43 protein-coding genes, 9 tRNA genes and 7 pseudogenes are annotated in these 57346 nt (G+C 57.3%); 24 read left to right on the top strand and 35 right to left on the bottom strand.

Annotation, left to right across the window (positions count from 1 at the left end; all coding sequences use genetic code 11):
* Positions 1–111: 111 nt before the first annotated feature.
* Together tnpC and tnpB are read right to left on the bottom strand one after the other, a co-directional pair.
* Positions 112–1659, bottom strand: a complete 1548-nt coding sequence (gene tnpC / locus D3879_RS22450) for an IS66 family transposase (protein ID WP_119956127.1) — start codon at positions 1657–1659, stop codon at positions 112–114.
* 17 nt (positions 1660–1676) lie between these two features.
* Positions 1677–2036 (bottom strand): IS66 family insertion sequence element accessory protein TnpB, encoded by a 360-nt coding sequence (tnpB, locus tag D3879_RS22445; protein WP_238474286.1) that lies wholly within the window; start codon positions 2034–2036, stop codon positions 1677–1679.
* Between the two features lie 180 nt (positions 2037–2216).
* On the opposite strand from tnpB, the gene D3879_RS22440 reads away from it, so the two are divergent.
* A complete protein-coding gene (locus tag D3879_RS22440) occupies positions 2217–2756 on the top strand; it encodes a hypothetical protein (protein WP_119956457.1) in 540 nt (179 codons plus the stop codon).
* A 297-nt stretch (positions 2757–3053) separates the two neighbouring features.
* Here the strand turns inward: D3879_RS22440 and D3879_RS22435 are convergent, their stop codons facing one another.
* Together D3879_RS22435 and D3879_RS22430 are read right to left on the bottom strand one after the other, a co-directional pair.
* Entirely contained in the window at positions 3054–4025 is a 972-nt protein-coding gene (locus D3879_RS22435; protein WP_119956456.1) for a hypothetical protein, read from the bottom strand.
* Positions 4026–4506: 481 nt separating this feature from the next.
* Positions 4507–5523, bottom strand: coding sequence for a hypothetical protein (locus tag D3879_RS22430; RefSeq protein WP_119956455.1), 1017 nt, complete (start codon positions 5521–5523; stop codon positions 4507–4509).
* A 663-nt stretch (positions 5524–6186) separates the two neighbouring features.
* Here D3879_RS22430 and D3879_RS22425 point away from each other — a divergent pair.
* On the top strand, positions 6187–6864 hold the full coding sequence (locus tag D3879_RS22425; protein ID WP_119956454.1) for a helix-turn-helix domain-containing protein: 678 nt from the start codon (positions 6187–6189) through the stop codon (positions 6862–6864).
* Between the two features lie 97 nt (positions 6865–6961).
* Positions 6962–7228: a hypothetical protein gene (locus tag D3879_RS22420; protein ID WP_147411211.1), complete on the top strand. Its 267-nt coding sequence runs from the start codon at positions 6962–6964 to the stop codon at positions 7226–7228.
* A 183-nt stretch (positions 7229–7411) separates the two neighbouring features.
* Here the strand turns inward: D3879_RS22420 and D3879_RS22415 are convergent, their stop codons facing one another.
* Positions 7412–8596, bottom strand: coding sequence for a UvrD-helicase domain-containing protein (locus D3879_RS22415; RefSeq protein WP_119956452.1), 1185 nt, complete (start codon positions 8594–8596; stop codon positions 7412–7414).
* Complete coding sequence (locus D3879_RS22410) at positions 8589–10247, bottom strand: ATP-dependent nuclease (RefSeq protein WP_119956451.1); 1659 nt, start codon at positions 10245–10247, stop codon at positions 8589–8591. The genes D3879_RS22415 and D3879_RS22410 overlap by 8 nt, the downstream gene beginning before the upstream one ends.
* A 601-nt stretch (positions 10248–10848) precedes the next feature.
* Here D3879_RS22410 and D3879_RS22405 point away from each other — a divergent pair.
* Complete coding sequence (locus D3879_RS22405; protein ID WP_119956450.1) at positions 10849–11040, top strand: DUF7740 domain-containing protein; 192 nt, start codon at positions 10849–10851, stop codon at positions 11038–11040.
* 550 nt (positions 11041–11590) lie between these two features.
* Here D3879_RS22405 and D3879_RS22395 read toward each other — a convergent pair.
* From D3879_RS22395 to D3879_RS22385, 3 genes are read right to left on the bottom strand one after another with little or no spacing between them, the layout of a single operon-like run.
* Positions 11591–12886 (bottom strand): NAD(P)/FAD-dependent oxidoreductase, encoded by a 1296-nt coding sequence (locus tag D3879_RS22395; protein ID WP_119956448.1) that lies wholly within the window; start codon positions 12884–12886, stop codon positions 11591–11593.
* A 14-nt stretch (positions 12887–12900) separates the two neighbouring features.
* Positions 12901–13989, bottom strand: coding sequence for a polyamine ABC transporter substrate-binding protein (locus D3879_RS22390; RefSeq protein WP_119956447.1), 1089 nt, complete (start codon positions 13987–13989; stop codon positions 12901–12903).
* A 49-nt stretch (positions 13990–14038) separates the two neighbouring features.
* Positions 14039–15397 (bottom strand): glutamine synthetase family protein, encoded by a 1359-nt coding sequence (locus D3879_RS22385; protein WP_119956446.1) that lies wholly within the window; start codon positions 15395–15397, stop codon positions 14039–14041.
* A gap of 139 nt (positions 15398–15536) precedes the next feature.
* Between D3879_RS22385 and D3879_RS22380 the strand changes: the two genes are divergently transcribed.
* From D3879_RS22380 to D3879_RS22370, 3 genes and pseudogenes are all read left to right on the top strand, one after another.
* Complete coding sequence (locus D3879_RS22380; protein WP_119956445.1) at positions 15537–16448, top strand: helix-turn-helix domain-containing protein; 912 nt, start codon at positions 15537–15539, stop codon at positions 16446–16448.
* 379 nt (positions 16449–16827) lie between these two features.
* Positions 16828–16944 (top strand): annotated as a pseudogene (locus D3879_RS22375) (IS5/IS1182 family transposase); the annotation flags it as partial.
* 111 nt (positions 16945–17055) lie between these two features.
* Complete coding sequence (locus tag D3879_RS22370; protein WP_119956444.1) at positions 17056–17697, top strand: 2'-5' RNA ligase family protein; 642 nt, start codon at positions 17056–17058, stop codon at positions 17695–17697.
* Positions 17698–18318: 621 nt separating this feature from the next.
* Here D3879_RS22370 and D3879_RS22365 read toward each other — a convergent pair.
* From D3879_RS22365 to D3879_RS22335, 7 genes are read right to left on the bottom strand one after another with little or no spacing between them, the layout of a single operon-like run.
* Complete coding sequence (locus D3879_RS22365; RefSeq protein WP_119956443.1) at positions 18319–18756, bottom strand: hypothetical protein; 438 nt, start codon at positions 18754–18756, stop codon at positions 18319–18321.
* Positions 18757–18766: 10 nt separating this feature from the next.
* Positions 18767–19600, bottom strand: a complete 834-nt coding sequence (locus D3879_RS22360; protein ID WP_119956442.1) for an enoyl-CoA hydratase/isomerase family protein — start codon at positions 19598–19600, stop codon at positions 18767–18769.
* A gap of 37 nt (positions 19601–19637) precedes the next feature.
* Positions 19638–20372 (bottom strand): nitroreductase family protein, encoded by a 735-nt coding sequence (locus D3879_RS22355; RefSeq protein ID WP_119956441.1) that lies wholly within the window; start codon positions 20370–20372, stop codon positions 19638–19640.
* Complete coding sequence (locus D3879_RS22350; protein WP_119956440.1) at positions 20369–21292, bottom strand: alpha/beta hydrolase family protein; 924 nt, start codon at positions 21290–21292, stop codon at positions 20369–20371. Before D3879_RS22350 ends, D3879_RS22355 begins: the two co-directional genes overlap by 4 nt.
* The gene (locus D3879_RS22345) at positions 21289–22977 is read right to left on the bottom strand and encodes an AMP-binding protein (protein WP_119956439.1); all 1689 of its coding nucleotides are present in this window, start codon (positions 22975–22977) and stop codon (positions 21289–21291) included. Before D3879_RS22345 ends, D3879_RS22350 begins: the two co-directional genes overlap by 4 nt.
* A 12-nt stretch (positions 22978–22989) precedes the next feature.
* Entirely contained in the window at positions 22990–24765 is a 1776-nt protein-coding gene (locus tag D3879_RS22340) for an acyl-CoA dehydrogenase family protein (RefSeq protein ID WP_119956438.1), read from the bottom strand.
* 21 nt (positions 24766–24786) lie between these two features.
* A complete protein-coding gene (locus tag D3879_RS22335) occupies positions 24787–25584 on the bottom strand; it encodes a crotonase/enoyl-CoA hydratase family protein (protein WP_119956437.1) in 798 nt (265 codons plus the stop codon).
* Positions 25585–25757: 173 nt separating this feature from the next.
* On the opposite strand from D3879_RS22335, the gene D3879_RS22330 reads away from it, so the two are divergent.
* Positions 25758–26333: a TetR/AcrR family transcriptional regulator gene (locus D3879_RS22330; RefSeq protein ID WP_119956436.1), complete on the top strand. Its 576-nt coding sequence runs from the start codon at positions 25758–25760 to the stop codon at positions 26331–26333.
* On the opposite strand, the gene D3879_RS22325 is transcribed toward D3879_RS22330, so the two are convergent.
* Positions 26330–26941 (bottom strand): TetR/AcrR family transcriptional regulator, encoded by a 612-nt coding sequence (locus D3879_RS22325; RefSeq protein ID WP_238474303.1) that lies wholly within the window; start codon positions 26939–26941, stop codon positions 26330–26332. The two genes, D3879_RS22330 and D3879_RS22325, sit on opposite strands and share 4 nt — an antisense overlap.
* A 102-nt stretch (positions 26942–27043) precedes the next feature.
* On the opposite strand from D3879_RS22325, the gene D3879_RS22320 reads away from it, so the two are divergent.
* The 5 genes and pseudogenes from D3879_RS22320 to D3879_RS22300 all read left to right on the top strand — a co-directional run bounded on the left by D3879_RS22320 (position 27044) and on the right by D3879_RS22300 (position 30333).
* A complete protein-coding gene (locus D3879_RS22320; protein ID WP_119956430.1) occupies positions 27044–27439 on the top strand; it encodes a cupin domain-containing protein in 396 nt (131 codons plus the stop codon).
* A gap of 439 nt (positions 27440–27878) precedes the next feature.
* A pseudogene (locus D3879_RS27225) lies at positions 27879–28051 on the top strand (hypothetical protein); the annotation flags it as partial.
* A gap of 352 nt (positions 28052–28403) precedes the next feature.
* Entirely contained in the window at positions 28404–29021 is a 618-nt protein-coding gene (locus D3879_RS22310) for a hypothetical protein (RefSeq protein ID WP_147411209.1), read from the top strand.
* Positions 29018–29338, top strand: coding sequence for a helix-turn-helix transcriptional regulator (locus D3879_RS27950; protein ID WP_119956433.1), 321 nt, complete (start codon positions 29018–29020; stop codon positions 29336–29338). Before D3879_RS22310 ends, D3879_RS27950 begins: the two co-directional genes overlap by 4 nt.
* Positions 29224–30333 carry a tyrosine-type recombinase/integrase gene (locus D3879_RS22300; protein ID WP_119956434.1) on the top strand — a complete coding sequence of 370 codons (1110 nt, stop codon included), beginning with the start codon at positions 29224–29226 and terminating at the stop codon, positions 30331–30333. The genes D3879_RS27950 and D3879_RS22300 overlap by 115 nt, the downstream gene beginning before the upstream one ends.
* 9 nt (positions 30334–30342) lie before the next feature.
* Here the strand turns inward: D3879_RS22300 and D3879_RS22295 are convergent.
* The 3 genes from D3879_RS22295 to D3879_RS22285 all read right to left on the bottom strand — a co-directional run bounded on the left by D3879_RS22295 (position 30343) and on the right by D3879_RS22285 (position 30667).
* Positions 30343–30427, bottom strand: a tRNA-Leu gene (locus D3879_RS22295).
* A 56-nt stretch (positions 30428–30483) separates the two neighbouring features.
* A tRNA-His gene (locus tag D3879_RS22290) sits at positions 30484–30559 on the bottom strand.
* A 31-nt stretch (positions 30560–30590) separates the two neighbouring features.
* Positions 30591–30667, bottom strand: a tRNA-Arg gene (locus tag D3879_RS22285).
* Positions 30668–30944: 277 nt separating this feature from the next.
* Between D3879_RS22285 and folD (D3879_RS22280) the strand changes: the two genes are divergently transcribed.
* On the top strand, positions 30945–31799 hold the full coding sequence (gene folD / locus D3879_RS22280; RefSeq protein WP_119956427.1) for a bifunctional methylenetetrahydrofolate dehydrogenase/methenyltetrahydrofolate cyclohydrolase FolD: 855 nt from the start codon (positions 30945–30947) through the stop codon (positions 31797–31799).
* A gap of 127 nt (positions 31800–31926) precedes the next feature.
* On the opposite strand, the pseudogene D3879_RS22275 reads toward folD (D3879_RS22280), so the two are convergent.
* Positions 31927–33332: pseudogene (locus D3879_RS22275) on the bottom strand (IS1182 family transposase).
* 85 nt (positions 33333–33417) lie between these two features.
* Between D3879_RS22275 and D3879_RS22270 the strand changes: the two are divergent.
* Positions 33418–34469, top strand: a pseudogene (locus D3879_RS22270) (IS1182 family transposase); the annotation flags it as partial.
* 127 nt (positions 34470–34596) lie between these two features.
* On the opposite strand, the gene folD (D3879_RS22265) reads toward D3879_RS22270, so the two are convergent.
* Entirely contained in the window at positions 34597–35451 is an 855-nt protein-coding gene (folD, locus tag D3879_RS22265) for a bifunctional methylenetetrahydrofolate dehydrogenase/methenyltetrahydrofolate cyclohydrolase FolD (protein WP_119956427.1), read from the bottom strand.
* Positions 35452–35728: 277 nt separating this feature from the next.
* On the opposite strand from folD (D3879_RS22265), the gene D3879_RS22260 reads away from it, so the two are divergent.
* The 3 genes from D3879_RS22260 to D3879_RS22250 all read left to right on the top strand — a co-directional run bounded on the left by D3879_RS22260 (position 35729) and on the right by D3879_RS22250 (position 36052).
* A tRNA-Arg gene (locus D3879_RS22260) sits at positions 35729–35805 on the top strand.
* A 31-nt stretch (positions 35806–35836) separates the two neighbouring features.
* Positions 35837–35912: transfer RNA gene (locus tag D3879_RS22255), tRNA-His, on the top strand.
* Positions 35913–35968: 56 nt separating this feature from the next.
* Positions 35969–36052: transfer RNA gene (locus tag D3879_RS22250), tRNA-Leu, on the top strand.
* A 9-nt stretch (positions 36053–36061) separates the two neighbouring features.
* On the opposite strand, the gene D3879_RS22245 is transcribed toward D3879_RS22250, so the two are convergent.
* The 5 genes and pseudogenes from D3879_RS22245 to D3879_RS22225 all read right to left on the bottom strand — a co-directional run bounded on the left by D3879_RS22245 (position 36062) and on the right by D3879_RS22225 (position 39349).
* Entirely contained in the window at positions 36062–37018 is a 957-nt protein-coding gene (locus tag D3879_RS22245; RefSeq protein WP_238474302.1) for a tyrosine-type recombinase/integrase, read from the bottom strand.
* A gap of 37 nt (positions 37019–37055) precedes the next feature.
* Positions 37056–37376: a helix-turn-helix transcriptional regulator gene (locus D3879_RS22240; RefSeq protein ID WP_119956433.1), complete on the bottom strand. Its 321-nt coding sequence runs from the start codon at positions 37374–37376 to the stop codon at positions 37056–37058.
* Positions 37373–37951 carry a hypothetical protein gene (locus D3879_RS22235; protein ID WP_119956432.1) on the bottom strand — a complete coding sequence of 193 codons (579 nt, stop codon included), beginning with the start codon at positions 37949–37951 and terminating at the stop codon, positions 37373–37375. Before D3879_RS22235 ends, D3879_RS22240 begins: the two co-directional genes overlap by 4 nt.
* Positions 37952–38341: 390 nt before the next feature.
* A pseudogene (locus D3879_RS27220) lies at positions 38342–38514 on the bottom strand (hypothetical protein); the annotation flags it as partial.
* A 439-nt stretch (positions 38515–38953) separates the two neighbouring features.
* On the bottom strand, positions 38954–39349 hold the full coding sequence (locus tag D3879_RS22225; RefSeq protein WP_119956430.1) for a cupin domain-containing protein: 396 nt from the start codon (positions 39347–39349) through the stop codon (positions 38954–38956).
* A 102-nt stretch (positions 39350–39451) separates the two neighbouring features.
* Here D3879_RS22225 and D3879_RS22220 point away from each other — a divergent pair, with 102 nt between their 5' ends.
* Entirely contained in the window at positions 39452–39916 is a 465-nt protein-coding gene (locus D3879_RS22220) for a TetR/AcrR family transcriptional regulator (protein WP_218567858.1), read from the top strand.
* Positions 39917–40060: 144 nt separating this feature from the next.
* On the opposite strand, the pseudogene D3879_RS22215 reads toward D3879_RS22220, so the two are convergent.
* A pseudogene (locus D3879_RS22215) lies at positions 40061–40635 on the bottom strand (TetR/AcrR family transcriptional regulator).
* Between the two features lie 173 nt (positions 40636–40808).
* Here D3879_RS22215 and D3879_RS22210 point away from each other — a divergent pair.
* Positions 40809–41606 (top strand): annotated as a pseudogene (locus tag D3879_RS22210) (crotonase/enoyl-CoA hydratase family protein).
* An 84-nt stretch (positions 41607–41690) separates the two neighbouring features.
* On the opposite strand, the gene D3879_RS26585 reads toward D3879_RS22210, so the two are convergent.
* Positions 41691–41837 carry a hypothetical protein gene (locus D3879_RS26585; protein ID WP_158592107.1) on the bottom strand — a complete coding sequence of 49 codons (147 nt, stop codon included), beginning with the start codon at positions 41835–41837 and terminating at the stop codon, positions 41691–41693.
* A gap of 7032 nt (positions 41838–48869) precedes the next feature.
* Between D3879_RS26585 and D3879_RS22195 the strand changes: the two genes are divergently transcribed.
* Positions 48870–49676 carry a site-specific integrase gene (locus D3879_RS22195; protein ID WP_238474300.1) on the top strand — a complete coding sequence of 269 codons (807 nt, stop codon included), beginning with the start codon at positions 48870–48872 and terminating at the stop codon, positions 49674–49676.
* A gap of 9 nt (positions 49677–49685) precedes the next feature.
* Here D3879_RS22195 and D3879_RS22190 read toward each other — a convergent pair.
* The 3 genes from D3879_RS22190 to D3879_RS22180 all read right to left on the bottom strand — a co-directional run bounded on the left by D3879_RS22190 (position 49686) and on the right by D3879_RS22180 (position 50010).
* Positions 49686–49770: transfer RNA gene (locus D3879_RS22190), tRNA-Leu, on the bottom strand.
* A 56-nt stretch (positions 49771–49826) separates the two neighbouring features.
* A tRNA-His gene (locus D3879_RS22185) sits at positions 49827–49902 on the bottom strand.
* A 31-nt stretch (positions 49903–49933) separates the two neighbouring features.
* Positions 49934–50010: transfer RNA gene (locus tag D3879_RS22180), tRNA-Arg, on the bottom strand.
* A 277-nt stretch (positions 50011–50287) separates the two neighbouring features.
* Between D3879_RS22180 and folD (D3879_RS22175) the strand changes: the two genes are divergently transcribed.
* Positions 50288–51142: a bifunctional methylenetetrahydrofolate dehydrogenase/methenyltetrahydrofolate cyclohydrolase FolD gene (gene folD, locus D3879_RS22175; protein WP_119956427.1), complete on the top strand. Its 855-nt coding sequence runs from the start codon at positions 50288–50290 to the stop codon at positions 51140–51142.
* A 127-nt stretch (positions 51143–51269) separates the two neighbouring features.
* On the opposite strand, the gene D3879_RS22170 is transcribed toward folD (D3879_RS22175), so the two are convergent.
* The 3 genes from D3879_RS22170 to D3879_RS22160 form a co-directional block, all read right to left on the bottom strand.
* Complete coding sequence (locus tag D3879_RS22170) at positions 51270–52694, bottom strand: IS1182 family transposase (RefSeq protein WP_119952405.1); 1425 nt, start codon at positions 52692–52694, stop codon at positions 51270–51272.
* A 105-nt stretch (positions 52695–52799) separates the two neighbouring features.
* The gene (gene cysS / locus D3879_RS22165) at positions 52800–54182 is read right to left on the bottom strand and encodes a cysteine--tRNA ligase (protein WP_177412479.1); all 1383 of its coding nucleotides are present in this window, start codon (positions 54180–54182) and stop codon (positions 52800–52802) included.
* 87 nt (positions 54183–54269) lie between these two features.
* Positions 54270–55976 (bottom strand): glutamine--tRNA ligase/YqeY domain fusion protein, encoded by a 1707-nt coding sequence (locus D3879_RS22160; RefSeq protein WP_119956425.1) that lies wholly within the window; start codon positions 55974–55976, stop codon positions 54270–54272.
* A gap of 121 nt (positions 55977–56097) precedes the next feature.
* Here D3879_RS22160 and D3879_RS22155 point away from each other — a divergent pair, with 121 nt between their 5' ends.
* The gene (locus D3879_RS22155) at positions 56098–56595 is read left to right on the top strand and encodes a peptidylprolyl isomerase (protein ID WP_119956424.1); all 498 of its coding nucleotides are present in this window, start codon (positions 56098–56100) and stop codon (positions 56593–56595) included.
* A gap of 8 nt (positions 56596–56603) precedes the next feature.
* A complete protein-coding gene (gene lpxH / locus D3879_RS22150; RefSeq protein WP_420800954.1) occupies positions 56604–57332 on the top strand; it encodes a UDP-2,3-diacylglucosamine diphosphatase in 729 nt (242 codons plus the stop codon).
* Positions 57333–57346: the final 14 nt, after the last annotated feature.

The raw sequence follows: 57346 nt of genomic DNA, 5'->3' as shown, positions 1-57346 counted from the left end.
GACCAATGGACTTGGAACACAGCGAGCTCCTTTTCCCGCGTCGAGGTGGCACTAGGCTCCATGGACGTAAGCGATCCATAAACCCCACCTTTTAAGGGATGGGCTTTCTATTTACCGTGGCATTTCTGGCGTGCAGTTCCACGGGAGTAAGGTTTCGTAATGCTCTACCGAGGTGGCCTGTGGCAAGCGCTCGAGTACGTGGCGCAGCCACGTATAAGGCTCTTGGCCGTTGGCTTTGGCGGTTTCCACCAGGCTGTAGAGTTGGGCGCTGGCGGTCGCACCCCTGGGGGTGTCACTGAACAACCAGTTCTTGCGGCCGATGACGAAGGGCCGGATGGCGCGCTCGGCGGCGTTATTATCGATGGGCAGATGTCCGGCTTCGACGTAGCGTTCGAGCTTGCTCCAGTTGCTGGCCAAGTAGTTGACCGCTTTGCCCAAGGCATTGTGCGCGGTGACCTGCGGCTGGGTTTTCTCCAGCCAGCTTTTGAGTTGCTCCAGTACTGGCAGGCTGTGTTGCTGACGACCAGCCAGTCGCTGGTCATCACCGACCTCTTTGAGGTCGCGTTCGATGCTGTACAGCTGGTTGATCAGGTTCAGCGCGATATCGGCCCGACCGGTCTTGCCTTTGGGTTGTACTTTTTGCGCCTCGACGAACTTGCGCCGTGCATGGGCCCAGCAGCCCAAACGCTCGACACCCGGTTGCGCACCCAAAGCGTTATACCCGGCGTAGTCATCGCTCATCAGGTAGCCGCGATAACCTTCGAGCAGGCGCGACGGCACCTCCTGCGCTCGGCTGGTCGAGTAGTCAAACAGGATCACCGGTTTATCTGGCGGTCCACCGGTTTGCACCCACATCCAGGATTGGCTAGTCGGGTCTCGATCAGGTTCTTTCAGCACCTGCACCCGCGTTTCATCGCAGTGGATGACAGGGCTTGCCAGCAACCGATCGCGCATCAGGTTGAGCAGCGGTTGCAGGTGCTCACCGCACTGGATAACCCAGCGCGCCAGGGTGTGCCGCGGGATATCGACACCGTGACGGCCCAGGACTTTTTCGAACCGGTGCAGCGGCAAGCCGTCGACGTATTTGGTGGTCAGCAGCATCGCCAACACGCTGGGGCTGGCCAGGCTTTTTTCGATCAGCTGTGCCGGTTTGTCAGCGGTGACCGGTGCAGCTTCGCAGTCGCGGCAAGCGTAAACCTTGCGGATGTGTTTGATCACGCGGATCTGCATCGGCACGATCTCCAGCTGTTCGCTGACTTCTTCGCCGATGCTGTGCTTGCGGCAACCGCAGGCACAGGTCAGTTCATGCTCGGGCAGTTCGTGGACGACTTCGACGCGCGGCAGATCGGCAGGTAACGGCTTGCGCTTGCCACGGCGTGTGGCTGGAGTAACGACTTCCTCTTCACCAGTCTCGTCGGTGACCGGCATGGCGACACTTTCCGCTTCGTTGAAAAGGGCCAACTGTGGAGTGGCTGAGTCAACTGACTGCTCGGATTTACGTCCGAACAAGCGTTGGCGAAGCAACTTGATCTGCTCTTTCAGATCGACTATCTGAACTTGAAAAGCCTGAGCAACTTCTGCCTGACGGCCAAGCGCTTCAAGCAGCATTTGCTTGAGCAGCACGGGGTCATCAGGGAGGTTTTCGGGCATCAAATTCATGCCCGGATTATACCCAACTACGCGACAAATCTAGGCGTCAGAACCTGATGCGGACGGTTGCGCCAGAGATCAAAACCGTCCAGCAACCAATTCAACTCCTGAGCCGTCAGCACGATAGCTTCGTCACTGGGCTCGGGCGAAGTTTTGAAGCGTTCGGACTCGAGGCGCTTGAGCCACAGGCAGAAACCGTTGCGTTCCCAATACAATATCTTCACTCGGTTGCGAGTTTTGTTGAGGAAGACAAATAGCACCGGGTCGAACACCGCCACCTTGATATCCAACTCAACCAGAGCAGCCAGTCCGTCGATGGACTTTCGGAAATCCACCGGCTTGGGGTAGAGGTAGACTTTTTCGACCTTGGCGTCGGGACGCATCATGACGGCTACTCCTGAAAATAATCGGGAGCATAGCTTCGTCAGTGGCGCCTACTTTTTGTAGGTGGGGTTTATGGAGCGCTTACCCATGGACCTACAAGCACGCGGGAATGACGCCTAACCCCTCGTTCCAGCAGATCGCCTTCGGCAGCCAATGAGTTCAAGCGTTAGGATCTAATACTGATGAGCAAGTTTACCCTGGACACAAATTGCATAATCGATTTAGAAGAGAATCGATCGAATGCAGAGCACGTTCGAAAATTGGTAGATGCGTGGAAAAATGGCCGGATCGAATTGGCGGTTGTCGCAGTAAGCGCCTCCGAAAATCAGCAGGGCGGAACAGCAAACAGGCATTTTTCGGCATTTGAGAAGAAGTTAGAAAGGGCTGGATTGACCGGAGTACAGTATCTATTACCGCTAGCAAAATGGGATGTCTTCTATTGGGATCATGTCCTTTCGGCTGATGATGAAATGGAAAAGTTAGAATCTGAAATACGCAATATTCTATTTCCAAACATTCAGGCCACCCCACCTGAAAGCATTGAAGAAAATAGCGTCTGGAGAAACCAGCTATGCGATGTTTTGGTTGCTTGGTCACATGCATTCCACAAATGGGACTATCTGGTCACCAGTGACGAAAACTTTCACAAACACAAGGATGAACTCAAGAAGGCTGGCATCAATGAAGTGCTTTATCCTAAAGACGCAGCTCATCTATGCTGACACTAGCAAACAGTCGTTCCGGCGGACGACGCAGCCCCGCTGATCTCGTTCGTTAGGGGTCGTATCGCCAGGAGAGAGATATGTCAAAAATAGCTCTCGCGCTAGGAGCGTTGTTATTGTCACCCTCCGCCTTCGCTGCAAACTCATATCTTTGCGTTTCTGATTTGGCTGCGGGCTTTTCATTCGATAAGACTACGGGCGCTTGGATAGGCACTACATTAGCCCCAAGAAGAAGCAAAGGCGGTTGCAGGAGCTGAGTGCAACCGCCCCCAAATCACTTCGCCCCTTAATCACTGGTCAGGTGCTTTCCTCTGATTCTGTAAAAGGGATGAATGTCTCGCCTTTAGTTTCTTCGACTCTTTTCAGAACGGTGAACAATGCTCCATCGAATACTGCACCGGCTTCGATCGCCTTATTCAAGTATGTGCGCAGGGTTGTTAGATTGATAATCGGCGGCTTGCATTGGTAGTAGGCGTCCGCAATATTCTGTAGCCGGTTCATATGGTCGTGCAAGGTCTTCTTTTCTAGCCTTCGTTTTCGATAGTGCACCGACCAAAGGAAAGCTCGTATAAATAAGTAAGCAGCGTACGCGCCCCCTGCGATTATGGTTGCCACTTCGTACTGAAGGTAGTACAGCACGAAGATTGTTGCTGGCGGAACAATGTATTGCAGAGCAAAATAGACGAGAGCCAACGCCAGCTTAATCTGGAAGGCCTTTTTAACGTCTACTCTGAAGAGGTAATGAAAGATGTAATGCGACCACTTTATCTTTCTGATTGCCTCACCGCTTAGAATGAGTCCTCTCTTGAAAGCGAGCTCAGCAAAAATCAGAGAGTCAATAAGAATCCAGTCAATCCGATCATGTTGCAGCCACGGATTCGCTAGGTATTGAGCGGCAACTTCCAAGAGATCCTCTCGATAGTTGACAGTATCATCATCTATCAATTCAATTATAAAAGGCATTTGATGTCCAACCCGACTATCCCAGACATGACTCCATTCATGCTGTTTATCCTTTTTTTCATCGGGCGAGTCTTCAGAGTACGTATTGAACGCGAAGTACAAGTTATCAGTGAATTTTATCAGCTTACTGAGGCGCTCTCTATAATCGGTTGGGCTGAGCTGTTCGCTAAGGGATAGCTCCCGAGCTTTTACCTTAAGATCCAAGAAGATCCGATAGAGCTTTCTAGCATTTTCTATTCTATTAAATAATTCTGGACAGTGGAGGTCCTCTTCGATCTCTAGATAATCAGATTTTAAGTCGCTCATAATGTATGTCTAACTTTTGATAAACACTAATGGTTCGATAACGCCTCTATGAAGCTGACGGAAACACATCATAGCTTTATAGCTAGCCTAGTCTGTGCTGGCTCTTTTGGCGACGGCGACTACTGGAGGTTATGCATCAGAGCCATCCGAGCGACTCAGCAGAGCGTCTGGCTGGTGACGTGAAAGGTAAAGGGGCGCCACTTGAGGCACGTCTCACCGGCCGCTCCTGGCCGGAAGCAGCCGGTCGCAGCTGACCGCTTTCGGCGGCGAATTAAACTGGTCGACGCAACGTATTGCCTAGGCTAGGTTCGCGTTGCTTTCCGCCTAGCCAGTCCGCTCTATCAGTGTGACCACAGCTAACATTCAACCTTGACCGGTAGGCGGCAAATACGAAAGCGCAGCCTAAAATAGCGGCGTAAAATCAGCAGAGTTGATGCAATGAATATTTATTCATGGTCAATTTACCGATGACGATTACTTTCTAGTGTTTAACTTCTAGTTTTGCCTGCTCAATCTTCTGCTGGCAGCTTTGGAGTAGGCCATCAAAAGTACGCAGTTCAGGCCATGACTTGTAATATGCATCACCATAACGATAAGCCAAGTATCGACTGCGCTCAGAGATCAGCTCCAGACGATCCATTTCATCCTGAGATAATATTTCGTTATGAAATGCCATCTTTATTATTTCATCATTGAGTTTTGGGGGAGGGCTAAGCCTATCTATCTTGCGAATACCCCCATCTTTCTGAAGAAGGAAAATTGTGTAAATCTGAGCCTCCTTGCTGCTTTCCATCCTGTAACTAACTTCAACCTTGTACTCTCCACTTTCCAGCTCCGTATAATCAAACCTTGGCGTGGGGCCAGCAGCGCGATTCTTGTACGATAACTTTACCGATTGATTTGACTCAATAAGAATTGGACGAGCAAGCGTTTTATTATCTCCTAGGAACTCATATACCTCCCTAGTATGGTAGTTAACTAGGGAAGGGTTATGCACCCAACAATGGCAGCCTTTGACTAGGCGATCAATGTCAATTGTGTAAATTCTTGCTCCGACTACGCCTGTTTCGATCAAGAAACTTAATCGAAAATTGCAGACTGGATCGCTGGCCTGTTTATATTCCTCGCTCCACGTCACCCAATTCGAGTCTTCGTCGGCCATCAGTGTAAAATAAGATGCTCTAGCAGCATCCTCAATCTTTTGCCTTCTATCAATTCGATAAAACCACAAAAAAACCCCGAAGCCAGATGCAATAAACACGCCTCCCGTGAGATAACTGGAGGCTCGGTCAATCGATGGAGGTAGTGGCATTTCTAAATCCGGGTATTTATACTTCAGAAACGTTACCACCAGTTCGTAACCATACTCCCAGACATTTGGCATAGCAAAGATAGCCCCACCCAATGCTAGCAATGCAAGTGCGAAGCGTAAGTAAACAGTACCGAGGAATATGCTCTTTAGATACATTCCAACCATATGGAGCGATGAGCCTTTCATTCAGCCCTCCCCTAGCCACTTAGAATCCCTCTGCCTCTACTGCCAGGACATTCAAATAAGAACCACCTCCCAATCAATGATAGAAAATCTAGTTTACAAGAGAAATTCTGTCAAAAAATCCTGAACAAAATGACCAAAGGATAAGCAAGAGAGACAGATTTATTTTAGTTGCTCTAGTTCCGAATCTCTAGCCACGCATCACCATTCACGCAGGTAAACCTAGAGTGGAAAAATAGATCTGCCCCCTTTTTCGTCGCTGAAGATGAAATCCAGTTATCTTTCCACCTTCACAAGTTCAGGGGAACTTTACTCTCCCTGATTCAGATGGCTGCTCTTGGCCGAGGCGGTGTAAAAACGTAAATTTTGGATGTTTTAGGGGGGGTACTTGCCCCCATACCCAAGTGGAGAAAATCGCTTGTAGCGCCTTACAGGAGGTCGGTTTTCTACCAAGCTGATCTCTCTGGGCGTTTTTACACAGCCTGGGCCGGAAGCAGCCGCTCACGGAAAGCCGCTTCTGGTCGAGATTCACCATCTCCGCGCGCTCATTTGAACTCGGCTTTTGACAGCAGCGGTCTTCCTTGGCATGCTAAAACTTCCGATATCGGAAGTATGCGACCAGGAATGAATTCTGGCACTCCGACGGAAGCTGGCGGGAGGTATGCAATGTCTGAAGCCCAGGCTGTCGCTCCAGAAGGGCGTGGCAAACTTATGTTGAAGTGGCGAACGACACTCGGCTGGAGTGTCGGCGAAGTCGCCAAGCGTGTCGGAGTCAGCACGCGCACTATTTCATCCGTCGAAAGCGGCAGCCAGATAATGCCGGATGCTCGTTGGCGTTTGCTTGTTCATGAGGTGGCGGCAGAGGTACAGCGTGGCGACTCGTTGGACTGCGTTGTTGTTTTAGGCGAACGCCAAACGCCAATCGACGTTGTCTCGAGTGATAACTATGCAGGTTACACGGTCAGTGAGGACGGACGTACGGCACTGATTGCGTCGCATAGCATCAATCGCCAAGGCACTCCAGAACTTCACCGCCAACGATTTTCGGTCGAGTTGAACCACCACGTAATTCGGGCAATTGAGCGCTGGGAGACTGCAAGGCAGGAAGAAATCCCCAGCAACCAGCGTGCTGCTTACGATATGCAGCGCTGGTTAATGCGCATGGTGCTCAAGGGAGAACTCAACAACCCCAATCTGACGAAGCTGAAAGCAGCAATCAACGATGCTAAATCTGAACTCGAACATGCCACGGATGAGCCTGAAGATGTCCGTCTGAAGCTTATGAACAAAATGGATAGGGCGATCGCTGAGCTCATGGAGGAAGTGGCTAAATCGACGAAATAATGACGGCACGTCCGCATCTAGGAAAAAGTAAGGGCAACGCCCAGGAAAGCCTGCTCGATAGCCGTCGGTAGTGAACGGCGGCTATCGGACAGAAATCATGGGAACCAGCAGGGAGGCCAACCTGATAGCGGTGGTCCGCCCTCACTTGTTCGAGTCCTGGAAGGCCGAGGAGGAGGTGGAGGGCTACGATTTCGATCCAGCAGACGCCGATAACGAGCAGTCTATCCTTGAGCACCTGTATGGCTTGGTGTTCTACCGCTATACAGGCCAAGAGTTCACCCTCTCGCAATACGAGAAGGAGGTTCACAAAGCCTTTTACTTCGAGCCTGAGCATATCTGGTTCAAGCAGCGAAAAATTGGGTGAACTGAGCCGCAGGAATAAGAGGGGCGCCTGGCTGAAGAAGGATGCGTCAGTCAGGTCGCTTTCGACCCAATATAGCAGCCGGTCATGACAGACAGCAATCGGCCAAAGCAGCCATTCGATGTGCCTATGAGACATAGAGCATTTCAGCTATCTCAACATCAATGAGCCACCTGCCTCTCCGCCTCAGGTTTCAATCGCTGCAGTGAGCGCGCCAGCGCCATCCCAAACGGGGTAAGGGAGCCCTTTCACCTTCTTGTCCTCGACGAGGAAGGCCAGGCTATAGCGCGCCCGGGTGATCGCGACGTATAGTTTGTTTCGCGACTCCTCCGTTTTATCCTTGTCGAACACCTTGGCATTCCCGCCAACGAACTTCAGATGTTTATCTGGCGGGATCATAAGCACTCGATCAAAGCCTAAGCCTTTGCAGGACCCGAACGTGTAACAGATAAGGTTGCCCGGTAGGTATCCAGTGCCGGTGGTTGACGACCAGCGCAGTACTTGGGGCTGAAACGCTGCCAGGTAATCGCGCACCTGAGATTGCTTCACTATGAAGGTGCCGTGGTGATGCGATATTTCGTCTGGCACTTTCTCGACACCCGATACCGTCTTGTCATACAGCCCCGGGTGGATCGTGTCGGAGAGGTCGCAGATTTCTTGGATGCACCTACGATTCTTCGGCATCGAATGCTTTTCGAACTTCATTTTCCCGACGAAGTAATCGACCTTCTGTTGAGGCGTCTGCGGAGCTTTATGGCCGAACGTCGTGGTGTAGATTGTCTGTCGAAAGTCGCCCACACAACAGATCGAGTCGACCATGACCTTGTTGAGTGATTTGATCACGTCGTAGTCCCAACCGACCAAATCCTGCACTTCATCAAAAAAGACCCTTTGATAAATCTCTTTCAGCCGCTTGGCAGGGGCATCTTTGGATAGCTTCGCAATGAGACTCGCAAGCTTTGCCAACAGTCCGGAGTACGCCTTGGATTTGCAGGGTGTCAGGTAATGTAGCGGATTGATCGTGCCGTCTTCTGATTTTTCAGCTCGGCCTTCAATGTAGTAGGTTGTACCTGGTATCAAATGAGGGTTGTTCTCAGTGAACGAGATAGTCGTGATCCGATCTGGAAATACCTCGCTCTGATAGGGGCGTACCATATCTTCCAGGTAAAAAGAGAACAGTCCCTTGACGACGAAGTGCTCACTGCTAGCACCGTACAGCTCAACAAAACGAGCGCGTAGCTCTGCCTGATTATTGGTCGTATAAGTGACTACAAGTACCCGCCCACCAGCCTTGATGACCTCAATGGCTTCAGTAATGATCTTGTGCGTTTTCCCTGACCCGGCGCCCGCGATCCAGAGTTCGTTAGGCAAAATCGAGCACCTCGTCCAGAAAGGCTGGGTACTTGAAATCCAATTCACCATCGAAAAGTTTGACTGCCGAATCAACCTTTCGAGCGCCTTTACCGTTGCCCTTTACGCTTTTGAACCAACGGATCAGATTCTCCCTTCGATCCTCCAGAGTGACCTCTGCGTTGTAGATATTGAAGGTTTCCTTCGACAAGGCTTCCTTCGCGAAAGCGTCAAGGGTTTGGATGTCAATTGCGTTGGCATAAATCATTGCTGGCTCAAGCGAAAATTCGGCGTTGTTCATCGACGAGTACAGCTGGATGTTAGGGAACCCGGCATATTCCAGACGTCCTTGCACAACGTTACCGTCATAGTCGCCGTCGTTATCCCTGAGCACATGGATCTTGGTGCCTATCTCTTTGCCCACCTCGATGAACGTCTTGAACCCCACACCGCGTACCACGATGATATCGATCCCGTCCTGCTCGGGTAGTCGGTTATGTTTCCGTTGGTAGATTTTCTTGAGCACCAGTTCGTCCGACGGCCCCTCGACCAGGACGACCTTGCCCGACAGTGCCACCCGCAAGGTGTCGTAGCCAGGAAGACGCTTGAGGGTCTTTACCACTTTAGGGTCTAGCGTGTGCAGCCTTTTGTACCCCGACTGCACTAGGCAAATCTTATCGATACTCAGCTTGTTCAACACATAGGAGCTGTGGGTGGTGAGGAACAGCTGCTTGTCCGCCCGCTGGGTTTCGATGTAATGCACCAGCTTGTTCAGATTGGTGTGCGATAGATGGTTTTCGGGCTCTTCCATCATCACCAGATCGATGTCGTGGGATTTGTTCTGAATGGCCAGTTTGATCTGCACGTTGCTCTGTTCACCCTTGCCGATGAAGTGAAACGGCACATCATCGACCTCAAGCTGTAGGCCAGTCTGGATGGAGCCCGCTGGTAACGTACTTGCTGCAATAGTGAGCTTGCTATCAGTGATAAGGTGACCCGCATCAAGGCTGGCATTGACCGTCCTGACCTCCCCAGAGTTGTTAAACACCTGCAGGTTTTCACGATAATTGAGGGTCAGCTTGACGAGCTCTTCCTTCGCCAACGCGGTGTTGAGGATGCTCGAGATGTACTGGTTCTTCCCCATGGTGGGGTGGATACGTGTGGGGTCGATATACAGCGCCTTGAACTTCTTGGCGATTGGTTTTATCGGGTTCCAGCCGAAATCGAGCCATTCCACCTTATAGAACTCAATCGGAATGCTAGTGATATTCGGCTTGGTCAGCAGGTGAGCCTCGTAAACAGCCTCCAGCGACGGGTCGAAACAGGCTTGTACTACGACGCCCTGAGCGTCAGCCTTTTGGCTGTTGTTCGAGCCTCGGTACTCAGGCACACCGTCAATGTAGGCTTCTATGATCAGACTGGGTAGGTGCTTGGAGCTCAAGTCGGAAGCGAGAAATTGAGTGACGGCGTCCTGATTGAAAAGATCAGGGGAGAATTCGCCGTTGAAGGGCCGTCCCCGATGGTTGTAATTGAGCACAATTTCTAACGCTTCTAGAATTGTGCTTTTACCGGCATTGTTGTCGCCGACAAAAATATTGACGTCGTCGTTGAATTCTAGAAGTTCGTCTCGAAATTTTTTGAAGTTGATTAGCTTGATCGATTTAACGTGCACTCTAAATCCCTCTAGATATCACTCAACGATGGCGGATTGCCATAGCGATTGAACCGTACCTCGGGTGCTGCATGCTGTCCATATGGCGATCAGCTGAAGACGAACGTCTAGAGCAGGTTTGAATCACCTCGAGTTCCGTAGTCACAGCCAATGGCTGCTTATGGCCGATAGCTGGCTTTCGCGAATGTCCGCTATGGGTCCAGGCTGTGTGAAAACTCCCGCTCAAATCTGAGGTTCGCGTTGCTACGCGAAATCTGCAGAAGTTATCCGAGCTAGCTTGCATAGAATCCGCGAGAGAGCACCGAATTTGATCATTGATTGATCAGCGCTTGGCACTCAAAACGTTTTCACACAGCCTGGGCCGAAAGCTGCCTGTCGTGATGGTCTTCATTCGACCCAGACTGTATGAAAACACTTGGAAAATTCACCGCGATAGGAAACTGACTTCCTATAAGGCTCTACAAGCGATTTTCTCCACTTGGGTATGGGGTCAAGTACCCCCTAAAACATCCAGGATTTGCGTTTTTACACAGCCTCGGTCGAAAGCGGTCTGACAGCATCGGGCCGCATCGGGGGCTCGCCAGGAAGGAACGATAAGCCCATGACGATAATTGATGCGACCATCGCCTTGCTGTTGGCCGCAAAGATTCACGGCACCAACGAGGCGATCAAAGCCACCGCCAAGCGCTGCGCAAAGCAACTGCCGCGGAGCAAGCGCTACTTGATGTTCTCGGTCATCGACAGTTCGAAGCCACTCTTGCTGGTCGACTTCCTCGCCAAGAACCTCGACTAAATCGCCTCGTCAGCCAGCCTCGCCCAGGAAAGGCTCAGCCGAAATCGCTCGCACTGTTGACGTTTGCAAGGATCGAGGGTTGGCCGGGATTCGCTCTAAATTCGCCAAAATGAAGTTAAGTGTATGATTTTAATGCTAAAATATTACTTTGTAATCGATCGACTTAATCTTCCGATCAAGGTCTAACGTGTAGTCGCCAAAACGATTGATATGACTCGTCCTCTACGGTGACAGCGCCTTGAGCACAGCTTCATCCACGGGGTGTCCCTGCCGCTGCAGTGAACCGCCCCGACTTTCCCGGAGGCTCCATCCTCTCAAGAGTTGGAGCCTCCGGGAAAGTCGGGGCGGTTCAAAGAGCAGCGCCGTGGCTTTTTGTCGCGGTCGTACACGCATGCGCCCGATCCCTCGCAAGGTCTTGCGCACGGTGGCGGGAGTGTGCAAAGCAGCGTGAGTTAGTCAATTACTCACTGTTTATTAGTGTAGATAATGGTGCGGGTAGTTGCTGTCAGTTGACGTGCAGAGTTGCGGGCCGCGGTAGCAAGGTTGGGCGTTAACCGAGCGTTTCCCGTAGGCGATACCACAACATACCCAAAGCCAGGAGTGGCGAACGTAAAACGCGCCCTCCGGGAAAGGTCATGTGGGGCACCTTGCTGAAGATATCCAACCCCTGGCTGTGCCCGGCATGAATGCCCTCAGCCAGCAGCCGCGCGGTCCAGTGAGTCACGTTCACCCCATGCCCCGAATAGCCCTGGGCATAGAACACATTCGGATACTGGCTCAAACGCCCGACCTGGGGGAAGCGGTTGGCGGTGATGCCGATCTTACCGCCCCACTGATAATCGATGCGCACATCGGCCAGCTGTGGGAACACCTTGAGCATTTTCGGCCGCATATAGGCGGCGATGTCCGCCGGATCACGTCCTGAGTAATGGCAGGCACCGCCGAACAGCAATCGCCGATCAGCAGAGAGCCGGTAATAGTCCAGGCCGACTTTCTGGTCGCACAGCGCCAGGTTTTGTGGAATCAGCTGCGCCGCGACGTCGGGCGACAACGGCTCGGTGGCGATGATGTAGCTGCCCGCCGGCAGCACCTTGCCGCTCAAGCGCGGTTCGAGGTCTTCCAGGTGGGCGTTGCAGGCCAGCACCAGGTGCCCGGCGCGCACCGTACCCGCCGCGCAGCGCACGTGCACCGTCTCGCCGTGCACCAGCTCCAGCACCGGGCTTTCTTCGAAGATCTTCACCCCCAGGGACTCGGCCACTCCCGCTTCGCCGAGTACCAGATTGAGCGGGTGCAAATGCCCTGAGCCCATGTCCACCAGACCACCGACATACAGCCCCGAACCCACCACCTGGGACATATCCTGTGGCTCCACGATGCGCGTTTCATGAGCATAACCGAGGGCAGCCAGCCCCTCCTGCTCGGCCTTGAACGCCGCGAATTGCGCCGGGGTATTGGCCAGTTCGCAAAAGCCCCAGCGCAGGTCGCAGTCGATGCCGTGCCGGCGGATGCGATCCCCCACCACCTGCACCGAATCAATCCCCGCCCGCTGCAAATAGCGCACGCCCTCTTCACCGACATAGCGGGCAAAGCCATCGACTTCATGGCCGATGCCGCGAATCAACTGCCCGCCGTTACGGCCGCTGGCTCCCCAGCCGATCCGTCGGCCCTCCAACAGGATCACCGAGAGCCCGCGCTGGGCCAGTTCAATGGCGGTATTAACGCCGGTAAAACCGCCGCCAATCACACAGACATCGGCTACAAGGTCCGATGCCAGTTGGGGGTACTGCGGCATGGCGTTGGCGGACGCGAGGTAATACGAGCGGGCATGTTCCGCCGACATTGTCATAGCACTTTCATGATTCATTTGTTGGACTTCACTTTGCTCCAAGAGCGGGTCATCAGACGCATGATCGCCGGTGTCGGTGTGGTCGAGATGTACAGCTTGTCCAGCACCTCTTGGGATGGGTAGACCTCTGGGTTGTTCACCAGCTCAGCGTCCATGTACTGCTTGGCCGCAGGGTTGGGGTTGGCGTAACCGACCGTGGCGCTGACCTTGGCGATTATCTGTGGCTCCAGCAGGTAGTTGATGAATTCGTGGGCTTCTTTGGCGTTGCCGGCGTCAGCGGGAACGGCCAGCAAGTCGAACCACAGGTTGCTGCCTTCCTTGGGAATCGAATAGGCGATGTTCACGCCGTTCTTCGCTTCCTTCGTGCGGTTCGCCGCCTGGAACACGTCGCCGGAGTAACCGAAGGCCACGCAGATATCGCCGTTGGCCAGGTCCGAGACGTATTTGGAGGAGTGGAAATAGGTGATGTAGGGGCGCAGGGTCAGCAGCTTGGCTTCAGCCTTTTTGTAGTCTTCAGGGTTCGAACTGCGCGGGTCCATACCCATGTAATTGAGAATCGCCGGGAACACCTCATCGGCCGAGTCCATCATCGACACACCGCACTGGCTGAGTTTTTTCAGGTTCTCTGGTTCGAACAGCACCGCCCAGGAGTCGATATGGTCGATGCCCAGCACCTGCTTGACCTTGTCGACGTTGTAGCCGATACCGTTGGTGCCCCACAGGTACGGCACCGAATGGGCGTTGCCCGGGTCATTCTTCTCCAGCAATTTGAGCAGTTTGGGGTCGAGGTTTTTCCAGTTGGGCAACTGCGAGCGGTCCAGCTTCAGAAACGCCCCAGCCTTGATCTGTCGGGCCAGAAAATGGTTGGACGGCACCACCACGTCGTACCCGGTGCGCCCGGCCAGCAACTTGCCCTCCAGGGTCTCGTTGGAGTCGAACACGTCGTAGATCACCTTGATACCGGTTTTGCCCTGGAAGTCGGCGAGGGTGGTATCACCGATGTAGTCGGTCCAGTTGTACACACTGACCTTGGATTCTGCCTGTGTGCCGGCGCTGAACAACACCGCCAGTGCCACCGGAACGACTGATTTCAATAGCCGCATATCGACACCCCTTGTTTTTTGAGTTTTTTCTTCGATTTAAGGATCGGTATCAGACGCTCAGCAACAGGAACTCCCGCTCCCAGGAACTGATCACCCGCTTGAAATTCTCATGCTCGGCACGCTTGACCGCGACATAGCCGCGAACGAATTTTTCCCCCAGATAGCGCGAGAGGGTTTCGCATTCCTCCATGCGCGTCAGAGCGTCCTCGATGGTGATCGGCAGGCGCAGGTTGCGCCGCTCGTAGGCCCGACCTTCCACCGGCGCACTCGGATCGATGCCTTCGACCATACCCAGGTAGCCGCACAACAGGCTCGCAGCGATGGCCAGATAAGGGTTGGCGTCGGCCCCCGGCAGGCGGTTTTCCACGCGCATGGCATCGGCGCTGGACGTTGGCACCCGCAGGCCGACGGTGCGGTTCTCTTCGCCCCATTCCACGTTCACCGGCGCCGAGGTGTCCGGCAGGAAGCGGCGGAACGAGTTGACGTTGGGCGCGAACATCGGCAGCACTTTGGGGATGTACTTTTGCAGGCCGCCGATGTGGTGCAGGAACAGCTCGCTCTTCTGCCCGTTGGCGTCGGCGAAGATCGGCTTGCCGGTGGCGATGTCGACCACGCTCTGGTGCAGGTGCATGGCACTGCCCGGCTCGTCCGCCACCGGTTTGGCCATGAAGGTGGCGGTGACGTTGTGCTTGAGCGCCGCCTCGCGCAGGGTGCGTTTGAACACCGTGATCTGGTCAGCCAAATGCAAGGCATCGCCATGGCGGAAGTTGATTTCCATCTGCGCCGGACCGTCTTCGTGGATCAGCGTGTCGAGGTCCAGGCCCTGGGCTTCGCACCAGTCGTAGACGTCTTCGAACAGCGGATCGAACTCGTTGGCGGCATCGATGGAGAACGACTGCCGACCGCTTTCCGCCCGCCCCGAACGGCCCAGCGGCGCCTTCAGGGGCAAGTCCGGGTCTTCGCAGCGCTGGGTCAGATAGAACTCCATCTCCGGCGCGACAATCGGCTGCCAGCCCTTGTCGGTGTAGAGCTGCAAGACTTTCTTCAACACGTTGCGCGGCGACAACTCGACCGGGTTGCCCTGCTTGTCGAAGGTGTCGTGGATGACGATGGCGGTCGGTTCGATGGCCCATGGCACCACGTAAGTAGCGGTGGCCACCGGGCGGCAGATCATGTCGATATCGGCCGGGTCCAGCAGGTCGTAGTAGATATCGTCGTCGACGAAGTCCCCGGTTACCGTTTGCAACAGCACACTTTCCGGCAGGCGCATGCCTCGCTCATGCAGGAACTTGTTGGTGGGTGCGATCTTGCCGCGGGCGATACCGGTCAGGTCACTGACCACGCACTCGACTTCGGTAATCTTGTGTTCTTTCAGCCAGGCGGACAGCTGATCGAAGGGGGCGTTCATAAAGACCTCGTTATTGGTTTTATTAGCGCCGGCGGTTCACCCGCGGCGCGTTGAGGTCTATCTTGGGCAAGCCGGTTGATTGCATCTATCCACTTTACGCAACGTCGAACGCACCAAATGAGTGCGCCAAGGTCGCCGCATGACAGAGTCAAATCCCTTGCACGTTCAGGCCTTCAACACCGGTGATGTGGCCGAGCAGATTCGTGCGACGCCCGGTTGGGTGCAGCAGTACCAACAGATGTCGCCGGGACACTTCGCCGGGCTGATCCGCTACCTGGACCTGCAAGGTGTGCAGGTGTACGAGGAGCGGATGAACACCCGCGTCGAACAGAATTTCAATGCGCCCAAGGGCTCGTTAGTGTTCTGTTTCGATGGCAGCGACAACGCCCTGTATGTGCTCAATGGCGAGAGCCGCAACACCTGGATCACCCCGGAAAACTACCGGGAAGTGGCCGTGGTGTTCGGGGCGGAATTTGTTCAGCGCCACGGCCTGGACATCGCGCGCCTTGAGGGGCTGTTCATGGCACCTCTCAATTCCCTGCAAAACGCCCTGTTCAGCCGCTGGCTGAGCGGCACCCTCACCCGCCTTTCCCAGACCTTTGACCCACCCAGCCGCGAGGCCCTGACCCAGCAGTTGCTGGAAGACTGCCTGTTCATCCTCGATAACGCCTGCGTGTGCCTTGATCAAGGCGCACGCAGGCGCCGGGCCAAAGAGCGCGCCATCATGGCCCGGGTCGGCGAATGGGCCGCCGACGCCCCCGACGAAACCCTCAATGGCCTGGAGCTGGCGAACGTCGCCGGCGTGTCTCTGCGCCAGTTGCAGCAAACCTTCAAGACCTACACCGGCATGAGCCCCGCGCAATGGCTGCGTTTGCGCCGGCTCAACAGCGCCCATCGCGAACTGCTGACGCGCTCGGCCGTGGAAACCACCGTCGCCGAAGTGGCGATGAACTGGTCGTTCTGGCACTTGGGGCGGTTTTCCAGCAGCTACCGGGCGTTGTTCAAGGAATTGCCCAGCGAGACCTTAAAGCGCATCCAGAGGGTTCGATGAAGCGCAGCGCCAATCCCTTATCTTTCAATTACCAAGCGAGTGTCAGCGGCTTAGGGACATAGGTGGTTAAACGCCGCGAAAACACTGATTTAACCTACCGAGAAGCAAGACAAGCAGGTATGGGCAGAGGAATTGAAGATGATGTCCCATGCACGGAATGATTTTGCGCCGTGAAATCTGCCGCTTTTAGGTGTAGCCCGACACGGCCATAGCGTGGACTCTCTGTTAAACGGGTTGGATGAAATCGGCTTGACCATGCAACAGACTGACAAGATCAGACAGTTCGAACAGTCCCGCCGGAACGAAGAGCCGTGGCTGTTCGAAAGCACTCGACATGATGGCATCGCCCCATAGCATGTCTGTTAGGTCCGCCTCAGGTAAGGAAAACCGTCGTATCGACACCCGATACGACAAGCTGGCAAGAGTTTTTGATGCCTTGGTCACACTGGTCTGCACCCTGCGCTGTTTACGACAGTACTTTTCGTACAGAGCCTAAGGACCTCTTCCGTAAGTGAAGTGGCAGCTTCAGCCAAGATCCTTATCAACGAACTTATCTAGACTACGCTTGCTTCGTCGACTGCCAATGTAAGCTCCAGGCGACTCTCCCATGTTGCGCGTAAACATAATCGCCATCGACGTCCTCCTCCAACCGGATCTGACGATGATAGGCAAGTCCAGGGCGGTCAACGCTCGGTTGCGAGAGAACTTCCCGGCTGGATATGAGCTGGACGCTTCGCATGCGCCGCATGTCACGCTGTTGCAGCGCTTCGTACGAGCGAAGGACTTCGACGCGGTGACCGCCGCGCTCACGAAGGTCCTCGTCGCCGAGCGGCCGACGGAGTTGCGGCTGAAGACGAAGGGTTACGAATATGCAGTTTGGGGACGCCAAGCAGTAACAGCCATCATCGTCGAGCGCACGCCTGAGCTGATGCGCCTGCATCAGAAGGTGATTGATGCCGTAGCGCCGTTTTCGGTGAGCGACGGGACCGCAGCGGCTTTCGTTGGTAACGAGATCAACCCCACGACCATTGGTTGGGTCGAGACATTCATTCCGAAGTCCAGCGGGGAGAACTATGTGCCCCACGTCACGGCGGGCATTGCTAAGGAAGATTTTGTAAAGCAAATGAAAGCGGAGCCTTATGAGGCCTTCACATTTAAGGCAGATGGAGTGGCTATCTACCAACTCGGAAACTTCGGCACCGCAGCGAAGATGCTCTGGCAGAACCAGACAAGTGAACCGCGACGTTAGTTATTGCGAGAGTCCTATATGGACTCCTCCTCATTGCAAGCCCCCTTCGCTTTGGCGCCCGTGCCGACTGCACACGTATATTCGGCCTCTGATTGCGGCATCGTATTGATGCTGGGCCCTGATGGGCTATTCGCGCGCTGGCTCCCAATCGCTTTGCCGCGCTTTTCGCACCTGGGCATTTGAGGGTTTTGCCGACGCCGGTTCGACCGGTTTGCCATCGTTCGGGTTGCTTCGCAATCGTGGTGAAGGGGTGTCTCTCCTAAGGTGAGTGGATCAGGCCGCTGCCCGTCCCGGTTGGTAATCAGTGTCATGACGCAGCATCGCCCAAGCCATGCGAAAAGTTTTGTTGGCCTGTGCTATAGGCGTCATGCCGAGATAAGGGAAAATTAGGACATTCGTTCTGTAACTTACTGATATTGCGTGATTTTTATTTTTAGGCTATTTCGCCTTCTCTCAGCCCCAGGTTTAGCCGTCTATGCTGATGCTTTTGCTTTTCTTGGGGGACGAATTCTGAATCGCCCCTGATTTCGTAGTTCTGACAGTCCGTTTTTGACCGAAAGCAGCCGGTCGTAGAGGACTGCTTTCGGCCAAAAGCGGCCCCTTGAGTAGGGTATCAAGATGTCAGCGAAGTACCGTCAGATAGACACCACAGGCGAGTGCTAGCAGCCCAGCCGGGATGGCCAACAAGGAGATCCGATCGATCATCTTTGACTGATGAATGACATCGGCGAGGTCGTCTGTCTCTGCGGATGCTCGTCGCTTCAGTACGGGCACAAGGCACAGTGCATTGCCGAGAACAGCGATGCCTCCTGCCACAACTTTTAAGGCGTAAATGCCGTCGAAGCGCGCTGGTTCGATAAGCAGCAATCCGGTAACAAGCACCACTGTGAAGGCTGGCATCTCGAAGAACAGATCGATCTTGCGGTGCAGCCTGGCAACTGTGAAGCCCTGATTCCGACTCTGTGCTCGGGTGCGTTCAAGCAGGTACTCGACCGCTACGACGCCCAGCCAGAAGGCCACGGCGAAAAGATGTATCTGAAGCAGAAGATCAAATCGCATGCTGTTCTCCTCAATCCCTGATCAAGCCTGGTGTTTTGACGGGTGCATCGGCGCGTCTGTCGGGATGGTCACGCTCAAGAAAGCGACGCAGCCCCTCGCGGGTCTCGGGTTGATGGATGGAGCGATTGAAACACTCTGCCTCGATGCGCAGGCCCTCTGCCAGCGGCTGGCCATAGCCACGGATGGCGGCTTCCTTGTCGGAGCGCATGGCGGGCTGAGGGAGAGTGCAGAGGAACTGGGCCAGCTCCATCGCCCGCGCCAGTGAACGTCCTTTTGGGACAACCTCATTGGCCAGGCCAATATTGAGTGCCTCCGCGGCCGAAATGACCTTGCCCGTCAGGATCAGCTCCATCGCCCTGCCCATACCCACGATGCGCGGTAGGCGCTGGCTGCCACCATCGGCCAGGCCGATGTTCCAGCGTCGGCAGGTCACGCCAAACGAGGCATGCTCTTCGGCGATGCGCATGTCCGCAAAGCAGGCCCACTCCAGGCCACCGGCGTAGGCTGCACCGTTCACCGCGGCGATCACAGGCTTGTAGATGTCCGTCCAGCGGCTCGGGCCGAGGATGCCGGGGCGCTCACCGCGGTCGTGCGCGGCGATCTCCTCTGCAGTAGACGGCACTAGGTCGAAGCCTGCGTCCAGGTCACCGCCCGCGCAGAATGCCTTGTCACCGGTGCCTGTGATGATGGCAACGAGGGCGCTCTGGTCATCGCGAAAACGTGTCCAGGCTTCCACCAGTTCAAGGTGGGTGGTTGGCCCGATGCAGTTGCGCTTGTCCGGGCGATTGAAACGGATGACCCTGATCGGACCGTGCGCCTCGTATTCGATTTGTGTAAATGCCATAGCAGGTAGTCCTATTATTGTTGTTGTCTGCAAATGCTTAGTGCCACGACACGCTCTGATCGAGAGGGAAGCGTAAGCGTGGGTTGTAGATTGCACGCTCTCCCGGTATCCCGACTGCGAGTAGCATGATTGGGATTGCACCTTTCTGAATGGGCAGCACCTGCTTCAAGCGTTTCTCATCGAAGCCCTCCATGGGGCATGTGCTGTAGCCGTAACTCTGGAATGCCAGCATCAAGCTCTGCGCCGCCAGCGCTGTCGACTTCACGGCCCAGAGTCGCATCTGCTCCAGGCTATTAGGAGTGCGCATGACGGGGCTCCTGAGGCCTATCAGCCTGACCATCTGGCGCTTGAGCAGGCCGCGCCAGCCCATCCAGCCTTGGTTGTACTGGAATGGGGCGCTGTTCTTGTAGAAATGATCAATCGCCTTGGGCACAGCGGGTTCTGGCCAAAGCCTGAGTACATCGGCACATGCCTGTTTCCAGGTGTTCGGGTGTGCGAGCACGGCAATGATCAGCGGGGCTTTCGCAGCGCTCTGGCCCAAACACACATGCTGCAGTTGTTGCAGGAGATCGGGATTGCGTACGACATGAAAAGACCAAGGCTGCAGATTGCATGAGCTGGGAGCTAGCACGGCAAGCTCCAGGCAGTCCCGAATAACCGTATCGGGCACTGCCTCGGCCGTAAAACGACGCACCGCACGTCGGCTCTCTACCAGGGAACGGAATATCTCGGCACATTCAGCGAGGTCTGTACGCGGAGCTACAGTGCTCATCGGCCGCCTCCTCTACCAGAGCGACGTTGCATCGCTGCACTGTCGCTCTGTATCGCGAACCAGTTGAGCGCCTCATCCCAGATTTCCGTAGCTGAGGCCCGGAAATAACCCATATGACCGATGGGCTGTTTTTTCGTCTCGGGATGAAGGTCACGCGCCAGCAACTGGGCGTTGCGGTAGCCCTTGATAAAGGCGTCTCGCGATGCAGGTGGCGCCCACGGGTCGTCCACTGCGTTGGCGAAGATGCAAGGCATGCGGACTTCTGCGTAAAGGCGGGCGACCGGGGCCATTGCGGGGTCGTCGAAGAAGTAATGGGGGTGAGCACACCAGCGCCTCCAGTCTTTGTAGACACCCAGCGGCAGGTCATCGCCCATCCCCAGCATGCTCCAGGCCATGTAGCCTTTGTACGCGACAATCAGTGGCAGGATGCAGGACCACAGCAGGCGAACCTTGAATGCCTCAAACTTTGGCATCCATCCAGCCCATCCGGCACCGGTACCAAAGCAATAGGCCGCTATGATCTTGTGATGATTGGGCAGCAGACCCAGGGCATGACCACCAAAGGAGTGACCGACCCAGAAAAGTGGTGTCCTGCCATCGTCCAAGTACTCGACCGCTGCTGTCAGGTCGCGGAAGCCCCAGTCCAGATAGGACATCTCGAAACCTTTCAGGGATTTGGGTCTGGACTCTCCGATCCCCCGGTAATCGACAGTGAGGACGTTGAAGCCCTGCTTGCTGGCATGCTCGGCGAAGCGGCGATAGAAACGCTGTTGCACGCCAGTTGCACCGGCCATGATGAGGCTGCCCTTCAATGGCCCCTGTGCGGAATAGCGGGTAGCGGTGAGGCGATAGCCGTCGTCGGTCACTAGAGTCAGCTGATCAATCACCGAGAAGGTGGCTGCTGAAGCAGGCAGAGTCATTCAGAGCACTCCTGCTGTTCTGCGCCGACCAGCTCTTTGCGGAGAATCTTGCCCACGTTGCTCTTGGGCAAGTCGTCTCGGAAGATGATGCGGCGAGGACGCTTGTAGCTGGCCAGATGCTTTTCGCAGTGTGCGATCACGTGGGCTTCATCCAGATAGGGTTGGCGACGAACGACGTAGGCGATGGGTATTTCTCCGGCCTTCTCGTCAGGTGCCGGTACGACCGCCGACTCCATCACCCCAGGGTGAGCGTTCAGAACTCGCTCGATCTCCGAGGGGAACACTTTGAATCCCGAGGAAATGATCATTTCCTTCTTGCGGTCGACCAGACGTAGATAGCCATCCGGGTCGAAGAGACCGATGTCTCCCGTGCGGAAGAAACCATCGTTGGTGAAGGCGGACGCGTTTTCTTCGGGCCGCCGCCAGTAACCGGCCATGACGGCTGGGCTGCGCACGCATATCTCTGCGTCCCCGATGGTGACCTCGTCGCCTGCGTCATCGCGTAGGGAAATTTCAATTCCTGCTACTGGCTGGCCAACTGATCCAGGGCGAGAGCGTCCGACCGGATTGCAAGCAATCAGCCCGGTCTCGGTCATGCCGTAGGCTTCGGTGATATGGCAGCCCGTGACCTCATGCCAGCGCTTGGCCGTGGCCTCGCTGACCGGCATGCCCGCACCGAGGCAGATGGCCAGCCCCTTGAAGTCCAGCGAACGGAATGCATCGTTCTCCAGGAGCGAGTTGTAGAGCGTATTGACGCCGGGAAAACTGCTGACGCGGTGCCTGGACCACTCTTTGACAAAGGCTGCGGTATCACGCGGATTCATCACCAACACCGCTTTGCCGCCCTTGGCCAGGGTGAAGAGCAGATTGCCCAGACCGAGGATGTGGTAGAGCGGCACGGCGAGCAGCAACACGTAATCGCAATCGGTCTTGCCCAGAAGGTGCAGGCGCAGAGCCGAATACTGCTGGGCAACATTGAACAGCAGGGCCCGATGAGTGATCGGCACGCCTTTCGGCTGCCCTGTCGTGCCGCCGCTGTAGATCATAAAGGCCGTCTGCTCGGCCGTTAGGGGCGAGCGCGGGGTTAGACCGGCAGCACGAGTCGCCACGACCCTGCGCCAGGCAACGGCACCTTCGACCCGGACGGATTCACCACCCGGGCGCCGGCGCGCCACCCAGTTGACCAGCGGGCGCCGCCAGCCCAGCAGGTCACCAGGGGCGACCCGCACAGCGATGCTTACACCGGCCTCGCGCATGGCATGTTGAACATTCAGACTCATGGGCTCGAAGAGAAATACGGCTTTGACCTCACTGTCTATGAAGACTTGAGCCAGCTCCTGCGCCGTATACAAAGGGTTCACGCAGACGGCGGTGCAGCCGGCCCGGATGATCCCCAGGCATGCCACGGGGTGGGCGAGCATGTTCGGTAACGCAATGGCAATCCGAGCCCCCGGTTGCAGCCCCTGATTGATCAGCCAGGTCGCTACCGAAGCGCTCAGATTCTGCAGTTCCTCATAGCTGATGCTGGCACCCAGGGCGGATAGGGCCGGCGCATGGGGAGTCCTTGCTGCGCTGCGATGCAGCAGCTCATCGATGGTGGCAACGCCGAGATCGGGAAGCTCATTGCTATCCTGCAGGGCGCTAACCAGCTTCAGTCTTGCATTGTCTTTTCTGGGGCGATTCATCTGCGGCCCGCCTTAGCAGAGTTGGATCTGTTCGAGTTGCTCAAGGCGCGATGCACTGCGCTTCAACTTCTCGATAAGTGACGGAACACGGACTTCTGCTTCTGAGAAATACAGCTGGGCCAGAGCAGGTTTGCTTCTAGGGAACTCTTCTCCAGAAGCTGATGGCACGGCGGCGTCCGCGATCCAAGCCCACAGGTAGCCAAAGACTACGGTGCCCAGCAGTTCAAGAAAGTCCGGCGCAACCAAGCCCACAGCGTCCCGGTTAAAAACCGTGTCGACCGAGACTTGCTGAACCAATGGTTCGAACTCGGCCGCCCATGAAGCCAGGGTCGTGGCGACACCTTCCAGCCCTGGACGCTGGCGCAGACGCTCGGCCAGCACGGGAATGTGGCTGAGGAAGATCCCCAAGCGCTGCCCCTGATCACCCAGGGTCTTGCGCCCTAGCAAGTCCAGAGACTGGATGTAGTTCGTGCCTTCATAGATCGAACAGATGGCCGCATCGCGCAGCAGTTGCTCCATGCCGGTTTCGACTATGTAGCCATGCCCGCCGAATAGCTGAAGCGCCGAGGCGATGTGAGTGCCCGCGTGATGAGACAGATAGCCCTTGACGATGGGAGTCAGCAGTTCCGCCAGTTGCGATGCCTGCTTGCGCCACGTGTCGTCCGGGTGGCAACGCGCCTCATCGAGCAGGCTGCCGACCCAGGCGCAGAGCAAGCGTGCTGGCTCGATAAACAGCCGCTGCTGAACGAGGCTCGACTTGACGCCAATATGACTTAACAGAGGGTCGGCGGGTTGATCGGGGTGCGTGGCCCCGTTCAGTGCACGGCCTTGAAAACGCTCCTGGGTGTAGCGCAGCGCGTTCTGGTAAGCGACCTCGGCCAGGCCTACGGTTTGCACACCCACGGCGAGCCGCGCACTGTTCATCAGCAGGAACATGCAGGCAAGGCCGCGGTTCAATTCACCGACGCGGTAACCCCTGGCATTCTCGAATGCCAGGGCGCATGTGGCGTTGGCACGAATGCCATGTTTGTGCTCAAGCGCGATGACCGACACCCCGTTGGGCGAGGCAGGAGCATCCCCTTGGTACTTCGGCACGACGAATAGGCTGAGGCCGCCAGTACCTGCCGGAGCCCCTTCCGTTCTGGCGAGAACCAGGTGAACGATGTTCTCGGTCAGATCGTGGTCGCCGTTCGAGATGAATATCTTGGTTCCACTGAGGAGGTAGGAGCCGTCCGACTGCGTCACTGCAGTCGTGCGAATCAGGCCAAGATCGCTGCCGGCCTGCGGCTCGGTAAGGCACATGGTGCCTAACCATTCGCCACTGGCTAGTTTGTCAGAGAAGAGGGATCGAACCCGCTCATCGCCGAAGCGGTCGACGCAACGAAGCACACCTTCGCGCACGTTGGCGAAAATGCTGAAAGACAGGTTGGTGGAAGCGAGCATCTCGTCAAAGAAGACGCCTGCCGCTCCTGGGAAGCCTTGCCCCCCAATGGACAGCGGGACTGTCAGGGCCGGCCAGCCGTTCTCGTAGAACAGACGGTAAGCTGACTTGAAGCCCTGTGGGGTTATGACTCCGCCATGTTCAAGCCTGCAACCCTCGGCATCACCACTGCCGTTCAGGGGCAGCAGCTGCTCTTGGGTGAGTTCGGCACCGACCTCCAGAGTGGCCCTGAACAGGTCGGCGTCGATATGGTGGTGCTCTGGCAGCAGAGGCAACAGCTCTGAAAGTCGAAGAACCTTGTGAGCGAGGAAGTTGAACTCCTCCAGTGGAGCTTGGTACTGCAGCATCTCTTGCCCCTGCCTTATCAGTTAACGACCTTTGAACACCGGTTCACGCTTCTGCATCATCGCCATGACGCCTTCACGCAGGTCTTCGCTCTTGATCAGCGTGAACAGCAGTTCGTTGAGTTTGGAGAGCGCAGCATCGTCGCCCTCGTCGCGCGCCTGGAAGGCAGACTGCAGGGTGGCCTTGATGGCCAGAGGAGCGGCTTTGGCGATGCGCTCGGCGTACTCGATGGCGCGCGCCAGCTCTTGGCCAGGCTCAACGACCTCGGTCAGCAAACGCATAGCCAGAGCCTCGTCAGCACCGAACTCTTCGCCGGTCAGCATGTAGCGCATGGCGTTGGTCCAACCTGCGGCCTGGGTAAAGCGCACGGTGGAGCCACCGGACGGCGGAATGCCGCGCAGCACTTCCAGGTGAGCGAAGCGGGTGTTACTGGCGGCGATGGCGATGTCGGCGTTGAGCACCAGCTCGATCCCGGCGGTCCAGCAGGTGCCTTGCACGGCGAGCACTACCGGCTTAGCGCGGCGCGGTTTCGATACGCCCCACGGATCGATGCCTTCATCCGGATACTTGAAGCCACCCGAAGCCAGCTTCGGCGTCAGCTCCATCAGATCGAGGCCAGCTGTGAAATGCTCGCCGTGGGCGAACACGACGGCGCAGCGCATCTCATCGTTGCGCTCGTACTCGCCCAAGGCCAGGGCCAGGTCGGTCAGCATGGCGCTGTCGAAAGCATTACGTTTGCCGGCCCGGTCGAGGCCGATAAGGAACAGATGACCACGCTGCTCTCGGGTGACGCGACCCGGACCGCTGTTTGCTTCGCTCATGGGAGACTCTCCTGGCTTTATGAAAGGGTGCTGCCTGGTTTTCCAAGCAATCCTTAATTACTTACCGAATGTTCGGTTTGCAAAAACTAAACAAACATTCGGTAACCGTCAAATTGAGACGCCAAGGCTTATGACATAGAATCAATCTGCATGATTTAGAGCAGGAGTAGCCCGTGCGCCCACTGAAAATCCCACGCGATGAGCTTCTGCAGCGTTGCGCCAATACCTTCAAGCGCCTCGGCTACCACGGCACCACCATGGATGCGTTGTCATCCGCCTGCGGGCTAACCAAGGCGTCCTTCTACCATCACTACCCCAACAAGGAATCGCTCCTGCGGGACGTGCTGGACTGGACGCATGAGCGGTTGAAACAGTCGCTGTTCTCCATCGCCTTCGATGAAGACCTGGCTCCGCATGAGCGACTCACAAGCATGGGGCGCAAAGCCAAGAAGCTCTTCCAGGACGACTCGATTGGCTGCCTGATGGGCGTCGTCGCGGTCGACGCCACCTATGGCAAGGTGGAGCTTATGGAGCCGATCCGGCGCTTCCTGGATGACTGGACTGCCGCGTTCGCCAAGCTCTATAGCGCCGGGTACAGCCAGGAGGAGGCGCAACGACTGGCGAGGCAACTGGTCGCGGACTTCGAGGGGGCTATCCTGCTGGCTCGTATCTACGGCGATCCGAGCTACATAGACGCAGTGACCGAGCGTGGCCTGCGCCAGCTGGAACTAGTGGGAACTCGCGTCTAGGTCAACTCCCGCTCAAAACTCCGTTGCAATTCCTGCCAGATCAGGTCGAGCGGCTCCACACTGCGAGCGGCTCTGCACAGCGCGACAGAACCCTCGATGGAAGCAATCGCCAGCAGTGCCAAGCTGCGAGAGCGGATGTCCGCTACGCCCGCTTCCTGTAGCGAATGACTGATGATTTCCTGCCATTGCACAAAGATGCCGTTGGCCTGGTCCAGCAGCTGCAGCTGGATCTGCGCTTCCAGCTCGGTCTCCGACTCGCCGCGCTGGTCGGAAGCGTACTGCTCAACCGCTACGGCCAGCACCGCACAACCGGCCTGGAAGGCTGTCTCTTCAAGGATTTTTCGCCACAAGGCAACGAACATCTCCAAGCCTTTCACCGGACCATGCTTGCCCAGTAGCTGCGCCAGCGGCTCGCTAACTTCTCGGCCCGCGTGGTCGACGGCAGCTTCGAGTAGCTGACGCTTGCCGCCGGGAAAGTGGTGCGCAATCGAACCGCGCGGGGTGTTCGAGTAACGCACGACCTCACGCATGCTGGTCGCTGTCATGCCCTTACGGCGAAGAAGATCCGCGGCCCCGGCGATCATTCGGTCACGAGTAGAAGTGCTCATCGTAAAAATTATGCCACCTGTCATATTTTGGTGTAGCCTCAGCCTCGACTATGCCACTTGTCATAGCCGTTCATCCACCTCTTCCGATACGAGGCTCCGAAGATGACTGCTCGCTCCCAACTGCCCAACCCGATCGATTCTGTCGCCCTGGCATCGCTGAATACCCCCGATGGCTGGCTTGCCTACCCGCTGGGTGATGATGTGATCGAAGGTAATCCCGACACCCGCATGAAGCTTCTACGCACCGTCGGCGTGAAGACCCCGTACAAAGCCGTGGCGTTCTTCACGTCGCAACCTTCGAAGTTCGACTGGCGCTTCGACAACGACGAAGCCTTCGTGCTGATCGAGGGGCGTATCGCAATTACCATGGACACCGGCGAGCGATTCGAGATGAGCGCAGGCGATGCCGTCTCGATTCCGGCTGGGCACACGGGGGTCTGCGAGGTCTTCGAGTTCAGCCGGAAATTCACTGTGGTTACCAGTGGGGTTGCTGATTAGTTCCACATGGATTTTTGCATCGTGTTCAGGCCATCTGCAGGCCTGCTTCGGGTTTTGGCCTGAACCGTTGTTCGCCCCCGCTCACAGGTGGATGCACCCAACTCGAATTGAAAATTGATTGATTGGGTCGTTAGCTGCCGGTCGTGAAGGTCTGCTTGCGACCCAGGCTGTGTGAAAACTCCCGCTCAAATCTGAGGTTCGCGTTGCTACGCGAAATCTGCAGAAGTTATCCGAGCTAGCTTGCATAGAATCCGCGAGAGAGCACCGAATTTGATCATTGATTGATCAGCGCTTGGCACTCAAAACGTTTTCACACAGCCTGGACCCTTTGCGGACGTTCAGAAACGTCTACAAAAAAAGGGTCGATTCATCGGTGCGCTCAAACCGATCCTAAAAGGCACACCATCACGCTCCTCAACCAACCCTCAACTAGACCCAAATTGCACCCAATGACAAAAGCCCAAGAGGTCTGTGGATTTGCCCCGAAAAAACCAAGACCACCGACAGCATTGTGCTGCCCGAAGAGGTGGCCGAGCGGCCCAACCGGGGCGTGGTGATTGCGGTGGGTTCTGGCCGCGGCTGGGCACGGGCGAGGTGTATGCGCTTGAGGTCAGCGCCTCCTGATAAACAAGCGGCCTATGGTCTTGCATCACCAACAAGGAGATGCGCACGGTTCAACCATTCCAAGTCATCGCGGCGAGGTTGGCCAAACATACCGAACAACGAGGTGCCTGGTACAACTTCGCGCAAGCTGAAAAGCCAGTAATTCCGGGGCCTGCAGAGCAGATTTCGGCAGAAAATCAGGAGTTGGTTAATACTTAAATCGTTAGGATTGATTACGGGTGACCGCCCCAAACGAAAGGGCGGCACTCACATTTAGTGCCCGGGTTGTCCGGGCCTTTTTCCTCTCTTTTGTACCAGGAACTTCGGCCCTTGGTTTTCAGGGGTACGACCAGGGCGCCCAATGAAAAATAAGTATCGTCCCAGCACCGCCGTGGAAAGGATGACTGCCGACGAACGCCTGGCGTTCATCCGCAGCACTGCTGAAACCCGCAACCAGTCCCACCGAGACCTAACGCCATTTACCCTCTACCGGCTTGGCTGGTTCATCCCTTGCGACTCTCCCAGCAACCGACACGTCTCAGCCAGGGCAGTCGACCGCCCGCTAGTTGAGTTGGATTCACGTCATGGTAAGGGTAGCCAGCACTGGCACCAGCTGGACAAGGCGATCAGGGCGCTTGCCCTGACGACCTCGACAGAGCGCATGGACAAGGCGTCAGCGCTCCCGCCCGCCGGCATAGGAGACCGCCCGCGCTACTCGCAGCCGGTCACCCTGGTAGGGTTGTGGACGCGCTGGGAGCCTTGCGAGCCGCTGCACCTGGTCGACGCGCTTGTGGGGCTGGATGAGGTGATTAAGACGATGGCCTCCCGTTACGTGGAAGCTGACGACGGCGATACGCAGAGCGAGAAATTCCTGGTCATGCACAAGCTCACCGTGATCGTCGCCATCTGCCGCAGCGCCGACGAGACCACTCATACTCGCGCCGCCGGCAATACTCGCGGCCGCGAGGTATTGCCATGAGCCTTATTTCAGTTGAGCAGGCGGCAGGTATGCTCGGCGTCAGCCGTACCACTGCATACCGCATGGTCAGTGACCGCCTGATCCCATCCGTTCGGCTGATGAAACGTGGTGTTCGCGTCCACGCAGAACAGCTTCAGCAGATGATCGATGAGGCCGCCGCTGCTAGTATCTCCAACGCGGGCGGCATTACGGAGGTACCCGTATGCCCTACAAAAGAGCGGATTCACCCTACTGGTGGATCTTTGTCAAACAATCAGATGGCAAAAGAACTCGACGCTCTGCTGGAACTACCGACTTCGCAGCGGCAAAAGCCCTAGAGCAACAGTCGCGGGCCGATGCCTGGAAGGAAAAGGAATGGGGGGTGAATCCACCCCGGAGCTTCGAAGAGGTGATGCTCCCCTACCTGCGCAACGCCAGCCAGCATCAGCGCAGCTACGAGACCACAACTCATCGGGTTAAAGCATTGCGCGCCCAGTTTACAGGCGTGGTGATGAATGCCCTGGATGGCCCACAGATCCGCGCCTACACGACAAAGCGCCATGCGGCAGGCGCATCGGCAGCGACGATCAACCGGGAGCTTGCGGCGCTGTCGGCAGCCATTAACTGGTGCAATGTCGAGTATGAATGGGCCCTACCCAACCCCGTGAAGGGTCGGACGATGCGTGAGCCGGAAGGCAGGGTGCGCTGGCTGACACGGGCAGAGGTTGAATCGCTCTGTCGGGTAGCCAGCAAACAAAGGAATGGCGCGCTGCTGGTGGACTTTATCCATCTGGCGGTCAACACCGGCTGCAGGAAGGAGGAAATGCTCGGGCTTGAGTGGCGCCGCGTGGATCTGGTCAATCGCCTGATCTACTTGGAAGGACAGCACACCAAGGCCGGTAAGCGCCGGAGCATCCCGCTGAATGACGGGGCTATGGATGCCCTGAAGGGCCGGATGGCATATCGGGCAGAGGCTTGCCCGGGATCACCCTGGGTATTTGCCAGGGCAACAGGTGATCGGGTGGCAAGCATTCGCCAGGGTTTTGTCAGCGCCTGCAAGTCCGCACACATCGATGACCTGGTGATTCACGATCTGCGGCATACCTGCGCGGCGCACTTAATCAGTGCTGGGGTGGCGCTGGCGGAGGTCAGGGATTTACTCGGCCACTCGACCATCATGATGACCGAGCGGTATGCGCATTTGGCGCCGGCCAGGGTCAGGGCTGCCGTGCGGGTACTGGATGGGCTACGCGAACACGGCAGTTCACGTTTAGTTCACGCTGCTGTTCCAGCGCATCAAGGAGGAGCGCTGTTAAAGCTCGTAACCCCTTGATTTATAAGGTGGTGCGGACGGAGAGACTCGAACTCTCACGCCTTGCGGCGCTGGAACCTAAATCCAGTGTGTCTACCAATTCCACCACGTCCGCGTAACAGGCTTTGAAGCAAAGACGCCAGACTTTGAGGTCTGGCGTCTTTTCGAATATGGGGTGGACGATGGGGATCGAACCCACGACAACAGGAGTCACAATCCTGTGCTCTACCAACTGAGCTACGCCCACCATATTGCGCTACTTGTGCCAAACAGCCTATTGGCGTGCCCGGCAGGACTCGAACCTGCGACCATCCGCTTAGAAGGCGGATGCTCTATCCAGCTGAGCTACGGGCACTTATTCATCTGCATTCCGCATGAAGCGCAGACTTAAAGCTTTGGCTGCAGCGAACCAAACATCGACTCGCCTTGCCTTCTTACCCAGCGTCTGGCTGTGCTCGACAAGCGGGGCGAATGTTATAGTCAGCTTTCACTGCCGTCAACACTAAAACGTAAAAAATTCAGTGAGATAAAGGAGTTACGGGAAATTGCTGACCAGCCGCCTTTGCCCGCCCGGCTTGTCATGCGAGAATGCGCGTCCTTTTTCAATCATTTCCGATGGTTAACCAAGCGTCATGACCGCACAACTAATCGACGGCAAAGCGATCGCCGCTAGCCTGCGCCAGCAGATCGCCCAACGTGTCGCCGAGCGTCGCCAACAGGGCCTTCGTACCCCTGGCCTGGCGGTGATCCTGGTAGGCAGCGACCCCGCCTCTCAGGTGTATGTCTCGCACAAGCGCAAAGACTGTGAAGAAGTTGGTTTCCTGTCCCGGGCCTACGACCTGCCGGCCAGCACCAGCCAGACTGAGCTGCGCGACCTGATCGACAGCCTTAATGAAGACCCCAGCATCGACGGTATCCTGGTCCAGCTTCCGCTACCGGAGCACCTGGACGCCTCCCTGCTGCTGGAGCGCATTCGCCCAGATAAAGATGTCGACGGCTTTCACCCCTACAACATCGGCCGCTTAGCACAACGCATCCCAGTGCTGCGCCCCTGCACCCCCAAAGGCATTATGACCCTGCTGGCCAGTACCGGCGCCGATCTGTACGGCATGAATGCAGTCATCGTTGGCGCTTCCAACATCGTTGGCCGACCGATGGCGATGGAGTTGCTGTTGGCTGGCTGCACTGTAACGGTCACACACCGCTTCACTCGCGACCTGGCTGGCCATGTAGGCAATGCCGATCTGGTCGTGGTTGCAGCCGGCAAACCCGGACTGGTCAAAGGCGAGTGGATCAAAGAAGGCGCTATCGTTATTGACGTTGGAATCAACCGCCAGGAAGACGGCAAACTGGTCGGCGACGTGGTATACGAAACCGCCCTACCTCGCGCCGGCTGGATTACCCCGGTACCTGGCGGCGTGGGCCCGATGACGCGTGCCTGCCTGCTGGAAAACACCCTGTACGCAGCCGAACATCTACACACCTAAGCCGTACAGACGCAAAAAAGGCCGCAGAACAGGCTGTGCGAAAACGTACTAATGGTTGACCAAGCAAACGCCCCGACTGGTTCGGGGCGTTTTGCTGTGTGCGGACCCAGGGGAGAAAAAGGCTGTATCAGCCCATCAATCCGATGAGGTGGCGTGCGCCGAGCACGTTGATCGCTCTTTTGAGGTTATAGGCCTGTACCGCTAAGGCCATTTCGGTTCGTGCTCCCTTCAATTGGCGAAGCAGGAAGCGACCATTACCAAATAGCCATTGTTTGAGGTTGCCAAATGGATGCTCGACGATGGATCGCCTACTCGCCATCATCTCGGGCTGCGCCTGCAGCCGCTGCTCCATTCGCTCAAAGGCCGCCTCGTGGGCATGGCGTCTCAGGTAGCGACGCTGGGCGTTGGTGCACTGTGCCTTGAGCGGGCAAGCGCTGCAGTCGCTGATCGCCGCGTGGTAGATACGCTCCCCGCGATTCAGTTGCTTGAGCGTCAGCAACTTGCCTGCCGGACAGCGGTACTGGTCGCTCTCTGCGTCGTAAGTGAAATCACTTCGCTCGAACAGCTGCGTATCACCACCCCGGTTGTTAACTGCCCGGTTGGGCGGCACATAGGCGGTAATGCCGGCATCTTCGCATGCCTGGAACTGCTCGCCGTTGGAGTAACCGGCATCGGCAGTGACCGTCAGCACGTCCTGCTGCAACTCGGACTGGGCGGCTTTAGCCATCGGCTCGAGCTGCTGGGTATCGTTGCCGTCCTGTGTGACCTCGTGATGCAGGATCAGGCAATGCTCGGCGTCCACAGCTGTTTGCACGTTGTAAGCGACGCGCCCACCCCGAGGGGTACGCATCATCCGGGCATCGCTCTCGGTGGTGATGAATTGCTCAAGCTCCAGGGCCTGCATCAGTGCTTGGCAAGTCAGGTTGTCGGCCTGTTTGGCTTGCAGTCGCTCCAGCGCCGTTTTTACCGCACTACGGTCAACGGCCTCATTGGCTTCGGACTTGTCCGCCTCATCCAGCTCCGCCAGGTACTGGGCGATACGCTTATCCAGCTTCTCTTGCTGACGCTTGAGCTTCTTCAGATCCACATGCCGACGCGCTGAGGCCACGGCCTTGAATTTGCTGCCATCGATGGCCACCAACTCTCCGGCGATCAGCCCGGCTTGACGGCAAAACTGCACGAAGGCCCGACAGGTCGCGCTGAACGCTTGTCCGTTGTCCTTGCGGTAATCGGCGATGGTCTTGAAGTCCGGCTTGAGCCGATTGAGCAACCACATGACTTCGACGTTGCGCAGGCATTCAGCTTCGAGGCGTCGGGAGGAGCGGATGCGGTGGAAATAGCCATACAGGTACAGCTTGAGCAGGTCCGCCGGATCGTAGGCAGGACGCCCCGTACTCTTGGGAGTGGCTTTGGCAAACCCGAGTAGCTTGAGGTCCAGTCGAGCCACGTAGGCATCGATCACACGGACCAGATGTCGTCGGGAATCAACCTTCCAGCACCAACAGACTGGTCTGGTCTCGCGCCTCCTTGGATGACGCCTCGTGCCCAACGTCGATCATTGGGCCATCGGCTCAAGGACCAAGACCTCGCGATTACCCAAGGCAGTCGCGGCCTTCGTGTGCAGTTTTGCCGTCAAGCCGGGCTGATCGCCGGAGAGTTGGTGGCCATCGATGCAGCAAATTCAAGGCCGTGGCCTCAGCGCGTCGGCATGTGGATCTGAAGAAGCTCAAGCGTCAGCAAGAGAAGCTGGATAAGCGTATCGCCCAGTACCTGGCGGAGCTGGATGAGGCGGACAAGTCCGAAGCCAATGAGGCCGTTGACCGTAGTGCGGTAAAAACGGCGCTGGAGCGACTGCAAGCCAAACAGGCCGACAACCTGACTTGCCAAGCACTGATGCAGGCCCTGGAGCTTGAGCAATTCATCACCACCGAGAGCGATGCCCGGATGATGCGTACCCCTCGGGGTGGGCGCGTCGCTTACAACGTGCAAACAGCTGTGGACGCCGAGCATTGCCTGATCCTGCATCACGAGGTCACACAGGACGGCAACGATACCCAGCAGCTCGAGCCGATGGCTAAAGCCGCCCAGTCCGAGTTGCAGCAGGACGTGCTGACGGTCACTGCCGATGCCGGTTACTCCAACGGCGAGCAGTTCCAGGCATGCGAAGATGCCGGCATTACCGCCTATGTGCCGCCCAACCGGGCAGTTAACAACCGGGGTGGTGATACGCAGCTGTTCGAGCGAAGTGATTTCACTTACGACGCAGAGAGCGACCAGTACCGCTGTCCGGCAGGCAAGTTGCTGACGCTCAAGCAACTGAATCGCGGGGAGCGTATCTACCACGCGGCGATCAGCGACTGCAGCGCTTGCCCGCTCAAGGCACAGTGCACCAACGCCCAGCGTCGCTACCTGAGACGCCATGCCCACGAGGCGGCCTTTGAGCGAATGGAGCAGCGGCTGCAGGCGCAGCCCGAGATGATGGCGAGTAGGCGATCCATCGTCGAGCATCCATTTGGCAACCTCAAACAATGGCTATTTGGTAATGGTCGCTTCCTGCTTCGCCAATTGAAGGGAGCACGAACCGAAATGGCCTTAGCGGTACAGGCCTATAACCTCAAAAGAGCGATCAACGTGCTCGGCGCACGCCACCTCATCGGATTGATGGGCTGATACAGCCTTTTTCTCCCCTGGGTCCGCACACAGCAAAACGCCCCGAACCAGTCGGGGCGTTTGCTTGGTCAACCATTAGTACGTTTTCGCACAGCCTGTTCTGCGGCCTTTTTTGCGTCTGTACGGCTTAGGTGTGTAGATGTTCGGCTGCGTACAGGGTGTTTTCCAGCAGGCAGGCACGCGTCATCGGGCCCACGCCGCCAGGTACCGGGGTAATCCAGCCGGCGCGAGGTAGGGCGGTTTCGTATACCACGTCGCCGACCAGTTTGCCGTCTTCCTGGCGGTTGATTCCAACGTCAATAACGATAGCGCCTTCTTTGATCCACTCGCCTTTGACCAGTCCGGGTTTGCCGGCTGCAACCACGACCAGATCGGCATTGCCTACATGGCCAGCCAGGTCGCGAGTGAAGCGGTGTGTGACCGTTACAGTGCAGCCAGCCAACAGCAACTCCATCGCCATCGGTCGGCCAACGATGTTGGAAGCGCCAACGATGACTGCATTCATGCCGTACAGATCGGCGCCGGTACTGGCCAGCAGGGTCATAATGCCTTTGGGGGTGCAGGGGCGCAGCACTGGGATGCGTTGTGCTAAGCGGCCGATGTTGTAGGGGTGAAAGCCGTCGACATCTTTATCTGGGCGAATGCGCTCCAGCAGCAGGGAGGCGTCCAGGTGCTCCGGTAGCGGAAGCTGGACCAGGATACCGTCGATGCTGGGGTCTTCATTAAGGCTGTCGATCAGGTCGCGCAGCTCAGTCTGGCTGGTGCTGGCCGGCAGGTCGTAGGCCCGGGACAGGAAACCAACTTCTTCACAGTCTTTGCGCTTGTGCGAGACATACACCTGAGAGGCGGGGTCGCTGCCTACCAGGATCACCGCCAGGCCAGGGGTACGAAGGCCCTGTTGGCGACGCTCGGCGACACGTTGGGCGATCTGCTGGCGCAGGCTAGCGGCGATCGCTTTGCCGTCGATTAGTTGTGCGGTCATGACGCTTGGTTAACCATCGGAAATGATTGAAAAAGGACGCGCATTCTCGCATGACAAGCCGGGCGGGCAAAGGCGGCTGGTCAGCAATTTCCCGTAACTCCTTTATCTCACTGAATTTTTTACGTTTTAGTGTTGACGGCAGTGAAAGCTGACTATAACATTCGCCCCGCTTGTCGAGCACAGCCAGACGCTGGGTAAGAAGGCAAGGCGAGTCGATGTTTGGTTCGCTGCAGCCAAAGCTTTAAGTCTGCGCTTCATGCGGAATGCAGATGAATAAGTGCCCGTAGCTCAGCTGGATAGAGCATCCGCCTTCTAAGCGGATGGTCGCAGGTTCGAGTCCTGCCGGGCACGCCAATAGGCTGTTTGGCACAAGTAGCGCAATATGGTGGGCGTAGCTCAGTTGGTAGAGCACAGGATTGTGACTCCTGTTGTCGTGGGTTCGATCCCCATCGTCCACCCCATATTCGAAAAGACGCCAGACCTCAAAGTCTGGCGTCTTTGCTTCAAAGCCTGTTACGCGGACGTGGTGGAATTGGTAGACACACTGGATTTAGGTTCCAGCGCCGCAAGGCGTGAGATTCGAGTCTCTCCGTCCGCACCACCTTATAAATCAAGGGGTTACGAGCTTTAACAGCGCTCCTCCTTGATGCGCTGGAACAGCAGCGTGAACTAAACGTGAACTGCCGTGTTCGCGTAGCCCATCCAGTACCCGCACGGCAGCCCTGACCCTGGCCGGCGCCAAATGCGCATACCGCTCGGTCATCATGATGGTCGAGTGGCCGAGTAAATCCCTGACCTCCGCCAGCGCCACCCCAGCACTGATTAAGTGCGCCGCGCAGGTATGCCGCAGATCGTGAATCACCAGGTCATCGATGTGTGCGGACTTGCAGGCGCTGACAAAACCCTGGCGAATGCTTGCCACCCGATCACCTGTTGCCCTGGCAAATACCCAGGGTGATCCCGGGCAAGCCTCTGCCCGATATGCCATCCGGCCCTTCAGGGCATCCATAGCCCCGTCATTCAGCGGGATGCTCCGGCGCTTACCGGCCTTGGTGTGCTGTCCTTCCAAGTAGATCAGGCGATTGACCAGATCCACGCGGCGCCACTCAAGCCCGAGCATTTCCTCCTTCCTGCAGCCGGTGTTGACCGCCAGATGGATAAAGTCCACCAGCAGCGCGCCATTCCTTTGTTTGCTGGCTACCCGACAGAGCGATTCAACCTCTGCCCGTGTCAGCCAGCGCACCCTGCCTTCCGGCTCACGCATCGTCCGACCCTTCACGGGGTTGGGTAGGGCCCATTCATACTCGACATTGCACCAGTTAATGGCTGCCGACAGCGCCGCAAGCTCCCGGTTGATCGTCGCTGCCGATGCGCCTGCCGCATGGCGCTTTGTCGTGTAGGCGCGGATCTGTGGGCCATCCAGGGCATTCATCACCACGCCTGTAAACTGGGCGCGCAATGCTTTAACCCGATGAGTTGTGGTCTCGTAGCTGCGCTGATGCTGGCTGGCGTTGCGCAGGTAGGGGAGCATCACCTCTTCGAAGCTCCGGGTGGATTCACCCCCCATTCCTTTTCCTTCCAGGCATCGGCCCGCGACTGTTGCTCTAGGGCTTTTGCCGCTGCGAAGTCGGTAGTTCCAGCAGAGCGTCGAGTTCTTTTGCCATCTGATTGTTTGACAAAGATCCACCAGTAGGGTGAATCCGCTCTTTTGTAGGGCATACGGGTACCTCCGTAATGCCGCCCGCGTTGGAGATACTAGCAGCGGCGGCCTCATCGATCATCTGCTGAAGCTGTTCTGCGTGGACGCGAACACCACGTTTCATCAGCCGAACGGATGGGATCAGGCGGTCACTGACCATGCGGTATGCAGTGGTACGGCTGACGCCGAGCATACCTGCCGCCTGCTCAACTGAAATAAGGCTCATGGCAATACCTCGCGGCCGCGAGTATTGCCGGCGGCGCGAGTATGAGTGGTCTCGTCGGCGCTGCGGCAGATGGCGACGATCACGGTGAGCTTGTGCATGACCAGGAATTTCTCGCTCTGCGTATCGCCGTCGTCAGCTTCCACGTAACGGGAGGCCATCGTCTTAATCACCTCATCCAGCCCCACAAGCGCGTCGACCAGGTGCAGCGGCTCGCAAGGCTCCCAGCGCGTCCACAACCCTACCAGGGTGACCGGCTGCGAGTAGCGCGGGCGGTCTCCTATGCCGGCGGGCGGGAGCGCTGACGCCTTGTCCATGCGCTCTGTCGAGGTCGTCAGGGCAAGCGCCCTGATCGCCTTGTCCAGCTGGTGCCAGTGCTGGCTACCCTTACCATGACGTGAATCCAACTCAACTAGCGGGCGGTCGACTGCCCTGGCTGAGACGTGTCGGTTGCTGGGAGAGTCGCAAGGGATGAACCAGCCAAGCCGGTAGAGGGTAAATGGCGTTAGGTCTCGGTGGGACTGGTTGCGGGTTTCAGCAGTGCTGCGGATGAACGCCAGGCGTTCGTCGGCAGTCATCCTTTCCACGGCGGTGCTGGGACGATACTTATTTTCATTGGGCGCCCTGGTCGTACCCCTGAAAACCAAGGGCCGAAGTTCCTGGTACAAAAGAGAGGAAAAAGGCCCGGACAACCCGGGCACTAAATGTGAGTGCCGCCCTTTCGTTTGGGGCGGTCACCCGTAATCAATCCTAACGATTTAAGTATTAACCAACTCCTGATTTTCTGCCGAAATCTGCTCTGCAGGCCCCGGAATTACTGGCTTTTCAGCTTGCGCGAAGTTGTACCAGGCACCTCGTTGTTCGGTATGTTTGGCCAACCTCGCCGCGATGACTTGGAATGGTTGAACCGTGCGCATCTCCTTGTTGGTGATGCAAGACCATAGGCCGCTTGTTTATCAGGAGGCGCTGACCTCAAGCGCATACACCTCGCCCGTGCCCAGCCGCGGCCAGAACCCACCGCAATCACCACGCCCCGGTTGGGCCGCTCGGCCACCTCTTCGGGCAGCACAATGCTGTCGGTGGTCTTGGTTTTTTCGGGGCAAATCCACAGACCTCTTGGGCTTTTGTCATTGGGTGCAATTTGGGTCTAGTTGAGGGTTGGTTGAGGAGCGTGATGGTGTGCCTTTTAGGATCGGTTTGAGCGCACCGATGAATCGACCCTTTTTTTGTAGACGTTTCTGAACGTCCGCAAAGGGTCCAGGCTGTGTGAAAACGTTTTGAGTGCCAAGCGCTGATCAATCAATGATCAAATTCGGTGCTCTCTCGCGGATTCTATGCAAGCTAGCTCGGATAACTTCTGCAGATTTCGCGTAGCAACGCGAACCTCAGATTTGAGCGGGAGTTTTCACACAGCCTGGGTCGCAAGCAGACCTTCACGACCGGCAGCTAACGACCCAATCAATCAATTTTCAATTCGAGTTGGGTGCATCCACCTGTGAGCGGGGGCGAACAACGGTTCAGGCCAAAACCCGAAGCAGGCCTGCAGATGGCCTGAACACGATGCAAAAATCCATGTGGAACTAATCAGCAACCCCACTGGTAACCACAGTGAATTTCCGGCTGAACTCGAAGACCTCGCAGACCCCCGTGTGCCCAGCCGGAATCGAGACGGCATCGCCTGCGCTCATCTCGAATCGCTCGCCGGTGTCCATGGTAATTGCGATACGCCCCTCGATCAGCACGAAGGCTTCGTCGTTGTCGAAGCGCCAGTCGAACTTCGAAGGTTGCGACGTGAAGAACGCCACGGCTTTGTACGGGGTCTTCACGCCGACGGTGCGTAGAAGCTTCATGCGGGTGTCGGGATTACCTTCGATCACATCATCACCCAGCGGGTAGGCAAGCCAGCCATCGGGGGTATTCAGCGATGCCAGGGCGACAGAATCGATCGGGTTGGGCAGTTGGGAGCGAGCAGTCATCTTCGGAGCCTCGTATCGGAAGAGGTGGATGAACGGCTATGACAAGTGGCATAGTCGAGGCTGAGGCTACACCAAAATATGACAGGTGGCATAATTTTTACGATGAGCACTTCTACTCGTGACCGAATGATCGCCGGGGCCGCGGATCTTCTTCGCCGTAAGGGCATGACAGCGACCAGCATGCGTGAGGTCGTGCGTTACTCGAACACCCCGCGCGGTTCGATTGCGCACCACTTTCCCGGCGGCAAGCGTCAGCTACTCGAAGCTGCCGTCGACCACGCGGGCCGAGAAGTTAGCGAGCCGCTGGCGCAGCTACTGGGCAAGCATGGTCCGGTGAAAGGCTTGGAGATGTTCGTTGCCTTGTGGCGAAAAATCCTTGAAGAGACAGCCTTCCAGGCCGGTTGTGCGGTGCTGGCCGTAGCGGTTGAGCAGTACGCTTCCGACCAGCGCGGCGAGTCGGAGACCGAGCTGGAAGCGCAGATCCAGCTGCAGCTGCTGGACCAGGCCAACGGCATCTTTGTGCAATGGCAGGAAATCATCAGTCATTCGCTACAGGAAGCGGCGTAGCGGACATCCGCTCTCGCAGCTTGGCACTGCTGGCGATTGCTTCCCATCGAGGGTTCTGTCGCGCTGTGCAGAGCCGCTCGCAGTGTGGAGCCGCTCGACCTGATCTGGCAGGAATTGCAACGGGAGTTTTGAGCGGGAGTTGACCTAGACGCGAGTTCCCACTAGTTCCAGCTGGCGCAGGCCACGCTCGGTCACTGCGTCTATGTAGCTCGGATCGCCGTAGATACGAGCCAGCAGGATAGCCCCTCGAAGTCCGCGACCAGTTGCCTCGCCAGTCGTTGCGCCTCCTCCTGGCTGTACCCGGCGCTATAGAGCTTGGCGAACGCGGCAGTCCAGTCATCCAGGAAGCGCCGGATCGGCTCCATAAGCTCCACCTTGCCATAGGTGGCGTCGACCGCGACGACGCCCATCAGGCAGCCAATCGAGTCGTCCTGGAAGAGCTTCTTGGCTTTGCGCCCCATGCTTGTGAGTCGCTCATGCGGAGCCAGGTCTTCATCGAAGGCGATGGAGAACAGCGACTGTTTCAACCGCTCATGCGTCCAGTCCAGCACGTCCCGCAGGAGCGATTCCTTGTTGGGGTAGTGATGGTAGAAGGACGCCTTGGTTAGCCCGCAGGCGGATGACAACGCATCCATGGTGGTGCCGTGGTAGCCGAGGCGCTTGAAGGTATTGGCGCAACGCTGCAGAAGCTCATCGCGTGGGATTTTCAGTGGGCGCACGGGCTACTCCTGCTCTAAATCATGCAGATTGATTCTATGTCATAAGCCTTGGCGTCTCAATTTGACGGTTACCGAATGTTTGTTTAGTTTTTGCAAACCGAACATTCGGTAAGTAATTAAGGATTGCTTGGAAAACCAGGCAGCACCCTTTCATAAAGCCAGGAGAGTCTCCCATGAGCGAAGCAAACAGCGGTCCGGGTCGCGTCACCCGAGAGCAGCGTGGTCATCTGTTCCTTATCGGCCTCGACCGGGCCGGCAAACGTAATGCTTTCGACAGCGCCATGCTGACCGACCTGGCCCTGGCCTTGGGCGAGTACGAGCGCAACGATGAGATGCGCTGCGCCGTCGTGTTCGCCCACGGCGAGCATTTCACAGCTGGCCTCGATCTGATGGAGCTGACGCCGAAGCTGGCTTCGGGGCTTCAAGTATCCGGATGAAGGCATCGATCCGTGGGGGCGTATCGAAACCGCGCCGCGCTAAGCCGGTAGTGCTCGCCGTGCAAGGCACCTGCTGGACCGCCGGGATCGAGCTGGTGCTCAACGCCGACATCGCCATCCGCCGCCAGTAACACCCGCTTCGCTCACCTGGAAGTGCTGCGCGGCATTCCGCCGTCCGGTGGCTCCACCGTGCGCTTTACCCAGGCCGCAGGTTGGACCAACGCCATGCGCTACATGCTGACCGGCGAAGAGTTCGGTGCTGACGAGGCTCTGGCTATGCGTTTGCTGACCGAGGTCGTTGAGCCTGGCCAAGAGCTGGCGCGCGCCATCGAGTACGCCGAGCGCATCGCCAAAGCCGCTCCTCTGGCCATCAAGGCCACCCTGCAGTCTGCCTTCCAGGCGCGCGACGAGGGCGACGATGCTGCGCTCTCCAAACTCAACGAACTGCTGTTCACGCTGATCAAGAGCGAAGACCTGCGTGAAGGCGTCATGGCGATGATGCAGAAGCGTGAACCGGTGTTCAAAGGTCGTTAACTGATAAGGCAGGGGCAAGAGATGCTGCAGTACCAAGCTCCACTGGAGGAGTTCAACTTCCTCGCTCACAAGGTTCTTCGACTTTCAGAGCTGTTGCCTCTGCTGCCAGAGCACCACCATATCGACGCCGACCTGTTCAGGGCCACTCTGGAGGTCGGTGCCGAACTCACCCAAGAGCAGCTGCTGCCCCTGAACGGCAGTGGTGATGCCGAGGGTTGCAGGCTTGAACATGGCGGAGTCATAACCCCACAGGGCTTCAAGTCAGCTTACCGTCTGTTCTACGAGAACGGCTGGCCGGCCCTGACAGTCCCGCTGTCCATTGGGGGGCAAGGCTTCCACCAAGGAGCGGCAAGCGCGTCTTCTTGTGACGAAATATGCCTTCGTTCCACAACCATGTCTTTCTAGCAACTTATTCGCCAAGTGGCGGCGAAGGTGTGCTTCGGTTGCGTCGACTCGCTTCGGCGATGAAGACGGGTTCGATCCCTCTTCTCTGAAACTAGCCAGTGGCGAATGGTTAGGCAGCCATGTGCCTTACCCGAGCCGCAGGCCGCCAGCGATCTGTGGCCTGTTCGCACGAACTGCAAGTGACGTGCAGTCGGACGAGCTTGCCTACCTCCTCGTGGACCCGATATTCATCACTCGAAACGCGGACCCAACGAATTTTCCTTTTTGACCGAGAACATCGTTACGCTGGGTTCTCGCAAAACGGAAGGGGCCTCCGGCAGGTAATGAGCGGCCTCACCATACTTCGTTCGTGCGAAGTACCAAAGGGGATTGCCTCCTGCTCGCCCACCGGAGGTGTCGGTTCATCGCGCTTGAGCACAAACAAGGCATTACGTTGCCCAACGCACAGGCCGCCTGGCAATTCGAGAGAATTTGCCCGGGGGTTTACCGCGTCGGTGAATTGAACCGCGGCCTTCCTGCAATGTCTGCTGATGACAGTGCGGCGGCTCGCCGTGGTGGTGCAAACCGTAGGCCTGGCCGGAGGTCGCTTACCAGAGACAGCGCTGCGGCTAGACCACAGGAGCGTTTTCAAGCCGTGCACTGAACGGGTCCACGCACACCCGACAACCCGCCGACCTCTGTTAAGTCATATTGGCGTCAAGATCGAGCCTCGTTCAGAGCAGCGGCTCGTTTATCGGTCAGCACGCTTGCTCGTGGTCTGGGGGCGGTCATCAGACACTCGCACTCGCGCCAGATAGCGTGTTGCAGACCACGAGCCTTGAAAAACGCCATCTCACTGGTTGTGAGCTGCGCAGGCCGATAGGTGTGAGTAAGGAGCTGAGGCGCGACGTTACGGCCAAGGCTACGGTTTGCACACCCACGGCGAGCCGCGCACTGATCATCAGCGAGGACATGCAATGTGCCCGCAGGTATTCAATTCACCGACGCGGTAACCCCTGGTGCATTCTCCGATGCCAGGGGCATGTGGGCGGTTTGGCACGCATGCCATGTTGTGCCTCAACGCGCGATGACCGACACCCCGTGGGCGAGGCAGGAGCATCCCCTTGGTTAATATCCGGCACGACGCATAGTGGCTGAGGCCGCCAGTAACCTGCCGGAGCCCCTTCACGTTCTGGCGAGAACCAGTGAACTGATGTTCTCGGTAGATGTGGTCGCGTTCCGAGAAGCATTCTGGTTCCACTGAGGATGGTAGGGAAGCGTCCGACTGCGTACTGCTAGTCGTGCGAAATCAGCGCCAAGATCGCTGCCGCTGCGGCTCCGGGTAAGGCCCATGGTGCCTAACCATTCGCCACTGGCTAGTTTTTGTTTCAGAGAGCAGGGAATCGAACCCCTCAATCGACGACAGCGGTCGAGCAACGAAGCACACCTTCGCGGGGCAACGTTGGCGCAAATGCTGAAAGATAGGTTGGTGAAAGGAGAAATCTCGCAACAAGAAGACGCCTGCCGCCTCCTGGGAAGGCCTTGCCCCCAATGGACAAGCGGGGACTGTTCAGGGCCCGGCCTACGTTCTCGTAGACAGACGGTAAGCCTGACTTGGCAAGCCCTGTGGGTTATGAATGACTACGACATGTTCAGCTGCACCTCAGGCATCACCACTGCCGTTCAGGGGCAGCAGCTGCTCTTTGGGTGGAGTTCGGCACGACCTCCAGAGTGGCCCTGAAACAGGTCGCGTCCGATATGGAGGGTGGTGCTCATGGCAGCAGAGGCACGAGTCTCTGAGTCGACGAACCTTGTGAGCGAGGTAAGTTGAACTCCTTCGAGTGGAGCTTGGTCCATATGCAGCAAATCATCTTTGCCCCTGCTTATCACGTTAACGACCTTGAACACGGTTCACGCTTCTGGCATCATCGCATGAGCCTTCACACGCAGGTCTTCGCTCTTGAATAGCGTGAACAGCAGTTCCGTTGAGTTGGCAGAGGCGCAGCATCCGCTCATGTGCGTCTCGCGCCTCGCACATCGCGAAAGGTGCAGTACTACATGCAGGGGTGGCGTCGTGGATAAGGATTCAGGCCAGAGAGAGGCGGCTTTTGACGGATCGCGTCGTTGCGTACTCGATGGCGCGCGGCCCAGGCCAGTGTCTTGAGCATGGCGCACCTCAACGACCTCGGGTGGCAGCAAACGCATATAGCCGAGCCTCGTCACGCACGAAGCGTTCTATCTGGGAGCCGCGCACTCTTTGTAGTAGTCGCCTGCGGCTTGAACTCGAACTTTCGATACGGGAGAGCGTCTGGGACCACGCTGGTGCGCTGGGTAAGACGCCAGCACCCGGTGGCGGCCACCACGGCGGAATGCCGGCAGGCACTTTCCAAGGTGGAGCGAGCGGGTGTATGGCGGCAGTATGCGTGTCAGACCAGAGATTTGATGCCTTAGGACGACAGCTGATCCCGGCGGGTCCATGCAGGTGCTTGCACGGCGAGCAACTACCTGGCCTTGCGGGCGGCGCGGTTTTCGTACGCCCGCAGATCGGGGATGCCTTCATCCGGATACTTGAAGCCACGAAGCCAGCTTCGGCGTCAGCTTCCAACAAGATCGAGGCCAGCTGTGGAATGCTTCGCTGATGGCGAACACGGACGGCGCAGCGAGCATCTCATCTTGCGCTCGTACTGCGCCCAAGGCCGGGGCCAGGTGGTCAGCATGGCGTGTCGGAAAGCCATTAACGTTTCCGGCCACGGTCGAGGCCGATAAGGAACAAGATGACCACGCTTGCTCTCGGTGACGCGACCCGGCCGCTGTTGCTTCGCTCATAGGGAGACTCTCCTTGCCTTTATGAAGGGTGCTGCCTGGTTTTTCCAAGCAATCCTTCAATTACTTACCGAATGTTGGTTTGCCCAGACTCAAGCAAAACATTCGGTAACCGGGTCAAAGTGGAGAACGCCAAGGCTTATGACATAGAAGTCAATCTGCATGATTTAGAGCAGGAGTAGCCCGTGCCCACTGATAAATCCAACGCGATTGGAGGCTTTGCAAGCGTTGCGCCAATATCCTTCAAGCGTCCTCGGCTACCCGGCACACCATGGAATGCGCTTTGTCAATCCGCCTTGCGGGCTAACAAAGGCGTCCTTCTAGCCATCACTACCCAACAAGGGAATCGTCCCTGAGGGACGTGGGCTGGACATGGGACGCATGAGCGGTTGAAACAGTCGGCTGTTCTCCATCGCCTTCGGATGAAGACTGGCTCCGGCATGAGCGATCACAAGCATGGGGCAAAGCCAAGAAGCTCTTCCAGGAGACTCGATTTGGCTTGCCTGATGGGTGCCCGTGTCGACGGTCGATCGCACCTAGGCAAGTGGAGCTTATGGAGCCGATCCGGCGGCCTTCTGGATGATGACTGCCGGGTTTTCGCCAAAGCTCTATAGCGCGGGTAATCAGCCGGAGGAGGCGCAACGATGGGAGGCAACTGAGTCGAGGGACTTCGAGGGGCTATCCTGCTGGGCTCGTAATCTACGGCGATCCGAAGCTACATCGACGCAGTGACCGAGCGATGGCCTGCGCCAGCTGGAACTAGTGGAAACTCGGTCTAGGTAACTCCGTTCAAAAACTCCGTTTGCAATTCCTGCCAGATCAGGTCGAGCGGCTCCACACTGCGGCGGCTCTGCCGGGCGAACAGACCTGCGATGGAAGCAACTCGGCCAGCAGTGCAAAGCTGCGAGAGCGGATGTCGCTACGACCTGCTTCCTGTAGCGAATGACTGAGATGATTTCCTGCATTGCACAAAGATGCCGTTGGGCCTGGTCCAAGGCAGGCTGCAGCTGGATCTGGCTTCGCAGCTCGGTCTCCGACTCGCCCGCGCTGGTCGAAGCGTCTTTGCTAACGCTTACGGCCAGCACGCACCCACCGGCCTGGAAGGCTGTCTCTTCAAGGATCTTTCGGCCACAAGGCAACGAAAACATCTCAAGCCTTTCACTCGGACCATGCTTTGCCAGTAAGCTGCGCCAGCGGTCGCTAACTTCTCGCGCGTGGTAGAGGCAGCTTCGAGTAGCTGACGCTTTGCGCCGGAAGTGGTGCGCATCGAACGCGCGGGGTGTACGAGTAACGCAACGACCTCACGCAATGCTGGTCGCTGTCATGCCTTTACGCGAAGAAGATCCGCGGCCCGGCGATCATTCGGTCACGGGTAGACAGTGCTCATCGTAACATATGCCACCTGTCATATTTTGGTGTAGCCTCAGCCTCGACTTTGCCACTTGTCATAGCCGTTCATTCCACCTCTTCCGATAACGAGGCTCCGGGAAGGATGACTGCCTACGCTCCCAACTGCCCAAGCCGATCGATTCTGGCTGGCATCGCTCTGAATTACCCCGATGCTGGCTTGCCTACCCGCTGGGTGATGATGTGATCGAAGGTAATCCCGACACCACGCATGAGCTTTCTACTGCACCGTCGGCGTGAGACCCCGTAAAAGCGTGGCGTTCTTTCACGTCGCAACCTTGCGAAGTTCGAACTGCGCTTCGACAACGACGAAGCCTTCGTGCTGATTCGAGGGGCGTATCTGCAATTACATGACACCGGCGAGCGATTCGAGGATGAGCGCAGACAGATTGCGTCTCGATTCCGGCTGGGCACACGGGGGTCTGCGAGGTCGTTCGAGTTCCGCCGGAAATTCACTGTGGTTACATAAAGTGGGGTGCCTGATTAGTTTTATAACTGGAATTTTTGCTCGTGTTCAGGCCCATTCCTGCAGGGCCTGCTTCGGGTTTTGGGCTGAACCGTTGTTTCGCCCCGCTCACAGGTGGATGCACACGCACTCGAATTGAAACATTGATCTGATTGGTCGTTGCTGCAGTCGTGCAAGGTACTGCTTGCGAAACCCCAGGCTGTGTGAAAAACTCCCGGCTCACATCTGGGAGATTTCGCGGTTGCTACGGCGAAATCTGCAGAGTTATCGGCTAGCTTGCATAGAATCCGCGAGAGGAGCACCGAGTTCTGATCAGAGGTTTTTGGTGGTCTGTCATTTTGGTTGATTGATCAGAACGCTTGACTCAAAACGTTTTCACACAGCTGACATTTGTCGGGACTCGGCTTTCAGAAACGTCTACAAAAAAAGGGTCGATTCATCGGTGCGCCTCAAACCTGATCCTAAAGGCACACCAAATGCACGCTCCTCAACCGGCAACTTGACCAATTGCACCCAAATGACATAAAGCCCAAGCGTTCTGTGGGATTTGGCCCCGAAAAAAACACAAGAACCACCCCGACAGCATTGGGTGCTGCCCGAAGAGGTGGACAGCGGCCCAACGGGGCGTGGTGGATTGTCGGTGGGTCTCATGGCGAGCGGCTGGAGCCGGGCGAGTGTAATAGCGCTTGAGGGTCAGCGCCTCCTGATAAACAAGCGGCTATGGTCTTGCATCACAACAAGGAGATGCGCACGGTTCAACCCTTCCAAGTCCTCGCGGGCGCGGGTTGGCCAAACTACCGAAACAGACGAGGTGCCTGGTACAACTTCGCGCAAGCTGAAAGCAGTAAATTCGGGGCCTGCAGAGGCAGATTTCGGCAGAAAAATCAGGAGTTTTGGGTTAATACTTAATTGGGCGTTAGGATTGATTACGGGTGCCGCCTCCAAACGAAAGGGCGGCAACATCACATTTTAGTGCCGGTTTGTCCGGGCTTTTTCCGTCTCTTTTTGTACAGGAACTTTCGGCCCTTGGTTTTCTCAGGGGTACGCCGGGCGCCCACTGAAAATATGTAGTCCCAGCACCGCCGTAGAAAGGATTGATGCCGACGAACGCCGTGGCGTTCATCCGCAGCACTATGAAAACCGCAACCAGTCCCACGACTGCAGACCTAACGCCAATTTAACCCTCTAGCCGGCTTGGCTGGTTCATCTTGCGACTCTCCGCAGCAACCGACACGTTCAGCCAGGCAGTCGACCCCGCCTAGTTGAAGTTGATCACGTCTCGGAAGGGTAGCCAGCACTGGCACCAGCTGGACAGGCGATCAGGGGCGCCTTGCCCTGATCGACCTCGACAGAGCGCAATGGACAAGGCGTCCGCGGCTCCGCCGCCGGCAATAGGAGACCGCCCCGAGCCTACATCGCAGCCGTCACCCTGGGTAGGGTTGTGGACGGCTGGGAGCCTTGCGAGCCGCTGCACCTGGTCGACGCCGCTTGATGGGGGCTGGATGAGGTGATTAAGACGACTGGCCTCCCGTTACGTGGAAGCTGACGACGTGCGATACGCAGAGGAGAAATTCCTGGTCATGCACAAGCTCACCGTGATCGTCGCCATCTGCGCAGCCGCGCCGAGACCACTCATACACGCGCGCCGGGGGCAATACTCGCGCGCGCGGTATTGCCATGAAGCCTTATTTCAGTTGAGCGAGGGCGGCAGGTATGCTCGGCGGTCAGCCGTACACTGCAATACCGTAATGGTCAGTGACCGCCTGAATCCCTCCGTTCGGCTGATGCAACGTGGTGTTCGCGTCACGCAACCAGCTTTCAGCAGATGATCGATGAGGGCGCTGCTAAACGTAAATCTCCAACGCGGGCGGCAATTACGGAGGTACCGTATGCCCTACAAAAGAGCGATTCACCACTGTGGAATCTTGTCAAACAATCAGATGGCAAAAGAATCTGACGCTCTGCTGGAACTACCGACTTCGCAGCGGAAAAGCTAGAGCAAACAGTCGCGGCCGAATGCCTGAAGGAAAGAAGGGATTGGGGGGGTGATCACCACCGGAGTTCGAAGAGGTTGATGCTCCCCCTAGCTGCGCAACGCAGCCAGCATCAAGCGAGCTACGAGACACCTTCATCGGGTTTAAAGCATTGGCGCGCCAGTTTACAGGCGTGGTGATGATGCCTGGATGGCCACAGATCCGCGCCTACAGACAAAGCGCCATGCCGGCAGGCGCATCGGCAGCGACGATCAACCGGAGCTTGCGGCGCTGTCGGCAGCCATTAACTGGTGCAATGTCGAGTATGAATGGGCCCTACCCAACCCCGTGAAGGGTCGGACGATGCGTGAGCCGGAAGGCAGGGTGCGCTGGCTGACACGGGCAGAGGTTGAATCGCTCTGTCGGGTAGCCAGCAAACAAAGGAATGGCGCGCTGCTGGTGGACTTTATCCATCTGGCGGTCAACACCGGCTGCAGGAAGGAGGAAATGCTCGGGCTTGAGTGGCGCCGCGTGGATCTGGTCAATCGCCTGATCTACTTGGAAGGACAGCACACCAAGGCCGGTAAGCGCCGGAGCATCCCGCTGAATGACGGGGCTATGGATGCCCTGAAGGGCCGGATGGCATATCGGGCAGAGGCTTGCCCGGGATCACCCTGGGTATTTGCCAGGGCAACAGGTGATCGGGTGGCAAGCATTCGCCAGGGTTTTGTCAGCGCCTGCAAGTCCGCACACATCGATGACCTGGTGATTCACGATCTGCGGCATACCTGCGCGGCGCACTTAATCAGTGCTGGGGTGGCGCTGGCGGAGGTCAGGGATTTACTCGGCCACTCGACCATCATGATGACCGAGCGGTATGCGCATTTGGCGCCGGCCAGGGTCAGGGCTGCCGTGCGGGTACTGGATGGGCTACGCGAACACGGCAGTTCACGTTTAGTTCACGCTGCTGTTCCAGCGCATCAAGGAGGAGCGCTGTTAAAGCTCGTAACCCCTTGATTTATAAGGTGGTGCGGACGGAGAGACTCGAACTCTCACGCCTTGCGGCGCTGGAACCTAAATCCAGTGTGTCTACCAATTCCACCACGTCCGCGTAACAGGCTTTGAAGCAAAGACGCCAGACTTTGAGGTCTGGCGTCTTTTCGAATATGGGGTGGACGATGGGGATCGAACCCACGACAACAGGAGTCACAATCCTGTGCTCTACCAACTGAGCTACGCCCACCATATTGCGCTACTTGTGCCAAACAGCCTATTGGCGTGCCCGGCAGGACTCGAACCTGCGACCATCCGCTTAGAAGGCGGATGCTCTATCCAGCTGAGCTACGGGCACTTATTCATCTGCATTCCGCATGAAGCGCAGACTTAAAGCTTTGGCTGCAGCGAACCAAACATCGACTCGCCTTGCCTTCTTACCCAGCGTCTGGCTGTGCTCGACAAGCGGGGCGAATGTTATAGTCAGCTTTCACTGCCGTCAACACTAAAACGTAAAAAATTCAGTGAGATAAAGGAGTTACGGGAAATTGCTGACCAGCCGCCTTTGCCCGCCCGGCTTGTCATGCGAGAATGCGCGTCCTTTTTCAATCATTTCCGATGGTTAACCAAGCGTCATGACCGCACAACTAATCGACGGCAAAGCGATCGCCGCTAGCCTGCGCCAGCAGATCGCCCAACGTGTCGCCGAGCGTCGCCAACAGGGCCTTCGTACCCCTGGCCTGGCGGTGATCCTGGTAGGCAGCGACCCCGCCTCTCAGGTGTATGTCTCGCACAAGCGCAAAGACTGTGAAGAAGTTGGTTTCCTGTCCCGGGCCTACGACCTGCCGGCCAGCACCAGCCAGACTGAGCTGCGCGACCTGATCGACAGCCTTAATGAAGACCCCAGCATCGACGGTATCCTGGTCCAGCTTCCGCTACCGGAGCACCTGGACGCCTCCCTGCTGCTGGAGCGCATTCGCCCAGATAAAGATGTCGACGGCTTTCACCCCTACAACATCGGCCGCTTAGCACAACGCATCCCAGTGCTGCGCCCCTGCACCCCCAAAGGCATTATGACCCTGCTGGCCAGTACCGGCGCCGATCTGTACGGCATGAATGCAGTCATCGTTGGCGCTTCCAACATCGTTGGCCGACCGATGGCGATGGAGTTGCTGTTGGCTGGCTGCACTGTAACGGTCACACACCGCTTCACTCGCGACCTGGCTGGCCATGTAGGCAATGCCGATCTGGTCGTGGTTGCAGCCGGCAAACCCGGACTGGTCAAAGGCGAGTGGATCAAAGAAGGCGCTATCGTTATTGACGTTGGAATCAACCGCCAGGAAGACGGCAAACTGGTCGGCGACGTGGTATACGAAACCGCCCTACCTCGCGCCGGCTGGATTACCCCGGTACCTGGCGGCGTGGGCCCGATGACGCGTGCCTGCCTGCTGGAAAACACCCTGTACGCAGCCGAACATCTACACACCTAAGCCGTACAGACGCAAAAAAGGCCGCAGAACAGGCTGTGCGAAAACGTACTAATGGTTGACCAAGCAAACGCCCCGACTGGTTCGGGGCGTTTTGCTGTGTGCGGACCCAGGGGAGAAAAAGGCTGTATCAGCCCATCAATCCGATGAGGTGGCGTGCGCCGAGCACGTTGATCGCTCTTTTGAGGTTATAGGCCTGTACCGCTAAGGCCATTTCGGTTCGTGCTCCCTTCAATTGGCGAAGCAGGAAGCGACCATTACCAAATAGCCATTGTTTGAGGTTGCCAAATGGATGCTCGACGATGGATCGCCTACTCGCCATCATCTCGGGCTGCGCCTGCAGCCGCTGCTCCATTCGCTCAAAGGCCGCCTCGTGGGCATGGCGTCTCAGGTAGCGACGCTGGGCGTTGGTGCACTGTGCCTTGAGCGGGCAAGCGCTGCAGTCGCTGATCGCCGCGTGGTAGATACGCTCCCCGCGATTCAGTTGCTTGAGCGTCAGCAACTTGCCTGCCGGACAGCGGTACTGGTCGCTCTCTGCGTCGTAAGTGAAATCACTTCGCTCGAACAGCTGCGTATCACCACCCCGGTTGTTAACTGCCCGGTTGGGCGGCACATAGGCGGTAATGCCGGCATCTTCGCATGCCTGGAACTGCTCGCCGTTGGAGTAACCGGCATCGGCAGTGACCGTCAGCACGTCCTGCTGCAACTCGGACTGGGCGGCTTTAGCCATCGGCTCGAGCTGCTGGGTATCGTTGCCGTCCTGTGTGACCTCGTGATGCAGGATCAGGCAATGCTCGGCGTCCACAGCTGTTTGCACGTTGTAAGCGACGCGCCCACCCCGAGGGGTACGCATCATCCGGGCATCGCTCTCGGTGGTGATGAATTGCTCAAGCTCCAGGGCCTGCATCAGTGCTTGGCAAGTCAGGTTGTCGGCCTGTTTGGCTTGCAGTCGCTCCAGCGCCGTTTTTACCGCACTACGGTCAACGGCCTCATTGGCTTCGGACTTGTCCGCCTCATCCAGCTCCGCCAGGTACTGGGCGATACGCTTATCCAGCTTCTCTTGCTGACGCTTGAGCTTCTTCAGATCCACATGCCGACGCGCTGAGGCCACGGCCTTGAATTTGCTGCCATCGATGGCCACCAACTCTCCGGCGATCAGCCCGGCTTGACGGCAAAACTGCACGAAGGCCCGACAGGTCGCGCTGAACGCTTGTCCGTTGTCCTTGCGGTAATCGGCGATGGTCTTGAAGTCCGGCTTGAGCCGATTGAGCAACCACATGACTTCGACGTTGCGCAGGCATTCAGCTTCGAGGCGTCGGGAGGAGCGGATGCGGTGGAAATAGCCATACAGGTACAGCTTGAGCAGGTCCGCCGGATCGTAGGCAGGACGCCCCGTACTCTTGGGAGTGGCTTTGGCAAACCCGAGTAGCTTGAGGTCCAGTCGAGCCACGTAGGCATCGATCACACGGACCAGATGGTCGTCGGGAATCAACTCTTCCAGCGAAACCGGAAACAGACTGGTCTGGTCTCGCGCCTCTCCTTGGATGTACGCCATAACGAAAAATGCCCGTATCTTTCGATGCGGGCATTTTCTTCAACTACCAATCAGAACGCTAGGTTTTCACACAATCTGAGAAGCGGCCTTTTTTGCGGCAGAGACCTACTCAGCCAAACGCCAAGTCGTCCCGCCCTTGCCATCTTCCAACACCACACCCATCGCCGTGATCTGATCACGAATCCGATCCGACTCGGCCCAGTCCTTAGCCGCGCGCGCCGCCAAGCGGGCCTGAATCAGCGCCTCGACCTGCGCCGCATCGACTTTGCCTTCAGCGCCGGCCTGCAGAAAAACCTCGGGCTCCAACTGCAGCACGCCGAGCAGACTGGCCAGCTCCTTCAGCCGCGCCGCCAATCCAGCAGCGGCATGCAAATCCCTATCGCGCAGGCGATTAACTTCACGCACCAGCTCGAACAACACCGCACAGGCTTCAGGCGAGTTGAAGTCGTCGTTCATTGCCTTGGCGAAACGCTCGACGAACGCCTCACCACCAGCCGGAGCCGCGTTCGGCAGGCCTTTGAGCGAGTGATAGAAGCGCTCAAGCGCGCCCTTAGCTTCCTTCAGGCTGTCTTCGGAATAGTTGATCGGGCTGCGGTAATGGCTCGAAACCAGCAGATAGCGCACCACCTCCGGGTGATACTTCTCCAACACTTCGCGAATCGTGAAGAAATTGCCCAGTGATTTGGACATCTTCTCGCCATCCACGCGTACGGCACCGGCGTGCATCCAGGTATTGGCGTAGGACTTACCGGTAGCAGCCTCGCTTTGGGCGATTTCGTTTTCATGGTGTGGGAACACCAGATCCGGGCCACCGCCATGAATGTCGAAGGTATCGCCCAAGCAGCAGGTCGACATCACCGAGCACTCAATATGCCACCCCGGCCGACCAGGCCCCCAAGGCGACTCCCAGCTCGGCTCGCCCGGCTTGACGCCTTTCCAGAGAACGAAGTCGAGCGGATCATCTTTCGCTTCGTCGACTTCGATCCGTGCACCGATGCGCAGGTCTTCGATCTTCATCCGCGACAACTTGCCGTAACCGGCGAACTTGCCGACTCGGTAGTACACGTCACCATTCCCCGGCGCGTAGGCATAGCCCTTGTCGATCAGGGTCTGGATCATCGCGTGCATGCCAGCGATATGCTCGGTGGCGCATGGCTCCTGATCTGGGCGTTGAACGCTCAGACGAGCCTCATCCTCATGCATGGAGGCGATCATGCGAGCGGTCAACCGATCGAAGCTTTCGCCATTTTCCTGGGCGCGCCGAATGATCTTGTCGTCGATATCGGTGATGTTGCGCACATACGTCAGGTCGTAGCCGCTGTGGCGCAACCAACGGGCCACCACGTCGAAAGCCACCATGACCCGCGCATGGCCGATATGGCAGTAGTCGTACACGGTCATGCCGCAGACATACATGCTGACCTTATTACCTTCGAGCGGCTTAAGGACTTCTTTGGTTTTGCTGAGCGTGTTGTAGATGGAAAGCACGATTACTTATTCCTTAGAGCTGCTCTCAAAGCCAGCGAGCGCGGCACAACTTAACCCAGTGAGCGCTCGCCCTGACCCGATCCAGCCTTAACCCCAGGAGTCACGCAGTGTGACGGTACGGTTGAAGACCGGCTTGCCGGGCTTCGTGTCCTTCAGGTCTGCGCAGAAGTAGCCTTCGCGCTCGAACTGGAAACGATCCTCTGGCTGGGCCTGACCGAGCGAGGGTTCGGCACGACAGCCAGTGAGCACCTGCAGGGAGTCCGGGTTGATGTTCTCCAGGAAGCTGGCACCCTCCTCCGCCTTCTCCGGGCTTGGCGAGCGGAACAGGCGGTCATACAGACGCACCTCGCACTCGACGCTTTCTGCCGCCGGAACCCAGTGAATCACACCTTTGACCTTGCGCCCTTCCGGGTTCTTGCCGAGGGTTTCTGGATCATAGGAGCAGCGCAGCTCGACGATATTGCCATCGGCGTCCTTGATCGCTTCATCGGCGCGGATCACATAACTGCCACGCAAACGCACCTCACCGGCCGGTTCCAGGCGCTTGTAGCCCTTCGGCGGCGCCTCCATGAAGTCGTCGCGGTCGATGTAGATTTCCCGCGAGAACGGCAGTGTGCGCACGCCCATGTCGTTTTTTGGATGACGCGGCAGCTCAAGGCTCTCGACCTGGCCTTCCGGGTAATTGCTGATCACCACTTTCAGCGGACGCAGCACACACATGGCACGCGGAGCACTGTGGTCGAGGTCGTCGCGAATGCTGAATTCGAGCATGGCGACATCGACGATGCCATCGGAACGGTTGGTCCCAATCATCTCGCAGAAGTTACGGATCGACGCGGCGGTATAGCCGCGCCGACGGAAGCCCGACAACGTCGACATGCGCGGGTCATCCCAGCCATTGACGTGTTTTTCGTCAACCAACTGCTTGAGCTTGCGCTTGCTGGTGACGGTGTAGCTCAGGTTGAGCCGGGAGAATTCGTATTGGCGCGGATTATTCGGTACCGGCAGGTTATCGAGGAACCACTCGTAGAGCGGGCGGTGACCTTCGAACTCCAGGGTGCAGATCGAATGGGTAATGCCTTCGATCGCATCGGACTGCCCATGGGTGAAGTCGTAGTTTGGATAGATGCACCACTTGTCACCGGTCTGGTGGTGGTGAGCGTGACGAATGCGATAAAGAATCGGGTCGCGCAGGTTCATGTTCGGCGACGCCATATCGATCTTCGCCCGCAGCACACGGGCGCCGTCCTCGAACTCGCCAGCCTTCATGCGCGCAAACAAGTCGAGATTTTCTTCGATGCTGCGCTCACGGAACGGACTGTTTTTACCCGGTTCAGTCAGGTTACCGCGGTATTCGCGCGCCTGATCTGGGCTCAAGTCGCACACATAAGCCTTGCCAGCCTTGATCAGTTCGACAGCCCACTCATGCAATTGATCGAAATACTGCGAGGCATAGCGCACCTCGCCGGCCCACTGGAAGCCCAGCCACCTCACATCGCTTTCGATGGCATCGATGTACTCCTGGTCTTCCTTGGCCGGGTTGGTGTCATCGAAACGCAGATTGCATACACCACCAAACTCTTCGGCCAGACCGAAGTTCACGCAGATCGACTTGGCGTGGCCGATGTGCAAATAACCATTCGGCTCCGGCGGGAAGCGCGTGACGATTTTTGTATGCTTGCCAGCATCCAAGTCCGCCTGAACAATCTGACGAAGAAAGTTGGCAGGGACAGCTGGGCCCGTCTTGGGATCAACAGCGGCATCGAGAGTGGGGTCGAGAGTGGGCTTGCTCATGGGATCCTTGAACGTACTAGTGCGCAGCCAGGGTAGGCCGACTAAATCAAAGCGCTTATCATAGCCGAAGCTGTCAACCCCCTGACAGGCCTTCGATTTTCTCGACCGAGTGGATTTTCTCATGATCAAGCTGCATACCAATCACGGCGTCATCACCCTGAACCTCTTCGCTGACAAGGCCCCGGAGACCGTGGCCAACTTCGAGGAGTACGTTAAGGCTGGTCATTACGACAACACCATTTTTCACCGCGTAATCAGCAACTTCATGATCCAAGGCGGCGGTTTCGAGCCAGGCATGAAGCAGAAAGCGACTCGCGCAACGATCAAGAACGAAGCCAACAACGGTGTTTCCAACAAAATCGGCACCGTCGCCATGGCTCGCACCATGGAACCGCATTCGGCTTCCGCGCAATTCTTCATCAACGTTGCCGACAACAACTTCCTCGACCACAGCGCACCGACCGTTCAAGGCTGGGGCTACACCGTGTTTGGTGAAGTGGTAGAAGGCATGGATGTGGTGAACAAGATCAAATCCGTCGCCACCACCATGAAGTCCGGCCACCAGGACGTTCCGGTCGATGACGTGATCATCGAGCGCGCAGAGATCGTTGCCGAGTAAGCAGTTTGATCAACCTACTGATCTCTGATCTGCACCTTGAAGAACAACGCCCGGATATTACCCGGGCGTTTCTGCATTTCCTCGCCGGTCGTGCCCGCACGGCTGACGCGTTGTACATCCTCGGTGACTTTTTTGAAGCCTGGATCGGCGACGATGCCATGAGCCCCTTCCAGCGCTCGATCGCTCAAGCCCTACGCGACTTGAGCGGCCACGGCGTGCGTATTTACCTGATGCACGGCAACCGTGACTTCATGCTCGGTCAAGGCTTCTGCCGCCTGGCCGGCTGCACGCTGCTGAACGACCCGTGCCTGGTCGAGTTGAACGGCGAACGCGTACTGTTGATGCATGGCGATAGCCTCTGCACCCAAGACGCAGCCTACATGCGCCTGCGCCGCATTTTGCGCAACCCGCTAACCCTCTGGATGTTGCGCCATCTGCCACTGACCACCCGTCACAAGCTGGCACGTAAACTGCGCAAAGAAAGCCGTGCCCAGACCCAGATGAAAGCCAGCGAAATCACTGACGTCAACCCGGAAGAAGTCCCCAGCGTAATGGCGGCACATGGTGTCCGCACGCTGATTCACGGCCATACCCATCGCCCCGCCACCCATCAGTTGCATGTCGACGGTGAACCCGCCCGGCGCATCGTCCTGGGTGACTGGGATAAACAAGGCTGGGCACTCCAGGTCGATGAGCACGGTTTTCAGCAAGCACCTTTCGCCCTGACACAAGACTGACTTCAAGACACCTC

It is taken from the genome of Pseudomonas cavernicola, from assembly GCF_003596405.1.
Lineage (GTDB): Bacteria > Pseudomonadota > Gammaproteobacteria > Pseudomonadales > Pseudomonadaceae > Aquipseudomonas > Aquipseudomonas cavernicola.
This window is presented reverse-complemented; position numbering and strand designations above follow the sequence as displayed.

Excerpts from the sequence above, each read along its gene's own strand:
- D3879_RS22370 (WP_119956444.1), top strand. The coding sequence starts at position 17,056 with ATGTTGCGCGTAAACATAATCGCCATCGACGTCCTCCTCCAACCGGAT.
- D3879_RS26585 (WP_158592107.1), bottom strand. The coding sequence starts at position 41,837 with ATGTTCAAGCCTGCAACCCTCGGCATCACCACTGCCGTTCAGGGGCAG.
- D3879_RS22430 (WP_119956455.1), bottom strand. The coding sequence starts at position 5,523 with ATGAAAGGCTCATCGCTCCATATGGTTGGAATGTATCTAAAGAGCATA.
- D3879_RS22360 (WP_119956442.1), bottom strand. The coding sequence starts at position 19,600 with ATGGCATTTACACAAATCGAATACGAGGCGCACGGTCCGATCAGGGTC.
- D3879_RS22310 (WP_147411209.1), top strand. The coding sequence starts at position 28,404 with ATGAAAAATAAGTATCGTCCCAGCACCGCCGTGGAAAGGATGACTGCC.
- D3879_RS22435 (WP_119956456.1), bottom strand. The coding sequence starts at position 4,025 with ATGAGCGACTTAAAATCTGATTATCTAGAGATCGAAGAGGACCTCCAC.
- D3879_RS27950 (WP_119956433.1), top strand. The coding sequence starts at position 29,018 with ATGAGCCTTATTTCAGTTGAGCAGGCGGCAGGTATGCTCGGCGTCAGC.
- D3879_RS22300 (WP_119956434.1), top strand. The coding sequence starts at position 29,224 with ATGCCCTACAAAAGAGCGGATTCACCCTACTGGTGGATCTTTGTCAAA.
- D3879_RS22385 (WP_119956446.1), bottom strand. The coding sequence starts at position 15,397 with ATGAACGCCCCCTTCGATCAGCTGTCCGCCTGGCTGAAAGAACACAAG.
- D3879_RS22320 (WP_119956430.1), top strand. The coding sequence starts at position 27,044 with ATGACTGCTCGCTCCCAACTGCCCAACCCGATCGATTCTGTCGCCCTG.
- D3879_RS22350 (WP_119956440.1), bottom strand. The coding sequence starts at position 21,292 with ATGACTCTGCCTGCTTCAGCAGCCACCTTCTCGGTGATTGATCAGCTG.
- D3879_RS22355 (WP_119956441.1), bottom strand. The coding sequence starts at position 20,372 with ATGAGCACTGTAGCTCCGCGTACAGACCTCGCTGAATGTGCCGAGATA.
- D3879_RS22345 (WP_119956439.1), bottom strand. The coding sequence starts at position 22,977 with ATGAATCGCCCCAGAAAAGACAATGCAAGACTGAAGCTGGTTAGCGCC.
- tnpC (WP_119956127.1), bottom strand. The coding sequence starts at position 1,659 with ATGAATTTGATGCCCGAAAACCTCCCTGATGACCCCGTGCTGCTCAAG.
- folD (WP_119956427.1), top strand. The coding sequence starts at position 30,945 with ATGACCGCACAACTAATCGACGGCAAAGCGATCGCCGCTAGCCTGCGC.
- D3879_RS22220 (WP_218567858.1), top strand. The coding sequence starts at position 39,452 with ATGAGCACTTCTACTCGTGACCGAATGATCGCCGGGGCCGCGGATCTT.
- D3879_RS22195 (WP_238474300.1), top strand. The coding sequence starts at position 48,870 with ATGGCCACAGATCCGCGCCTACAGACAAAGCGCCATGCCGGCAGGCGC.
- D3879_RS22225 (WP_119956430.1), bottom strand. The coding sequence starts at position 39,349 with ATGACTGCTCGCTCCCAACTGCCCAACCCGATCGATTCTGTCGCCCTG.
- D3879_RS22365 (WP_119956443.1), bottom strand. The coding sequence starts at position 18,756 with ATGCGATTTGATCTTCTGCTTCAGATACATCTTTTCGCCGTGGCCTTC.
- D3879_RS22335 (WP_119956437.1), bottom strand. The coding sequence starts at position 25,584 with ATGAGCGAAGCAAACAGCGGTCCGGGTCGCGTCACCCGAGAGCAGCGT.
- D3879_RS22235 (WP_119956432.1), bottom strand. The coding sequence starts at position 37,951 with ATGACTGCCGACGAACGCCTGGCGTTCATCCGCAGCACTGCTGAAACC.
- folD (WP_119956427.1), top strand. The coding sequence starts at position 50,288 with ATGACCGCACAACTAATCGACGGCAAAGCGATCGCCGCTAGCCTGCGC.
- D3879_RS22395 (WP_119956448.1), bottom strand. The coding sequence starts at position 12,886 with ATGACAATGTCGGCGGAACATGCCCGCTCGTATTACCTCGCGTCCGCC.
- D3879_RS22405 (WP_119956450.1), top strand. The coding sequence starts at position 10,849 with ATGACGATAATTGATGCGACCATCGCCTTGCTGTTGGCCGCAAAGATT.
- folD (WP_119956427.1), bottom strand. The coding sequence starts at position 35,451 with ATGACCGCACAACTAATCGACGGCAAAGCGATCGCCGCTAGCCTGCGC.
- D3879_RS22380 (WP_119956445.1), top strand. The coding sequence starts at position 15,537 with ATGACAGAGTCAAATCCCTTGCACGTTCAGGCCTTCAACACCGGTGAT.
- D3879_RS22420 (WP_147411211.1), top strand. The coding sequence starts at position 6,962 with ATGGGAACCAGCAGGGAGGCCAACCTGATAGCGGTGGTCCGCCCTCAC.
- D3879_RS22440 (WP_119956457.1), top strand. The coding sequence starts at position 2,217 with ATGAGCAAGTTTACCCTGGACACAAATTGCATAATCGATTTAGAAGAG.
- D3879_RS22390 (WP_119956447.1), bottom strand. The coding sequence starts at position 13,989 with ATGCGGCTATTGAAATCAGTCGTTCCGGTGGCACTGGCGGTGTTGTTC.
- D3879_RS22245 (WP_238474302.1), bottom strand. The coding sequence starts at position 37,018 with ATGGGGGGTGAATCCACCCGGAGCTTCGAAGAGGTGATGCTCCCCTAC.
- D3879_RS22425 (WP_119956454.1), top strand. The coding sequence starts at position 6,187 with ATGTCTGAAGCCCAGGCTGTCGCTCCAGAAGGGCGTGGCAAACTTATG.
- D3879_RS22340 (WP_119956438.1), bottom strand. The coding sequence starts at position 24,765 with ATGCTGCAGTACCAAGCTCCACTGGAGGAGTTCAACTTCCTCGCTCAC.
- tnpB (WP_238474286.1), bottom strand. The coding sequence starts at position 2,036 with ATGATGCGTCCCGACGCCAAGGTCGAAAAAGTCTACCTCTACCCCAAG.
- D3879_RS22325 (WP_238474303.1), bottom strand. The coding sequence starts at position 26,941 with ATGAGCACTTCTACTCGTGACCGAATGATCGCCGGGGCCGCGGATCTT.
- D3879_RS22155 (WP_119956424.1), top strand. The coding sequence starts at position 56,098 with ATGATCAAGCTGCATACCAATCACGGCGTCATCACCCTGAACCTCTTC.
- D3879_RS22170 (WP_119952405.1), bottom strand. The coding sequence starts at position 52,694 with ATGGCGTACATCCAAGGAGAGGCGCGAGACCAGACCAGTCTGTTTCCG.
- D3879_RS22160 (WP_119956425.1), bottom strand. The coding sequence starts at position 55,976 with ATGAGCAAGCCCACTCTCGACCCCACTCTCGATGCCGCTGTTGATCCC.
- D3879_RS22240 (WP_119956433.1), bottom strand. The coding sequence starts at position 37,376 with ATGAGCCTTATTTCAGTTGAGCAGGCGGCAGGTATGCTCGGCGTCAGC.